The 57671-nt window shown below is 66.5% G+C and carries 39 protein-coding genes (2 of these 39 cut by a window edge); 9 read left to right on the top strand and 30 right to left on the bottom strand.

Going from position 1 to position 57671, the window contains the following annotated elements; all coding sequences use genetic code 11:
• Positions 1 to 1040: the 3' portion of a succinylglutamate desuccinylase/aspartoacylase family protein gene (locus DDZ17_RS14610; protein WP_241505902.1), read on the top strand. 13 nt of this gene lie to the left of the window's left edge; only the last 1040 of its 1053 coding nucleotides appear in the window; its start codon lies off the left edge, out of view; its stop codon occupies positions 1038 to 1040.
• 70 nt (positions 1041 to 1110) lie between these two features.
• Here DDZ17_RS14610 and DDZ17_RS14615 read toward each other — a convergent pair whose 3' ends face one another.
• The 4 genes from DDZ17_RS14615 to DDZ17_RS14630 are packed head-to-tail and all read right to left on the bottom strand — an operon-like array spanning position 1111 to position 5536.
• Complete coding sequence (locus DDZ17_RS14615) at positions 1111 to 1425, bottom strand: DUF3325 family protein (protein WP_206613552.1); 315 nt, start codon at positions 1423 to 1425, stop codon at positions 1111 to 1113.
• The gene (locus DDZ17_RS14620; protein WP_116367689.1) at positions 1418 to 3121 is read right to left on the bottom strand and encodes a PepSY-associated TM helix domain-containing protein; all 1704 of its coding nucleotides are present in this window, start codon (positions 3119 to 3121) and stop codon (positions 1418 to 1420) included. The genes DDZ17_RS14615 and DDZ17_RS14620 overlap by 8 nt, the downstream gene beginning before the upstream one ends.
• Before the next feature lie 2 nt (positions 3122 to 3123).
• Positions 3124 to 3441 carry an iron uptake protein gene (locus DDZ17_RS14625; protein WP_206613553.1) on the bottom strand — a complete coding sequence of 106 codons (318 nt, stop codon included), beginning with the start codon at positions 3439 to 3441 and terminating at the stop codon, positions 3124 to 3126.
• The gene (locus DDZ17_RS14630; protein WP_116367691.1) at positions 3422 to 5536 is read right to left on the bottom strand and encodes a TonB-dependent siderophore receptor; all 2115 of its coding nucleotides are present in this window, start codon (positions 5534 to 5536) and stop codon (positions 3422 to 3424) included. The genes DDZ17_RS14625 and DDZ17_RS14630 overlap by 20 nt, the downstream gene beginning before the upstream one ends.
• Positions 5537 to 5757: 221 nt before the next feature.
• Here DDZ17_RS14630 and ettA point away from each other — a divergent pair, with 221 nt between their 5' ends.
• On the top strand, positions 5758 to 7422 hold the full coding sequence (gene ettA, locus DDZ17_RS14635; protein ID WP_116367692.1) for an energy-dependent translational throttle protein EttA: 1665 nt from the start codon (positions 5758 to 5760) through the stop codon (positions 7420 to 7422).
• 1 nt (position 7423) lies between these two features.
• Here ettA and DDZ17_RS14640 read toward each other — a convergent pair whose 3' ends face one another.
• The 3 genes from DDZ17_RS14640 to DDZ17_RS14650 form a co-directional block, all read right to left on the bottom strand.
• Entirely contained in the window at positions 7424 to 9805 is a 2382-nt protein-coding gene (locus tag DDZ17_RS14640; RefSeq protein ID WP_116367693.1) for a caspase family protein, read from the bottom strand.
• 61 nt (positions 9806 to 9866) lie between these two features.
• Positions 9867 to 11432 carry a serine/threonine-protein kinase gene (locus DDZ17_RS14645; protein ID WP_116367694.1) on the bottom strand — a complete coding sequence of 522 codons (1566 nt, stop codon included), beginning with the start codon at positions 11430 to 11432 and terminating at the stop codon, positions 9867 to 9869.
• Positions 11433 to 11467: 35 nt separating this feature from the next.
• The gene (locus DDZ17_RS14650; protein ID WP_116367695.1) at positions 11468 to 12952 is read right to left on the bottom strand and encodes an autotransporter outer membrane beta-barrel domain-containing protein; all 1485 of its coding nucleotides are present in this window, start codon (positions 12950 to 12952) and stop codon (positions 11468 to 11470) included.
• A gap of 252 nt (positions 12953 to 13204) precedes the next feature.
• Between DDZ17_RS14650 and DDZ17_RS14655 the strand changes: the two genes are divergently transcribed.
• Positions 13205 to 13915 (top strand): alpha/beta hydrolase family protein, encoded by a 711-nt coding sequence (locus DDZ17_RS14655; protein ID WP_116367696.1) that lies wholly within the window; start codon positions 13205 to 13207, stop codon positions 13913 to 13915.
• A 101-nt stretch (positions 13916 to 14016) separates the two neighbouring features.
• Positions 14017 to 14370, top strand: a complete 354-nt coding sequence (locus DDZ17_RS14660) for a PilZ domain-containing protein (protein ID WP_116367697.1) — start codon at positions 14017 to 14019, stop codon at positions 14368 to 14370.
• Here the strand turns inward: DDZ17_RS14660 and DDZ17_RS14665 are convergent.
• The 9 genes from DDZ17_RS14665 to DDZ17_RS14705 form a co-directional block, all read right to left on the bottom strand.
• Positions 14367 to 16328 (bottom strand): DUF3604 domain-containing protein, encoded by a 1962-nt coding sequence (locus DDZ17_RS14665; protein WP_116367698.1) that lies wholly within the window; start codon positions 16326 to 16328, stop codon positions 14367 to 14369. The two genes, DDZ17_RS14660 and DDZ17_RS14665, sit on opposite strands and share 4 nt — an antisense overlap.
• A complete protein-coding gene (locus DDZ17_RS14670) occupies positions 16328 to 17986 on the bottom strand; it encodes a sulfatase family protein (RefSeq protein ID WP_170150217.1) in 1659 nt (552 codons plus the stop codon). Before DDZ17_RS14670 ends, DDZ17_RS14665 begins: the two co-directional genes overlap by 1 nt.
• A 73-nt stretch (positions 17987 to 18059) precedes the next feature.
• Complete coding sequence (locus tag DDZ17_RS14675) at positions 18060 to 20333, bottom strand: TonB-dependent receptor (protein ID WP_170150218.1); 2274 nt, start codon at positions 20331 to 20333, stop codon at positions 18060 to 18062.
• A gap of 141 nt (positions 20334 to 20474) precedes the next feature.
• Positions 20475 to 21395, bottom strand: coding sequence for a sugar phosphate isomerase/epimerase family protein (locus DDZ17_RS14680; protein WP_157976663.1), 921 nt, complete (start codon positions 21393 to 21395; stop codon positions 20475 to 20477).
• A 99-nt stretch (positions 21396 to 21494) separates the two neighbouring features.
• On the bottom strand, positions 21495 to 24374 hold the full coding sequence (locus tag DDZ17_RS14685) for a DUF7133 domain-containing protein (RefSeq protein ID WP_116367702.1): 2880 nt from the start codon (positions 24372 to 24374) through the stop codon (positions 21495 to 21497).
• Between the two features lie 46 nt (positions 24375 to 24420).
• Complete coding sequence (locus DDZ17_RS14690) at positions 24421 to 26334, bottom strand: TonB-dependent receptor plug domain-containing protein (RefSeq protein WP_116367703.1); 1914 nt, start codon at positions 26332 to 26334, stop codon at positions 24421 to 24423.
• A 31-nt stretch (positions 26335 to 26365) separates the two neighbouring features.
• The gene (locus tag DDZ17_RS14695; protein ID WP_116367704.1) at positions 26366 to 27445 is read right to left on the bottom strand and encodes a Gfo/Idh/MocA family protein; all 1080 of its coding nucleotides are present in this window, start codon (positions 27443 to 27445) and stop codon (positions 26366 to 26368) included.
• A gap of 9 nt (positions 27446 to 27454) precedes the next feature.
• Positions 27455 to 28813, bottom strand: a complete 1359-nt coding sequence (locus DDZ17_RS14700) for a divalent metal cation transporter (protein WP_241505903.1) — start codon at positions 28811 to 28813, stop codon at positions 27455 to 27457.
• Positions 28814 to 28840: 27 nt separating this feature from the next.
• Positions 28841 to 29995, bottom strand: coding sequence for a Gfo/Idh/MocA family protein (locus tag DDZ17_RS14705; protein ID WP_116367705.1), 1155 nt, complete (start codon positions 29993 to 29995; stop codon positions 28841 to 28843).
• Between the two features lie 185 nt (positions 29996 to 30180).
• Between DDZ17_RS14705 and uxuA the strand changes: the two genes are divergently transcribed.
• From uxuA to DDZ17_RS14720, 3 genes are all read left to right on the top strand, one after another.
• Positions 30181 to 31371, top strand: a complete 1191-nt coding sequence (uxuA, locus tag DDZ17_RS14710) for a mannonate dehydratase (RefSeq protein WP_116367706.1) — start codon at positions 30181 to 30183, stop codon at positions 31369 to 31371.
• A 134-nt stretch (positions 31372 to 31505) separates the two neighbouring features.
• Positions 31506 to 32195: a FadR/GntR family transcriptional regulator gene (locus DDZ17_RS14715; RefSeq protein ID WP_116367707.1), complete on the top strand. Its 690-nt coding sequence runs from the start codon at positions 31506 to 31508 to the stop codon at positions 32193 to 32195.
• 6 nt (positions 32196 to 32201) lie between these two features.
• Complete coding sequence (locus tag DDZ17_RS14720) at positions 32202 to 33653, top strand: mannitol dehydrogenase family protein (protein WP_116367708.1); 1452 nt, start codon at positions 32202 to 32204, stop codon at positions 33651 to 33653.
• A 53-nt stretch (positions 33654 to 33706) separates the two neighbouring features.
• On the opposite strand, the gene DDZ17_RS14725 is transcribed toward DDZ17_RS14720, so the two are convergent.
• The 12 genes from DDZ17_RS14725 to DDZ17_RS14780 form a co-directional block, all read right to left on the bottom strand.
• Positions 33707 to 34021, bottom strand: coding sequence for a type II toxin-antitoxin system RelE/ParE family toxin (locus tag DDZ17_RS14725; protein ID WP_116367709.1), 315 nt, complete (start codon positions 34019 to 34021; stop codon positions 33707 to 33709).
• Positions 34021 to 34260 carry an addiction module protein gene (locus DDZ17_RS14730; protein WP_116367761.1) on the bottom strand — a complete coding sequence of 80 codons (240 nt, stop codon included), beginning with the start codon at positions 34258 to 34260 and terminating at the stop codon, positions 34021 to 34023. The genes DDZ17_RS14725 and DDZ17_RS14730 overlap by 1 nt, the downstream gene beginning before the upstream one ends.
• A 193-nt stretch (positions 34261 to 34453) precedes the next feature.
• Positions 34454 to 35527: an FHA domain-containing protein gene (locus DDZ17_RS14735; protein ID WP_116367710.1), complete on the bottom strand. Its 1074-nt coding sequence runs from the start codon at positions 35525 to 35527 to the stop codon at positions 34454 to 34456.
• Between the two features lie 15 nt (positions 35528 to 35542).
• Positions 35543 to 36562: a protein phosphatase 2C domain-containing protein gene (locus tag DDZ17_RS14740; RefSeq protein WP_157976664.1), complete on the bottom strand. Its 1020-nt coding sequence runs from the start codon at positions 36560 to 36562 to the stop codon at positions 35543 to 35545.
• Positions 36563 to 36603: 41 nt separating this feature from the next.
• Positions 36604 to 37905 carry a multiheme c-type cytochrome gene (locus DDZ17_RS14745; protein ID WP_116367712.1) on the bottom strand — a complete coding sequence of 434 codons (1302 nt, stop codon included), beginning with the start codon at positions 37903 to 37905 and terminating at the stop codon, positions 36604 to 36606.
• Positions 37902 to 41696 (bottom strand): LVIVD repeat-containing protein, encoded by a 3795-nt coding sequence (locus DDZ17_RS14750; RefSeq protein WP_241505904.1) that lies wholly within the window; start codon positions 41694 to 41696, stop codon positions 37902 to 37904. Before DDZ17_RS14750 ends, DDZ17_RS14745 begins: the two co-directional genes overlap by 4 nt.
• 10 nt (positions 41697 to 41706) lie before the next feature.
• Positions 41707 to 43620, bottom strand: a complete 1914-nt coding sequence (locus DDZ17_RS14755; protein WP_116367713.1) for a hypothetical protein — start codon at positions 43618 to 43620, stop codon at positions 41707 to 41709.
• 4 nt (positions 43621 to 43624) lie between these two features.
• Positions 43625 to 45643 carry a heme-binding protein gene (locus DDZ17_RS14760; RefSeq protein ID WP_116367714.1) on the bottom strand — a complete coding sequence of 673 codons (2019 nt, stop codon included), beginning with the start codon at positions 45641 to 45643 and terminating at the stop codon, positions 43625 to 43627.
• A 2-nt stretch (positions 45644 to 45645) separates the two neighbouring features.
• Complete coding sequence (locus tag DDZ17_RS14765; protein WP_116367715.1) at positions 45646 to 47400, bottom strand: cytochrome c3 family protein; 1755 nt, start codon at positions 47398 to 47400, stop codon at positions 45646 to 45648.
• 5 nt (positions 47401 to 47405) lie between these two features.
• Positions 47406 to 48284: a hypothetical protein gene (locus tag DDZ17_RS14770; protein WP_116367716.1), complete on the bottom strand. Its 879-nt coding sequence runs from the start codon at positions 48282 to 48284 to the stop codon at positions 47406 to 47408.
• Positions 48284 to 50770, bottom strand: coding sequence for a cyclic nucleotide-binding domain-containing protein (locus DDZ17_RS14775; protein ID WP_116367717.1), 2487 nt, complete (start codon positions 50768 to 50770; stop codon positions 48284 to 48286). The genes DDZ17_RS14770 and DDZ17_RS14775 overlap by 1 nt, the downstream gene beginning before the upstream one ends.
• Positions 50771 to 50965: 195 nt before the next feature.
• A complete protein-coding gene (locus DDZ17_RS14780) occupies positions 50966 to 52504 on the bottom strand; it encodes a caspase family protein (protein ID WP_241505907.1) in 1539 nt (512 codons plus the stop codon).
• 94 nt (positions 52505 to 52598) lie between these two features.
• Here DDZ17_RS14780 and DDZ17_RS14785 point away from each other — a divergent pair, with 94 nt between their 5' ends.
• Complete coding sequence (locus DDZ17_RS14785) at positions 52599 to 53471, top strand: alpha/beta fold hydrolase (RefSeq protein ID WP_116367719.1); 873 nt, start codon at positions 52599 to 52601, stop codon at positions 53469 to 53471.
• Positions 53472 to 53545: 74 nt separating this feature from the next.
• Here the strand turns inward: DDZ17_RS14785 and DDZ17_RS14790 are convergent, their stop codons facing one another.
• Positions 53546 to 55081 carry a serine/threonine-protein kinase gene (locus DDZ17_RS14790; RefSeq protein WP_116367720.1) on the bottom strand — a complete coding sequence of 512 codons (1536 nt, stop codon included), beginning with the start codon at positions 55079 to 55081 and terminating at the stop codon, positions 53546 to 53548.
• Between the two features lie 158 nt (positions 55082 to 55239).
• Positions 55240 to 56616 (bottom strand): DNA repair protein RadA, encoded by a 1377-nt coding sequence (gene radA / locus DDZ17_RS14795; protein WP_116367721.1) that lies wholly within the window; start codon positions 56614 to 56616, stop codon positions 55240 to 55242.
• Positions 56617 to 56819: 203 nt separating this feature from the next.
• Here radA and DDZ17_RS14800 point away from each other — a divergent pair, with 203 nt between their 5' ends.
• A protein-coding gene (locus DDZ17_RS14800) for a DnaT-like ssDNA-binding domain-containing protein (RefSeq protein WP_116367722.1) crosses the window boundary here: on the top strand, positions 56820 to 57671 show its 5' portion. 303 nt of this gene lie beyond the right edge of the window; only the first 852 of its 1155 coding nucleotides appear in the window; it begins with the start codon at positions 56820 to 56822; its stop codon lies off the right edge, out of view.

Below are 57671 nucleotides of genomic sequence, written 5' to 3' on the forward strand. Positions count from 1 at the left end.
CCCTGGTGATTGGCGGCAAGACCATAGAGCCCGACGGACACTACACGGTGGACATCCCGGTGGCCCCCATGTACACCCACGATAACCTGTCGATCAGCGTGCAGGTGATCAGCGGCAAGCGGCCCGGGCCGGTGCTGTTTGTGTGCGCCGCCGTTCACGGCGATGAGATCAACGGCGTGGAGATCATCCGCCGCCTGCTCAAGGACCCACAGCTCAAGCGCCTCAAGGGCACCCTGATCGCCATTCCCATCGTCAATGTGTACGGGTTTATCAACCACACCCGCTACCTGCCGGACGGGCGCGACCTCAACCGCTCCTTCCCGGGCTCCAGCCGTGGCTCCCTGACCGGGCGCATTGCCCACACCTTCATGCAGGAGATCGTTGCCCACTGCAGCCACGGCATCGACCTGCACACCGGTGCCCGCCACCGCAGCAACTTCCCGCAGATTCGCGCCAACCTGGAAGACGAGGCCACCCTGGCCATGACCGAGGCCTTCGGCGCCCCGCTGGCCATCGACGCGCCGATCCGCGACGGCTCCCTGCGCGGCGCCGCCGGCGACATGGGCGTGCCGGTGCTGCTGTACGAAAGCTGCGAGGCCCTGCGCTTTGACGAGATTTACATCCGCGCTGGCGTCAAGGGGGTGCTGAATGTCATGCGCCACCTGGGCATGCTGCGCAAAAGCCGCGCCAAGGCCCTGAAAAAACCGCTGATCAGCCGCAGCACCCACTGGCTGCGCGCGCCGGAGAGCGGCATTCTGCGGGTGCTGGTACCGCTGGGGGCGGAGGTGCAGGCGGGCCAGATCATCGGCTTTATTGCCGACCCGCTGGGCACCAGCGAGGTGGATGTGGTGGCCGATTCAGCCGGCATTGTGATTGGCCGCACCAACCTGCCGCTGGTGTACGAGGGCGACGCCCTGTTCCACATTGCCGAGGTGGACCGGCGCCGCAAGTGGGAGGTGGATGCCTTCCGCGAGGACTACCAGCCCGACGAGCACGAGTTGGACCCGGAAGACCTCAGCTCGGCGCCCATCGCCGACTAGGCTTCTGTCAAAACCGAGCCGGCGATAACCGACCCGGCAACTATCAACCTGGCAACTATCAACCTGGCAACTAGCGACCCGGCCACCACAGGCGCAGCCAGTGGGGCCGCCAGCTCAGGGTAAAGGCCACCGCCGCGGCAGACACCGCCAGCAGCATCAGCCAGACCAGCGCCGCCATCGACGGCGCATCCGCGCGCAGGCACAACCACAGCGACAGCAGCAGGGCCAGGCTGCCAGCCACCTGCAGGGCGCGCCGGGTGCCATGGGCCAGTGGCGTGCCCCTGCGCACCTGGCGCCAGTGGGCGGGCTTGGCCAGGGCAAACCAGGCCATGGCGCAAAAACTGCAGATAGCGGCCACCAATAACAACAGCACAGCCTCACCCACGGGCCGGCTCCAGGGCATCCAGCGGGGCGTGGCCAGTGGTAGCCAGCGCCTGCGCCCGCACCCCTTCGCGCACCCGCAGCAGGCGCGCCGAGCGCACCGCCACCGCGGCACTCAGCAGCAGGCAGATATCAACGCCGGCCACCGGCCAGTAGGACGCCGCCAGTGTCTTGCCCAGGTGATCGCCCGTGGTGAGCCAGTTCAGCAGCACCGCCGCCACCGCCAGCGCGGCATAGGCCCAGCACTGTTCGCGCCAGGCCGGTGACATCAGCCCCCGGGCCACCGGCGCGCTGCGCGAGGCGGCATGGGCCAGGGCGGCGAGCCAGCTGTACCAGAACAGGCGTTCCTGCCACACACCGCGGCCCACCATGTCCTCGGGCAACAGCCGGTTGGCCACCAGCATGGTCGCGGTGGCCAGCAGCATGCCGGTAACGGCGGTGACGGCCAGGGCATCCACCCAACGCACCAGCATTGCCGACTGCCCGGCCATCTGCCGCTTGCGCTTCTCGACGAAGAACACAAAGCCGGTGGCGATGCAGACACAGCCGGCCAGCCCGCCGAACACATACAGCCAGCGCAGCAGCCAGTGGCGGAAGTGCTGCAGGTGCAGGCCGGTGAGGAATTCGTTCACCGCGAACACCGGGGTGAGGGGCGGGTCTTCCCGCAGCACCCCGCCGTTGCTGGCCTTGAAATGCACCCCCTGGCCCACCAGGGCCACCTGGTCGCTGCCGGCGCGGAAAATACTGACATAGCCGTTCGCATCGCCCAGGTGGTCCATGTATAGGTAGCCCACCTCGCCCGGCATGTCGCGCGCCGCCCAGCGCCGCTTGGCCTCGGCCACCATGGCATCCACCGAGGCCAGCGGCGCGGCAATGCCCGCCGGCTCGTGGGGCAGGCCGGTGCGCTCGGCCTGCAGCACCTCGTGCTGCTTGGCCAGCGGCTCCAGCGCGGTCTGGCTCAGGGGAAAGTAGATGCCGGCAAAAATCAGCAGGCCGGTGAAGGCAAAAAAGAAATGAAAGGGCAGCGCCACCACCCCGGTCAGGTTGTGCAGATCAAGCACGCTGCGCTGGGTGCGCTTGTGGGGGCGGAAGGTAAACAGCTCCTTGAACAGCTTGCGGTGCATCACCACCCCGGTCACCAGGGCCACCAGCATGATCAGCGCCGCCAGGCCGACAATCCAATAGCCCAGGTTCTTCCAGTGCAGGTGCAGGCCGTAATGCAGGGGGTAGAAGAAGTCGCTGCCCACCTGCAGTTTGTCCTCGCTGAGGTAGGCGCCGCTGCGCGGGTCGATGCTGGCCCAGCCGTGCACGTGCTGGTGGTCGTCACTGGCGTCTATCGGCTTGTTGGGAATGGCGAATTCGCCGCCGATCTGCAACACCGGGTCGCGGTGGGTGGTGTAGGCATACAGCGAAACCAGCGGCAGGGTGTCCGGGTGCGGGATGTCCCCCTCCACCCTGAGGGCGGTGGCAGCCATGTCGTCGGGGTGCGCACGCAACTTGTCGTACACCGGCTTGAGCACGGTGTCGAAAGACGGCATGGGCTGGGCGGCAAAACGGGTTTCGGGCACCGCCCAGCGGTCGATCTCGCGGTCAAACACCGACAGCGACCCGAAGAAAAAGGCCACCATCAGCACATAGCCCAGCACCAGCCCGAACCAGGTGTGTACCCAGGCCATGGCCTGGCGGAAATTGGCAAACATGGCTATGCCCCCGTTGTCAGTTGCTGCTGCACAAGCAGCGCGGCGGCACTCATCAGGCCGCCCCCGCCGAGCAGCACCAGCCACACCCGCAGCATGTTCCGCGCCGCCCACACCCACAGGAAAATCCCCAGGTAGGCCAGCAAGGCGACCATCATGCACAGGGTGCGGGCCGCATCAAAGGCCATGCCCGCGGCCACCAGGGCCGCAATGCCCACGCTGCTGGCGCCCCACAAAAAGGCGTAACCGCCCAGCAGGCTGGCCCCGGTGCGCGACAGGATGGCCAGCGCCATAGGGCCGGTGTCAGAAGCGGTAGTTGACATGCAGGCTGTAGTCCAGCGGTGTGCCGTAGCGGTACTGGTTAAAGAAGCCCACCTGGCTGTAATAGGTCTCATCCAGCAGGTTGTCGATGTTGGCCTGCACCGACAGCGCGTCGGTAAAGGCATAGCGGGCCATCAGGCTGACCAGGGCGTAATCGTCCTGCACCAGGCGCCCGGCTTCATTGGTGGCGGGGTTGGTGGTGGCGGCGTAGATTTCACCCTGCCAGTTCACACCGCCGCCCACGGTCAGCCGGTGCCACTGGTAGGTGGTGAACAGCTTGAGCAGTTTGCGCGGCGCGTCGGTGTTCACGTCTTCGCCGTCGGCGTCTTCAGCGCTGAACTGGGTGTAGCTGGCGCTGAACTGCCAGTTGTCGGTGAGGTTGCCCACCACTTCCAGCTCGGCGCCCTTGGTTTCGGTGCCTTGCGCGGCGTAGTAGATCATCTCCAGGGTTTGCGGGTCGACTATGCCGGTGGGCTGGGCGAGGTTGTCCTGCTCGATCTGGAACAGGGCGAAGGCGGTTTCCAGGGCGCCGTCCAGCCAGGCGCTCTTCAGGCCCACCTCGTAGCTTTTGCCCTCCAGTGGCTCAAGGGTGTTGCCACCGGCGTCGCGCTGGTTCTGGGGCTGGAAGATTTCGGTATAGCTGGCGTAAAGCCGGTGCTGGTCGGTCAGGTCATACAGCACACCGGTATAGGGAATGACCACATCGTCGTCGCCGTAGTCCAACACTGCGCCGTACTCCACGCCCTGGCGCTCCCAGCTCGCCAGGCGGGCGCCGAGGATAAACTTCAGGCGGTCGCTGGCGGCCAGGCGTACCGCGCCGTAATAGCCCTCCTGCTCGGTTTCGATATCCTGGTCTACACGGGTCGTGTCGGACCAGCGCGGCTCCGGGGAGTTACCGTCCCACTGGAAGAAGTTGCCGACGCTGTAGAAATCGAGCGCGGTCCAGACCTCGGTTTCGGCGGACTGCTCGCTGTGCAGGGCCCCCAGCACGAATTCGTGGCTGCGGCCGAACAGGCCAAAGTCACCGCGCAGCTGCACGTCGACACTGTCCAGCACCGACTCGCCGGAGCTGCGGTAAGGGTAGTAGCTCAGCCCCTCGCCGGTGGCCTTGTCGATGTCGCCAGACAAGTACAGCAGGCGGGTTTTCTGGCCGTTTTCCACCCGGTTGTAGTTGGCGCGCAACTGCCAGCCATTGCTGAAGTCCTGCACCACATTCACAAAGTAGTTTTCGTTCTGGGTTTCCCAGCGGGTCCAGTCGGCGGCGGTGGACTTGGCGCGCGACCAGTCGGTGCGGGTGCCGTCGGTAAACCAGGTGGGCAGTGCGCCCCAGGTGGCCCCAGTGGGGTCGTTGTGCTGGTAGCTGGCGCCAACGCGTAGCAGGGTGCTGTCGGTCAGGTCGGCCTCCAGCACGCCGTAGAACACGTCGGATTCCTCCTCAAGATAGTCCTGGTAGGACTCCCCCTCGGTGTGCCTGGCCACTAGCCGGCCGCGCAGGGCGCCGTCAAAGCCAAGCCCGGCGCCCACATCGGCGGTGGTTTCCACCGTGTTCCAGCGGCCAAAGCCGCCGTCCACATAGCCGGTCAGCTCGGTGCTACTGGCATGCTTGCGCACCAGGTTGATGGAGGCGGACGGGTCACCCGCCCCGGTCATCAGGCCCGTGGCGCCGCGCACCACTTCCACCCGCTCGTACAGGGCCATGTCGACCACGGTTTCACCGGAATCCCCCGCCAGGCTCCAAGGCAGCGGCACGCCGTCCACCTGGTAATTGCGGATTTCAAAACCGCGGGAGGAGAAGGTGTTGCGGACGTCGTCGATCTCCTGCAGGGAAACGCCGGCGGCATTGACCACCACATCGGAGATCGTATCCAGGTTCTGGTCGAGGATGCGCTGGGAGGTGATCACCGTCACCGACTGGGGTGTTTCCAGCGGCGTCAGGCCAAGGCCGGTGGCCATGTCCATGTCTTCGGTGAGCAGGTAGCTGCCGGTCACCACCACCTCTTCCAGGTTACCAGGGGCCTGCGCCCCCGCACTGATGCTGGTTACGCTGGCCTGCAGCGCGGCGGCCAGCACGGTCAAACGCACGCCGTGGTTGCGCATTGGAATCCCCCATCTGTGAAGTGCCCGGAATGTCCCCGGACCATGAAATGCAGCTGGCTTGAAAGCCAAACCGGAATTTAACTGCGAAGCATTCTCATTTTCAAGCAAGAGATAAACCAAAAAGTACCGCCGCCGCCCCACTCCCCGGCCGCGGCGCCTCCAAACGGCGGGCAGACCTGCTAGAATGCCGCCCTCATTTGAACGCAGAGTTACCCCCACCCATGGCCCAGTACGTCTACACCATGAACCGGGTCGGCAAGGTCGTGCCGCCCAAGAAAACCATCCTCGAAGACATCTCCCTGTCCTTTTTCCCCGGCGCCAAGATCGGCGTGCTGGGCCTGAACGGCGCCGGCAAGTCGACCCTGCTGAAGATCATGGCCGGCATCGACACCGACATCCTCGGCGAGGCCCGTCCCCAGGCCGGCATCAAGATCGGCTACCTGCCCCAGGAGCCCCAGTTGGACCCGGCCAAGGACGTGCGCGGCAACGTGGAGGAAGGCCTGCAGGACGCCATCGACGCCCTGGCCGGGCTGGAGAAGGTATACGCCGACTACGCCGAGCCCGACGCCGACTTCGACGCCCTGGCCAAGGAGCAGGCGCGACTGGAAGACATCATCCAGGCCACCGACGCCCACAACATCGAAACCAAGCTGGAAATTGCCGCCAACGCCCTGCGCCTGCCGCCCTGGGATGCCGACGTGACCAAACTGTCCGGCGGTGAGCGCCGCCGGGTAGCCCTGTGCCGCCTGCTGCTGTCGGCACCGGACATGCTGCTGCTGGACGAGCCCACCAACCATCTCGACGCCGAGAGTGTGGCCTGGCTGGAGCGCTTCCTGGAAGGCTTTCCCGGCACCGTGGTGGCCATCACCCACGACCGCTACTTCCTCGACAACGCCGCCGGCTGGATTCTGGAACTGGACCGCGGCCGCGGCATTCCCTACGAGGGCAACTACTCCGACTGGCTGGACGCCAAGGAAAAGCGCCTGGAGCAGGAAAAGCGCCAGGAGGCCTCCCACCAGAAGGCAATCAAGGCCGAGTTGGAGTGGGTGCGCAGCAATCCCAAGGGCCGCCAGGCCAAGAGCAAGGCCCGCCTGCAGCGCTTTGAAGAGCTGCAGTCACAGGAATTCCAGGCGCGCAACGAAACCAACGAGATCTACATTCCCCCGGGCCCGCGCCTGGGCGACAACGTGATCGAAGTCAGCAACCTGAAGAAGGCCTTCGGCGACCGCCTGCTGTTCGACAACGTGAGCTTCACGGTGCCCAAGGGCAGCATTGTCGGCATCATCGGCGCCAACGGCATGGGTAAATCCACCCTGTTCCGTATCCTGATGGGCCAGGAGCAGCCCGACGGCGGCGAAGTGAAAGTCGGCGAAACCGTGCAGCTGTCCTACGTGGACCAGAGCCGCGACGACCTCGACGGCAGCAAAACAGTATGGGAGGAAATCTCCGACGGCCAGGACATCATGCGCATCGGCAGCTACGAGGTGCCCTCGCGCTCCTACTGCGGCCGCTTCAACTTCAAGGGCTCCGACCAGCAGAAGTTCGTCAAGGACTTGTCCGGCGGCGAGCGCAACCGCCTGCACCTGGCCAAGCTGCTGAAACAGGGCGGCAACGTGCTGTTGCTGGACGAGCCCACCAACGACCTGGACGTGGAAACCCTGCGCGCGCTGGAAGAGGCGATTCTGGCCTTCCCGGGCAGCGCCCTGGTTATTTCGCACGATCGCTGGTTCCTGGATCGCATCGCCACCCACATCCTGGCCTACGAGGACGATGGCAGCGTGGTGTTCCACGAGGGCAACTTCAGCGACTACGAGGAAGACCGCAAGGCGCGCCTGGGCAAGGATGCCGACCAGCCGCAGCGGGTGAAGTACCGCAAGCTGAAGTAAGTCAGCCGTCGCGCACGAAAACAAACTGCCCGTTTTCGTGCCCGGCGTCTTCAATGGCGGCAAACTGCGGCACCTGGTCCAGGTAGCCGAGGTTGGCCGCCCCTGCGCGCACCTTGTCGTACACCTGGGCGTAAATCATCTCCCCGTTAATGGCCCCGGTATTCTGCTGCAGCACCTGCAGCAGGGCGCTGGCGAACACCGAGTGGTTGTCTGGCCCCTCGTCCAGCACTGGCATCACCCCGCCAGAGGTGAGCACGGTGCGCGACTTGTTGGCCAGCCAGTACTTCATCAGCGCCGGAATACTCTTGCGGATGCGCGGCGCGGTGTCGCGCACCAGCGCCCCTGAATAACAGGAGTCCGCCACCACCAGTACATGGCGGGCGCTGCTCTGCTGCAGGGTCTGGGTGAGGTCGCCGCTGGACACCGCCTCGCTGTAGGGCATGCCCGGGCGGTAGTCGGTGGGCAACCAGTAGCCGTCGCCAAATTCATCCACCTTGCCGTGGCCGGCATAGTAGAGCAGCACAAACTGGTCCTCGCGAAACTGGCGCACGGCGTTCAGCAGCTTGTACATCTCGGCCCGGTTGAGGTTGATCTGCACGTCCACGTTAAAGCCGTAGCGCGCCTGCAGCACCTGCTTCAGCTCGTTGGCATCAAAGGGCGGCGAGGACAGGTCGGGCAGGTAGTCGTAATCGTAGTTGGCGATGATCACCGCCTGGTAGGGGCCAGCCTTGAGGCCGTCCGGCAGGGTGATGCTCTGGCGCGGGGCGGGCTCGGCCGCTCCGCGCATGGCCAGGGTACGCTGCTGTTGCAGGCCGCTGTACAGGTCGACATCGCTGGCAATGCGGGCGCGCTCGCGCTCCAGCCCGGCCACGTTGGCGTCGATACCCGCCAGCCGGGCGCGGGCGTCGTTCAGGGCGGCCTCCATGCGGCGCCGGTCCTGTTCGCTGCGCTGGCGGTTGAGCAGCAGGTCCTGCTCCAGCCGCACAATCTCCTGCTGATATTCGTCTTTCTCCCAGCGCGATTCATCCAGCGCCATCTCCAGTGACTGCAGCTCGGTGCTGGCCGCCGCCAGCTTGGTTTTGGCGGAGGCCAGCTCCACCTCCAGCCAGCTGCGCTTGTCCACCTCCAGTGCCAGGTTGTCGCGCATGGCGTCGCGCTCGGCCTGCAGGGCCTGCCAGCTGGCCTCAAGGTCCTGGCGCTGGCTGGCCAACTCGCTGATGGTCTGTTCCTGCGCCTGCAGGCGGGCCGCCAGCTGCGACTGGGCCTGGCCACCGCTGCGGCTGGCCTGCTGCAGGTTCTGCCGCAGGGTGTCGGCCTCCTGCTGCGCCGCGGCCATGGCCTGGCGGCTCTCGCGCACCTGGGTTTCCAGCAACTGCAGCCGCTGGTCGGCGCTGGACAGGCTGGTGGCCAGGTCCAGGTTCTGGGCCTTGCTCTGCTGCAGTTCCTGCTGGGCCCGGCTGAGCTGGCGGTCGCGAATGTCCGCCTGGCGAACGCTGGCCTTGAGCTGGGCCTGCTGCGCCTCGACATCGGCCTGCAACAGGTCGATGGCCAGCTGCTGCTCGTCCAGGCGCGCCTGGCGCTGGGCCAGCTGCTGGCGCAGGTTGGCCATCTCGGCGCTGCTTTGCGTGCTGGCCGCCGCGGCCAGTTGGGCCTGCAGTTCCGTGGCGGCGGCGCGCTCGTGCTGCACGGCATCGGCCTGCTGGGCCAGGCTGGCCTGGGCCGCGGCCAACTCCCGCTGCAGGCGGCCAGAGGTGGCGTTCTGCTGCTCTAGCGCCGCCACCAGGCGATCGATTTCGCGCTGGGCCTCGCTCTTCTGCGCCGCCACCTGGGAGGCCAGCACCACTTCATCCCCCAAATCCAGCGCCTCGCGCCACAGGCTGAGCGCCTGCTGCTTGTCGGCGGCCACCCCCAGGCCCTGCTCGTAGAAATAGGCCATGCGGCGCTGGGCGCGGGCATCGCCCTGGGCAACGGCCAGGCCATACCAGTGGGCCGCCTGGGCATAATCGGGGGTACCCAGCCAGCCTTTTTCAAAGATTTCGCCCACGTAGAGCTGGGCCGTGGCGTCACCGCCCTCGGCGGCCTCGCGCCAGATGGCCAGGGCGTTTTCGTAATTGGCACGGTCGTAGAAGGTGTATTCACCGCCGCGAATCTCGCACTCGGTGGCGGTCAGTTGCTGGGGTTTGCGGCGCTCCAGGTAGGTCATCACGCTGCCCACCTTGCGCACCCGCCCGGGCAGCAGGCAAAGCACGGGCTTGTGGGCGTCTACCTCACCGTAATCGCTGCTGAGGCCGGGGGCTTGCGCCGTTGCCGTGGCCCCGGCCAGGGTGCCCAGCAACAGGCCACACAGCAGGCCTGGCAGATATTTGATCAAACGCGGATGCATGTACTGGCTCCGTCTGACCGCTGTTAAAACTATAGTCCAGATTGCCCGTTTTGCCCGCTGCTCAGCAGTCGCTGAGCTGGGCAATGCGCGCCTCGCCGAGGCCCTCGCTCGCGGTTTTTTCCACCGCCAGCAGCGGCTTGTGGCGGGGGTGAATTTTCAGGCCGTGGCAGGTAATCAGCAGGGCCTTTTCCGGATCGCCCGCGGCCTCGGCCTGCTGCGCCCAGTCGCGGTAGGTGGCCAGCATGGCCATCACCCCGGCCCGGGCCGCCGCCGAATCCTGCCGCGCCAGCACGCTGGCAAAAGCCCGGTAGGCGTTGTCGGCGCCGCCATCCATGATGTGCAGGGCGCTGACCAGATCGCCGCCGTCGAATTCCTGCCGGGCGATGTCCAGGTAAACCTGCCCCTGTTCCAGCCAGCTCTGCAGCCGGGCCGCCTCGCCGGCCTGCAGGGGCGCGGGGTTGGCCGGCGTCAGGCTGTCCAGAAAGACCACGTCTGGGTCCGGGCCCTGCAGATAGCGCAGGCCCAGCCACAGGGCCACCCCCGCCGCCACCAGCACACTGCCCGCCGCCAGCCACAGGCGCGCCCGGTCGCGCTGCCCGGCCAGCCCCTGGTACAGCAGGGGGGCGGTGGCCAGGCGATCACCGCGCTGGAAGGCGAGGCCGCGCTGCAGTACTCGCCAGCGCCGGGCACCGAGGCCCGCCGGGCGCGGCGCGCGACGCCCCTCCCCCCACGCCCGGGGCGCCGGCAGCCGCTTGAAGGGGTGTCGCCCGCTCAGCACTTCGTAGCACACGCAGGCCAGGGCGTAGATATCGTCACGCGGGTCCGGCGACTGGCCCTCGAACATTTCGCAGCTGGCGTAGGACGGGGTAAGAGCGCCGAGCTGGCTGGCGTCAAAACGGGTTTCGGCCCGGCTCTGCAGGCCCTCCAGGCTGTCTTCCCGGGCCCGGGCAATGCCCAGGTCGAGAATCTTCACCCCGCCGTCGTCGCTCACAAATACGTTGTTGGGCTTGAAGTCCGAATGCACCAACCCCTGGCTGTGAATGTAATCCAGCCCGCTGCACATACCCTCGATCAGCGGCAGCGCCTTGGCCAGTGGCAGGCCGTCTGGGTGGCGGCGCAGGAATTCATCCAGCGGAAGGCCGCGCATGAACTCCATGATCATGTAGGGCTGGCCCTGGTGCAGGTCAAAGTACAGCACGCGCACCACGTTGGGGTGAGACAGCTGCTGGCACTTGCGGGCCTCGCGCTGCAGGGCCATGCGGGCCACGTCGTGGGCGGCAAAGCGCACGCCGAGGAACTTGATGGCCACTTCGGCGTGGCGATCCTCGAATTCGCGGGTGTACAGCAGGTCGGTGGCCTGGAAGACCCGCCCCATGCCCCCCTCGCCGAGTAGGCGGGTCAGCTCGTAGCGGCCAGAGACCACATCGCCAATGCCTACGCCGCCTTCTTCGCTGCTATCTTCACCGCCCTCGCCGGTGGCCCGGGCGCCGGCGTCAGTTGCGGCTTCGGTTACAACATCCGTTGCGGCGTCGCTCGCACGAGCACCCGGAGCAACGGTCCGAGTGGCTGCCCGGGTGGTATCCGCCCCCGAGGCGGGCAGGGTTTTGTCATCGAACGCATCCGCCACCGTGCCTGCCGACGCCTCCTGCTGACAGCGCCGCTTTAAAAACTGCCGCGCACGCCGACGGTGAAGAGGTTGGCGCTCACCTCATCCAGACCGAGGGTGGTGGAGTAATCGACAAAGGCGGTGATGCGGTTGGCAAACACCGCGCTGACCCCAAGGCCGAGTTCAAAATAGTCCTCGTCCGGGTCGTCGCTGCCAATGGTCAGGTTGAAGGTCTGCCCGGTCTGCTGGGCGGCGTAGCGCGCCGCCACGGTGTCGGCGTCGTTGCGAAACTCGTGCCGCCAGGCGACGCCGAGGTAGGGCATGATCACCCCGCTGCGGGTGCTGAAGGGCTTGGTGAACTGAAAGCCGAGCGATGATTGCAGGGAGTCAACATCCTGATCTGCGTAGGCCAGCGCCAACCCGCCAGCGGTGGCCTGGTCACCGGCCAGGGCCCGCTCGCGCTCGGTGTAGCCGTCCACGGTGACATCCAGATAGCTAAGGCCCACATCCACGGCGAGGTCCACCACGCCCAGCTCGAACTGGGTGCCGGTGGACAAGCCGAGCCCCAGGCTGTCGCTATCGGTGGAGCCGCTCATGGCCCGGTTGACCACCAGGTTCTGGCCCCGGTTGCCGCCGCTGGCACTGCCGCGATAGGCCACCCGCCGCTCGGTGTCGTAGTCGTTCCAGCCATAGCTGAGCAGCCCGTCGACGTAAAAGCGGCCAATGTTGCCAATGGCGTAGGCGCTGATGGCATAGCCGTCCAGCGAAAAGCCGCCGCCGGCAACCCGCGAGGTTAAATCGTTCATCGGCAGGGGCGAGCCGCTGCTGTCGAAGTCCACCTCGTAGTCGGAATAGCCCAGCGCCACACCCACCACCACGCCGGATTGCAGCAGGTAATCCACCCCCAGGGTGGCGCCGTAGGCGTCGTAGTCGTACTGGTCTTCGCGGGCGGTGGCGTCGCGGTCACCGTTGCCGTAGGCGCCGTTGACAAACCAGCTCCAGGGCGACTCGCCCTCCTCCCCGGCATTGCCGCCCACCACCGGCGCGTCGTTCACCGCCAGGCGCAGCCCGCTCGCGGTGGCCCGGGCGCCAGCGCGAATGGCGTCAAGGCGCATGCCGATGTGGGCGAACTGGCCGTTGGAGCTCTCGGTGGCCAGGCGGCCCTTGGATACCTGCTCCTCGCCGGTGAGTTGCTGCATGGCTTCGGCCAGCTGGCCGCTGGTCCAGCCGAGGTTGTTGAGTGCCGCGTTCGGGTTGCCGTTCAGCAGGTTGGCGGTCTGCACCATTTCACTGCAGCGAAAGAAAAGATCTTCCTCGGGCGTGGTGGCCGGCCGGTTGTCCCCGGCCACAGGGCGGTAGGTGGCAACCAGTTCTCCGCAGGTACTCTGCACCGCTTCGCCGGTGACCACCTGCAGCGCCGTGCTACCCGGCGCGCCTGCGACCACCTGACCGAGGGTGGTATCCTGAGCGGCGAGTGGCGTCGCCAGCCCGGCAAGAGGAACAATGAGATACAGCCTGACGTCTCGAAAACGTATTTCCATGGCGAGCCTCCCCAAAGGCAGTTGCTGCCCTCCTTTCCCTAACGTAGACCATGGCAACGGTTTGCGCGAATCCCGGCGGGGGCGCAAGCCCGAGCAGGCGCACTGGTGAGCGGCGGTTGCAGGCCCGCTGTACCGGGCGCCACCCCGCTGCGTTTGCCATTTCTGTTGCTGCTCCTATTGCTGTGTAGCACCTGCGCCGGGCCAGCCCATCAGGGCGCCGAGCAATTGGCCAGGGCAAACGGAGCGCAGCCGATGTGGGTGGACGGGCTGGGCTTTCGGCACCGGGTGTTCAGCCGGGTGAAAGACGCCGAGCCCCGGCTGCTGCGGGTGTACCTGGGCGGTGACGGGCGTGCCTTCCTGAACCCGACCACAGTGGCCGCCGACCCCACCCCCGGGGAGCACCTGGGCCTGTCGCTGATGCTGGCAGACCCCGGCAATGCCCTCTATCTGGCGCGACCCTGCTACTACCAGCCAACCCTGGACGCCAACTGCCAGCCCGCACTGTGGAGCGAGCAGCGCTACGGCGCCACCGTGCTGGCCAGCCTGGAGCGGGCCCTGGCCACCCTGCTGGCGCAGTACCCCGGGGCCAGCGTCCACCTGGTGGGCTACAGCGGCGGTGGCGTGCTGGCCCTGCAACTGGCGCGGCGCTCGGCACGTGTCCGCCAGGTGGTGACCGTGGCCGCGCCCCTGGACACCGATGCCTGGACCCGCCACCACCACTACACCGCCCTGCCTGGGCCGCAAAATCCTGCGCACATGGCAGAACCCTGGCCAGTGGGCCTGGTGCAGGTGCATCTGGCCGGCGCCGACGACAGCAACGTGCCGCCGGCGCTCAACCAACGCTTTGCGGCGCAACTGGCCAGCAGCGGCGCTACGGCGCGCTTTTACGTGCTGCCGGGCTTTGACCACCGCTGCTGCTGGCACCAGCAGTGGCCCGCCCTGCTCAACGACTACCGCCTGTAGGCACGCCCACCACGCCCCGGGCAACGGCCAGCCCCGCCGCCTCGCCAAAGCCCGGTGGGTGGCGGTATAGTGCGCCACAGGCTCAAACAGAAGGCGCAGGTATGATTGAAAGACGCCAGTGCACGCGCATCAAAATCGACTTGCCGGTGGAAGTGCAGCAAGGCGGCAGCGTGTGGAAACAACGGCTGATCGACATTTCATTGATCGGCGTAGCCACCGACCAGCCCGACGTGTGGGACGCCCAGTACAACGAACCCTTTACCCTGCTGATCCAGCTTGACGATGGCGACGAGCTTGAACTGCACGCCTACCTGCAGCACGTAGAAGCCGGCCGGCTCGGCTTTTCGGTGCAGCATGTGGACCGGGAGAACATCGAGCCCCTCAGGGCGCTGCTGGAAGCCCACGTGGACGACCCGGGTATCATCGCCGAGGAAATATCCCGACTGGACTCCTAACCCGGGCGATACCAGATCGGTGACGACCAGGCCCGCTCCTGCAGGGTGCGGGGCACGCTGTCGTCGCAACAACCTTCAAGCCCCTCGGGCACCGCGTCGGGCGACGCGCAGTCCACCCGGTTAGCGGCGCAGATGCGCTGCTGCCAGCGGCAGGAGGGATTCTCCACCACCCGGCTGTAGTAGGCCGCACTCATGCCTGGATCGAAGTCGGGGTCACGCCACACGCTGCACAAACGGCGGTGCCCCGGCCCACTGGGTGCACAGCTGTGCAGATCCACCGTGGCGCCGTTGTCCGGCGAGCCGGCCACGTCAAATACCGCTTCGCGGCTCTGGCCGTCTGCGTCCACCCACACCTTGATGACCTGCAGGCGCTGCAGCAGCCCGCCGGGGGCCTGCGCGGTGCCGGGGTCGGATGCCGCACTCAGCAGGAAGGCCGGCTGCGCCCCCACGGTGGCGTCCAGTTCGCCACCCATCGGCACACCCTGGGCATAGGCCTGCTGCAGCAGGTCCGGCTGCTCGCACAGGTCATCCGCAAAATCGGCACCGGCAAAAAAGCGCAGCTGAATGCGCGGGCCACTGGTGGCGTAGGCTTCGCGCCGCTGCATGGCCCGGAACAGGGCCGCGCGGGTGTTTTCCTCGGCGTAGAGCACTGCCAGCCCACCGGGGTTCTGCTCTACCCGGTCGGGCAGTTGCGGCGCCGCGCCATCGCCGGCGATGTGCTGGGCACCGTGATGGCCCCCATACTGGCCCTCCTCCACCGCCCCGGGCGCGCCGATGTGGGTATCGGTGCCGCCGATAAAACCGGGGGTAAACGGGTTGACGCCATGCTCACGCTGCAGGCGTAAACCTTCGCGCAGGGCTTCGCGCAAATAGCGCGCATCGTCGGCGGGCGGCTCGCCCAGCAGGGGCAGGTACTTCTGGGCAAAGGAGCCGTAGGGCAGCTTTTCAAAAGCGCACAGTTCGTCGCTGGCGCCGGGGCCACCGTAGCACTCGGAATCGCCCTTGTGCTGTACGATTTCCGCCAGCCGTTCGTAGCGCGCCCGCTGCCTGGCCACCGCCAGGGGCATCGCCTCGCCGTCGGCATCGACGGGGGAAAACATGCGCCCGGCGCTGAGGTTGGCGTTGTGGGGAATGGTCAGGGCCTGGCAATCGTCGAGCCCGTCGCGGCACTGCTCATCCAGCGCCTGCCACAGCTGTTCGGGGCGGGCCGCCTCACGGGCGCTGATGGGGGCGGCGGGCACTGCAGCGCCGCGAAACAGCACATTGCGGTGCAGGTTGGCGGTGCCCTCCATGCCACTCCACTCGTAGCCGGCAAAGGTGGTGAACTCGCAGGGGGCGTTGTGCCGCTGGGCGGCGGCCAGCGTGTCCTGCCAGGCATCCGCTGTCGCCGCCTGGCAGGCGCCATCGCCCGGCGCGCACAACCTCTCGATGGGCAGCACCCGCGCCAGCAGCGATCTCACCAGGCGGGTCACCACCCCGGCGCCACACTGGGAAGCCCCCGGGCCGCTGTAGTTCGGGTCGCTGCACAGACGCACCTCACCCAGGCCCTCGGCGTGATCGGTGACCGCGGCAAAATCCAGCGGCCGCGCCAGTTGCAGTGACCGCTCGCTGTGCCCCTGGGCGTTGTAGGGTGGCAGGGCAATGCGCGCCCCGCGGGCAAAGCGATAGGCTTCTTCCGGGCCGATGCCGGTGTTGCCCATGCGCCAGTTGGCGTCCTGGGAGTAGCGGGTGTGCACGTGAACGTCGCCAAAAAAGGCGCGGCGCTCGGCCCGGGCACCATCGCAGCCGGCCTCGGGCGCGGCCGCTGCGGTTGCTGCCGCTGCACTGCTTTCTGAGCCGGTTACTGCCGCTGAAGCGGGCGCGGCCAGCGGCGTTGTCTGTGCGGCGGCCGGGGCACTCGCCAACACCGTGAACACTACCGAAGCGATCAGCCCCGGCAGCAGGCCGGCGCGGGCCATCAGTGCCCTACCCCGGTCACGGTGTCGCTGGCCAGCCAGCCATAGCGCACGGCTTTGGCCGTCACGGCCTGCCCCCGGCCCAGAGCAACGGGGCCGCGATAAATCTGCCAGGGGCCATCGTCCAGCCTGTAGGCCAGGGAGCTGCCTTCGGTCACCGCCCGCAGGCGCAGTTCGCCATTATCAATGCGCATCTGGGGCGCGGCGGTCACGGGCTTGTCCTCACCCCCGGTCCCAAACCGCGCCACCATGGCGGCCTCGGGTTCGTCACCCACATCGCCCACCCGCACCGTCCAGACGTCGAGGGCACTGCGCAGGCGCTGCAGGTCGGCGGCGTAGCGCGGGTCGGCACTGACGTCATTGAGTTCGAACGGGTCCGCCTGCAGGTCAAACAGGCGTTCTTGCCCGGGGGCTTCAAACCACTGCCGCTGGGCGGGGTTCAGCTTGCCGGCGGCATACAGCGCGCGCATTTCGCGCACCATGTCGATGTTGTCGCGAAACGCCAGGGGATGGCCTCCGGCCTGCTCGGGGTAGCTGCTGCGAATGTATTTGAAGCGTTCATCGCGCACCGCGCGCTGACGGTCCATGACCGCGTCGATACGATCGCGGGCAGCAAAAATGTAGCGCCGGGGGGGCACCGTATCGCTGGCAAAGTCCTGCCCCTGCAGGTAATCCGGCGCCGTCACCCCGGCCAGGGCCAGCACGGTGGGTGCAAAGTCAACAAAGCTCACCAGGCGGTGATCACGTTGACCCGGCGCCAAGCCGGCCGGCCGGAAGCGCGCTGGCCAGCGGATGATCATCGGCACCTGAAGGCCGCTGTCGTACAACTCGCGCTTGGCCCGCGGCAGGCCATCGCCGTGGTCGGTGGTCCAGATCACTATGGTGTTGTCCGCCAGGCCGTCCTGCGCCAGTTGGTCGAGGATGGCCCCCACCTCGGCATCCATGGCGGCAATGTTGTTGTAGTGCCGCGCCAGGTCCCGGCGCACGGTGGGGGTGTCCGGGTAGTAGGGCGGCAACACCACCTGTTCGGGCTGCACAGCACGCGGGATGTCCACGTCGATGCTCCACCAGCGATACAGCTGCATCAGCAGGTGGCGGCGGCTGAGGGGCAGGCTGCCCAGTGGCGTGAACACGCCGCTCTCGTGGGTCACCATGAAGTTCACCAGGCCATAGAAGGGCTGGCCTTCCGCCCGGCCGCGCCAGTCGCGCACCCCTTCGTCGCTCCAGAGGGTAAAGGGGCCGGTGCCCTTGAAGGGGCCGCTGAACTGGTAGTCGAGCTTGTTGTCGGTGAAGGTGTAGTAGCCCGCCGCGCGCAGCAGCTCCGGGTAGGCCTTGACCTGCGGCGGCGGCACGGCTGTGTAGGCGCCATCCGGGCGGGTGCTGGTGCGCATGTGCTGTGAGCCGGTGGCCACCTGATGCACACCGAGAATTTGCGCCGCCCGGCTCGGCGCGCACACGCCGGCAGTAGTGAACACCCGGTGGTAGCGCACGCCCTCGCGGGCCAGTTGGTCGAGCCGCGGGGTCACCGCTACGGCATCGCCGAAGGCGCCGATGCGGGGGCTCAGGTCCTCCGCCATCAGCACCAGTATGTTGGGGCGCTCAGCCGGCCCTGCCTGCAGCGAGCCCGCCGCCAGCAGCAGGCCGGCAACCAGCGCCCTCACCGCTTTTGGCCCTTGCAGCCATCGCCGCCCGCGCACCCGTTGCCCCCCACACACCATGGCCGGCCCCACGCTGTCAGAAATTAAACTTCACCCGCACACCGGCATAGCGCTGGCTGTCCCGTGACAGAACCTGCCCGATGGCCTGCTTGCCGCCGTAGAGGTTACCGAGGTTGGCAAGCGACTGCACGTAGCCGTCATCCAGCAGGTTGTTCACAAACAGCGTGACCCGGTAGGCCTCGCGCTCGCGCTCTACAATGCCCACGCTCAAATCCAGCACGTCGTAGCTGTCGTAGGCGGTTTGCGGGTCCTGGTTGAGGTTGAAGTTGACCTCGTCCTGCCAGCGGTAGGACACATTGGCAAAGCCATCAAAGGGCAGTGAGCCCAGCGGCAGGGTGTACTCGCCAGACAGGGTGAGCTTGTAGTCTGGCGAGTTGGCAAGGTCCGCCCCCGCCAGGTCCTGCACGCTGGCCCCCGGTGCAATTTCCACGCAGCCCTGGGCCACGGTCTGGCCGCTGTAGCACTGGGCGTTGGGGTATTCCTTGACGGTGGCGTCGATCCAGGCAAAGCCGGCCCGCAGCATGAAGTTCTGCCCCAGCAGCCCCACGGCGTCCACCTCGATACCCTGGGTTTCCAGCACGCCGACGTTGGAGATATCCAGCTCCACGGCGCCGTCTTCATTGATCTGGGTGTTCTGGGCCTGGTAGTCGTCGTACTCCGTGTAGAAGGCCACCGCGTTGAATTGCAGGCGCTGGTCGAACAGGGTTGTCTTGATGCCGAGTTCATAGGCATTGGCGTTTTCCGCCGCCACTGGGTTGTCGGCCTTGTCCTGGTTGAAGCCGGTGGACACGTCGTAGGCCTGGCCCTTGTAGCCACGGCTGTAGCTGGCGAACAGCATGGTGTCCTCGTTGAGGAAGTGCTGCAGGGACAGCTTGCCCAGCCACACCCCGTCGGTGTCGTCGCCCTGGTAACGGGCGTCGGTGGGCGCATCGTAAAAGTCGACGGAGATCTCTTCGTAGTTATAGCGCAGGCCCAGCGACAGGCTGGTTTTGTCGCTGAAGCGCCAGTTGCCCTGCCCGAAGGCCGCCATGCTCTCGGTGCCGGCCTCCGCCGCCCAGTCGGCCACCAGCACGGTGCGCTCGAAACTGCGATCGGTGTCGGCCTTGGCGTAGTACAAGCCCAGCATGTAGTCGAAGTCGTCGTACAGGGGGGAGTCCAGGCGCAGCTCCTGCGAGAAGAACGACATTTCCACATCTGACAGGGAGTCGATGCCGCCGTGCAGCGCCCCGCCGGTGAGGGCCCCGGCCACATCCACGTCGGAAAAGTCGACATCCTCGGTGTTGGTGAAGTCCCAGCGATCCAGGGCGGTGATGGAGGTCAGGCTGAATTCGCCCAGGCTGTAAGCCAGCTGCAGGCTGCCCGCGATGTCTTCGCTGTGGCCGTAGGACGGATTGTCCTGGCGGATTTTGCGGTTGTCGGGGCCGGGCTTGATGCCAGGCGCCGGGTCTGCCGGCACAAAGCCCAGCACCCGCGCGGTGGGGTCGAGCTGATACCAGTTGATACCGCAGCAGTCCACGGTGTCTTCGCTGTAGTTGATGATGGCGGTGGCGGTCAGCCTGTCGGTTATATCCCAGAGGAATTTCCCGCGCCCGCCGCGACTCAGCCCGCCGTTCAGGGTGGTGCCGGTGGTGAGGTTGTCCAGATAGCCGTCGCGATCGTCGTAGTAGGCCATTACCCGGTAGCCGGCGCTGCCGCCCACCGGACCAGAGAGCGTGCCCACGGTGCGCTGCTGGTCATCGTCGGTGACGACCAGTTCCAGGCTGCCCTCGAACTCGCTGGCCGGGTTTTTGGTGACCACGCTGACCAGGCCGGCCGAGGCATTCTTGCCAAACAGGGTGCTCTGGGGGCCGCGCAGCACCTCAATGCGCTCCACGTCCACCAGGTTCGACAGAGCCTGCCCCGGCTGCACCTGACTGACGTTGTCGATGATCACCGCCACGCTGGGTTCCACGGCAATGCTGTACACGTTGGTGCCAATGCCGCGAATGCGGATGGAGGTCTGCTGCTTGTTGTTGCCGCTGGACATGGTCAGCGACGGCGACAGGCGGGTGACGTCGGAGAATTCCTGAAGGCCCATGGCCTCAATGGCCTCGGCATTCACGGCAGTGAGGGCCACCGGCACATCCTGGGCGCTTTGGGCGCGCTTCTGGGCGGTGACGATAACCTCCTCAAGGGCGGCCTGGGCCAGGGCGGAAGCGGTCTGCTGACTCAGCAGAAGGGCGGCGGCCAGCGCCGCCTTGCGGGCGAAGGGTGGGGTCGGAGTCAAGGTCGGGGTCGAAGTCGGGGTCATAGTGCAACATCCTGTAATCATTATCGTGCCTGCAGCGGCCAATTGGTATTACCACTTTACCACCTTGCCAATATGCCCCCATTTCCCGGAAATGACAACCGTCTAAATCATGCGCCCCACACCCCTGTTGGCTCGCCGCTGTCAGAACCGCATGTCGGCCAGATAACGGAAGCTGCTGCGCGCGCTATCCATGGGCTGCTGCGGCTGGTCGTGCTCGACGAAAAAGTGAGACACGCCCGCCGCCACGGCGGCGCGGGTGAGGGCCGGGAAATCCAGTGTGCCGGCGCCCACATCGGCAAAGCCCCCGTCGGCCCCCATGTCCTTCATGTGGCAGCTGTTAAAACGCGCGCCGTAATCGCGCAGCAGGCGCTGGGGGTCCTGCCCAGCCTTGCTGGCCCAGAACAGATCCAGCTGAAAGCTGACGCTGTCCGGGTCGGTGTGTTGCAGCAGGTATTCGTAGGGCAGCACGCCGTTCACCGGCGAGAAGTCGAAGTCGTGATTGTGGTAGCCAAAGCGCATGCCGTGCTCGGCGCACAGCTTGCCGGCGGCGTTGAACAAGTCCGCCATGCGCGCCAGGCCCGCCTCGTCCGCCATTTCGGTGGGCGGCACCGCCGACAGCACAATGGCCTGGTACTGCATGGCCCGGGCCTCGGGCAGCATGGCCTTGAGGTTGCCGAGCAAGCGATCGGTGCCGCCGAGCTTGCGAAACAGGGCCATGGCCTCGTCCCTGGGCAGCTGGGTAATGTCCACCGGCAGTTCCGGCCTCAGGCGGCCAAAGGGGGCGCGCAGGCCCAGCTCATCCAGCAGCGCCCGCACCTCATCCGGCGGGCGGCCAAACAACCCGCCGGCGGTGGAGAACTCCACCTCGCGGTAGCCGATGGCGGCAACCGCCCGCAGGGTGCCCTCGAAGTCGGCGGCCATGGCGCTGTTAACGGTGTAGAGCTGCAGGCCAATGGCATCCAGCGACTGGCCGGCGGCCGTGGCCAAGCGCGGCGCGAGCAGCAAGCCCGCGGCGGCGGCGGAAGTGTGTAGAGCGGCCTGTAGAAACTGGCGTCGTTGCATGGTGGCGGTTCTCCGGGGCGTCGGTGGGGTGTTATGGCTTGTCATTGGCTGCCAGGGGCGGGCATCCACCCGCCATCGGCTTTGCCGGCAGCAGCACGCTCAGGTATCCCGTTCGGCCGGAATCTGCTGGCCATCGCGGTGGATGATCAGCTTGTTCACACTGCCATCGGGCTCGCTGACAAATTCGATCTGCACTGCCCCGTCCTCCGAGCGAATCTCAAACAGGTTGTCGTCCAGCTGGGTCAGCAAACCCTCCCCGCCCATGGTGGCCTCCATGTACAGGCCCTCGGGCTGCTCGCTGATGGCAATGGTGATGAAGCTCACCGAGTACTCGCCCACCAGTCGGCGGAACCCCCGGTCGACATAAACCGCGCGCAGTTCCGCCACGGTCCAGGGCTGCTGCCGCGCGGCGCTGTTTTCGCGGATGGCCGCGGCCTTGTCCGGGTCCACCGCAGAGGCGGCGTTGCCCCAGGCGCGCCGCAGGTAGGTCATCAGCCCAGCCAATACCGCGTCATCCAGCTGCGCCAGGTGGCCGTGGGGCGGCATAACGCCGTTGAAGGTCTCTCCTTTGACCTCCACCGGCCCGGTCAGGCCCTGCAGAATGATGCGCCCAAGCCACTCGGGCGGCCCGGTGACCCACTCGGCACCGGCCAGGGCCGGCGCCAGGCCGGGGACGCCCGCGCCGTCGGCGCCATGGCAGGCCGCGCAATGGGAGTAAAACGTTTCGCCCTGCGACATCAGCGCCTGCTGGGCCGGGGTCAACGGTTCGATACCCAGCGCCAGCGGGTCGCCGGGCCAGGTAAAGGCCCGGCGACCTAGCAGGCGCGCGGCGGCCAGCGCCTCGTCGACCTCGGCGCCGGTGTCAAACAACTCTGGCATGGCAGCCAGGCGCGCCGGCTCAAAGCCGGTGCGCAGGGTCAGGCCGCGCAGCGCTTCCTGCATCGCCACTTCCTGCCACGCATGGCGCTCTCCGGCACTGCCCAGCAGCGCCAGCAAATCCAGCAGGGCCGGGTTGGCCGGCTCGGTGGACGTAAGGTCGCCGCGCAGGTCGCGGTAGGCGTTGGCCGCCACAGCACCCAGCACTGCCGCCAACGGCTCTGAGTAGGTGGCAAAGGCGGGGTTGGCCAGCAGCTCCGGCAGGAAGGCCATTTCCTGGGTGCGCACGGCCCGCACCACGGCCTGGCGCACATACTCGCTACCCATCCCGCTCAACAGTTGCTGCTGCAGGCGCTGGCGCACGGCGGGCGCCCCGGCGTGCTGGCCCAGGGCCAGGGTGTACTGCATCTGCACCCGCTCCGGCACCTGGCCCGAATCATTGCCCAGCGCTTCACTCAGGCCCAGCAGGCTGTCTGCCAAGAGCAGCTGCGCGCCGGAGCGCAGGGCCTGCACCTGGCGCCAGGGATCGTTGATGGCCAGCACCTGCTGCACCAGCGCCGGGCTCAACTCGCCGCGCCCGGCCAGGGTCCACAGGGCATGGGTGGCGGCAATGCTGTTCTCACCGGTGGCCAACGCGGCCAGGCGCCCGGTCAGGTCGCCGCCACGGGCCAGCAGCAGGCGCTGGGCGGTGTCGCGCTGCCAGCCGTTGCCGCTGGCAAGCAGGGCCAGCAGGGTGTCATCGCTGGCCTGCGCCAGGTTAACCGGCTCCGCTGCGCGGCCGCCATCGCGATGCCGCACACGCCAGATGCGTCCCTTGCCCAGCGGTTTGTCCAGGTGGCGCAGCAGGATCTGCTCGCGCAACTCGTCGGTGAGGAAGTAGGTGTCCTGCACTATGCCGCGGTACATATCGATAATGTAGAGGGCGCCATCCGGCCCGTTCAGGGCATCCACCGGGCGAAAGCGCTCGTCGGTGGAACCCAGAAATTCCCGCTGCCCCCAGTCCGGGTCGTCGTACAGACGGTGCTCGGCGGCAAGCGCCATGCCCTGCTCGCTGACGCGCAGGTGGGCAACTACATTGGCGGCCACCTCCGGCACAAACACATCGTTGGCATATTCAGCGGGAAACTGGTCGCCGCGATACACCGCCAAACCGCTGACCCCGGTGGCCTTGTGCAGGCGGCCATCGGGGCGCAGGGTGCCCTCGAGATAGGCCCGGTTCACCCCGGGGTTGACCCGCACCGAGAACACCTCGCTGGGGTCGGTCAGGTTAACGCCAAGCCCGGCGTAGGTGACGCCGCTGTCGGCCTCCACCACGTCTTCCCCGGCGAACAGGTCGGCCTGCAGCCAAGTGGAGTTGTGGTTGTAGAACAGGCGGCCACGATCATCCTGCCCCATGCCCCACTGCCCGCGCTGGGGGCCGTGGCGCACCTCTAGCTTGCCATTGTCAAAGCGAAAGCTGCGGGCCGACTTGGCGTTGTAGAGCCAGTTGTCCAGGCCGGTGAACAGGCCGTTTTCCAGGTGTTCCACGTTGCCTTCGCCCAGATTGGGCGCGTAGTCCCCCACCCGGCGGCGGGCGCTGCAGTCGGCATCCGGGTTCGGCAGTTCACAGAGCCAGAGGTTGGGCGGCTCGCCGACCAGAATCCCCTGGTTGGTCACCGCCACGGCGCGGGGGTTGACCAGGCCGTCCAGAAAAACCTCGGAGCGATCCATGCGACCGTCGCCATCGTCATCGCTCAGGCGCACCACCTGCCCCACAGGCTCGTCGCTGCCGTTGCCGTAGACATCCGGCATGTAGCCGCGCATTTCCACCACGTAGAGCCGGCCGTATTCATCCCAGGCCATGGCCACCGGGTCTTCGATCAAGGGCTCGGCCGCCACCAGCTCGATCTCAAAGCCGGGGGCGATACGAAAGCGCTCCAGGGCCTGCTGCGGCGAGAGCACCGGCGCGGGTTCGGTGTCCAGGGTTTTGTAGGTGTCGTCGCGGCCCGCTTCACTGGCCTGGCCTGCACTGCTGTTATCCGAGGGCGCCGGCGCAGCTATAAACCACCAGCCGAGGGCCACGGCGGCAATGACAACAACAAGGGCGATGAGGAGTTTTTTCATGAATGGCCCAATAACAATGATTGAAGATGTAAGCGGTGACGAGGCGTTATGCGCCGCCAAAACTCAAGGTGGCCGCCAGCCGCGCGCTGCGCCCCGGGGCGGCAAAGCCCACGGCGCTCTGGTAGTCGTCGTCCAGCAGGTTGTCCAGGGCCAGCGCCAGTTCCAGCCAGGGCGCCGCCTGCCAGCCCAGGCGCCAGTCGAGCCGCTGCCGGCCCGCCAGTTCGCTGACAACGGTGGCGCCGGTGTGCATTGATGACGCCGGCACCGCGCTGTTCCACTGGTAATCCAGCCCGGTGTGCCAGCGCGGCAAAAAAGCCCAGTTCAGCCAGGCGCCGGCCTGCCATTCGGGGCGCCCCAGCAGGCGGGCATCCTCGCCGATGACATCGATGTCGGTGTAGGTGGCATGGGCCTGCAATGAAAGGCCAGTGGTTGCCTGCCAGGCCAGCTGCCATTCGCCGCCGCGGGTTTGCACTTCGCGCCGGTTGACGTTGGTGAAGGCCTCGGCGTCAAAGTCCACCAGGTTGCGGTAGCGGTTGCCAAAGGCGGTGGCGGTAACCTGCAGGCCATCCACCGGTTGCCACTGAAGCCCCGCGTCCCAGCCGCGGGCGGTTTCCGGTTGCAGGTCGGGGTTGCCCACCAGGCCGTGGCCAAGGGCAAAGAAACTCGGCAACTTAAAGCCCTCGCCCCAGTTGGCCAGCAGGTCCAGGGTCGGCAGCAACTGGTAGCGCGCCCCCAGGCGCAGGGTGGTCTCACTGTCGAAGCTGTCTGGCCTGTCGTGGCGCGCACTGCCTTGCAACAATAGCCGCGGTGCCAGCCGCGCGTGCACATCGGCGAACAGGCCGCGGGTCTGGCGCGACAGGGTGTAGTCGGTAGGCAGGGGGAAGCCGAGGTCCAGGTAACCGGTGGACTCCCCGGACTCGTCGCGGTAGTCGGCCCCCAGGTTGAGCTGGTAATCCGGCGCCAGTTGCAGGGTATTCACCCAGCTCAACTGACTGCGATCGAAATCAGTGCTGCTGCCATTGGGCGGCACTGCCAGGTAGGGCGCCACGCCAGGGGACTGGTAATCCTCCCGGTGGTCAAAGTAGTCCGCCGCCAAGCGGCTGCGCCAGCGCGGCGCGAGCTGGGCCTCCCAGGCAAGGCCGGCGGTGGTATCGCGGTAGTCGCTATCATCCAGCGCATCGCTGGCGGCGTACAGGGGGCCTCCGCTCTGCTCCGGATAGCTGCTGCGCTCGCCTTCCAGGTGGCGCAACTGGCCGCTGAGCCGGTGCTGCGGCGCCAGCTGCCAGCTGAGCCGCAGGTTGGCGCTGGCGGTGTCGCGGGTGCTGCCCGGCACCCGGCCATCGTCCTCGCGGGAGGCCAGGTCCAGGGCGATGCCAAGCTCACCCACCTGCACCCCGCTGGCCAGGTTGATATCGCGATAGCCCGACTCCCCCAACTCCGCCCGCAGAGTGGTCGCCCGTGGCTCCCGCGGGTTGGCGGAAATCAGGTTGATGACGCCGGCCAGCGCATCGGAGCCGTACACCGCCGACTGGGGCCCGCGCACCACTTCGATGCGCTCGATGCTGACGGCGCTGATATTGCCCACATCGTAACTGCCGCCGCGGGCATTGGTGGGGTCGTTTAGGGGAATACCATCCAGTAGGATCTGGGTAAAGTTGGCCTCGCCACCGCGCAGCGATACCGCCGTCAAGCCACCGCTGCCGCCCTGTTCCTCCACCAGCACACCGGGCACGGTGCGCAATACATCACCCAGCTGGCGCTTGTTCAGTTGCCGCAGCTGGGTGGCATCCAGCACGCTGGCAGACGCGGTAAAGTCCTGCGCCGCCAGCGGCGTGTAATTGCCTGTCACCAGTACCGTTTCCAGCGCAGAATCTAACGGAGCGGATTCGCCAGCGTGGATCACCCCCGACAGCGCCAGAGCCAGCAGGCCGATGTGGTGTGTTGCATGCTTGATCGTCATAGCAGTCCAGTTGTACGGTAAAAGTGCCCACTCAGGTGGTGCCCGATTCGGCCAGCGCCTGGGCCCGCAGGCTCAGTTCGGCGGCGGCGAAGGCGTGCGCCTGGGTCATCGCCTGCTCGCTGCGGTGCAGGCAGTCCAGGATGAGCTGGCCGAAAAACGGAAAGCCGCTGCGGTGCAGGCAATCCTCCACCTGCTCGCCTTCGGCGTTCACCAGGAACAGGCGGGAGGCCGGCGCTTCACCGGCCACGTCGAGGTATTTGCGCAGCTCAATGGTGCCCTCGGTGCCGGTAATGAAGGTGCGTCCATCGCCCCAGGTACGCAGGCCGCCGGGGGTGTACCAGTCGACACGGGCGTAGAACGAGGCGCCGTTGTCGCCGGTCATGGACATCTCGCCAAAATCCTCTAGGCCCGGCTTGTCGGGGTGGCTGAAGTTGGCCACCCGGGCAAAGTTGAGGGTTGCGCTGGCACAGCCGGCGTAGGTCAGGAACTGCTCCACCTGGTGGGAACCGATGTCGGTGAGAATGCCGCCGTAGCGCTGCTTGTCGAAAAACCAGTCCGGGCGCGTCTCCTTCGCCAGCCGGTGGGGCGCCAGGTTCAACACCTGCAGCACGCGGCCAACGGCGCCCTGGCGAATCAGCTCGCCGGCCCGCCAGGCGGCGTCGTTGTGCAGGCGCTCGGCGTAGTACACCGCGTATTTGCCGCCGGTTGCGGCCACCGCCTGGCGCACCTCGGCCAGTTGATCCAGGGAGGTAAAGGGTGATTTGTCGGTGAAATAATCCTTGCCGGCGCGCAGCACCCGCAGGCCGATCGCCGCACGCTCCGAGGGAACGGCCGCCGCCGCCACCAGGCGAATGGCCGGGTCGGCCAGAATGTCGTCGAAGCTCGCCACGGCCTTTACGCCGGGATAGGCCGCACAAAAGCGCTGCAGGCGCTGCGGGTCAGGGTCGTAAACAGCCTTCAGCGTGGCGCCGGCGTCGCGCAGGCCATTGACCTGGCCGTAGATGTGCCCGTGGTCCAGAAAGGCCGCGGCAAAGCAGAATTCGCCCTCGCCCACCACCTGTTCCGCCTTGCCGCTCGGCGCGTAGTTGGCGCCGTCTTTGATATCGCTCACGTCAATTCCCTATATCAGCCCGGTGGCCACGGCCGTGCTGTAGCAGACACTGGCCAGCACGGTAACAATGCACAGCACCATGGCACTGTTGTAAAACAGGGCCCGCGCGCCACGCGGGCGATCATCCCCGAGGTAGTCCTGGCGGTTGTTCAGCAGCAGCCAGCCAAGGTAGGCAATGGGCAGCAAAAAGCCGCAGATGGCCGAGGTGGGCAGCACCAGGTAGGCGCCAAGGGTAGACCACAGGAAGACCCCAAGCACCGCCGGCGTGGGCAGTAGCAGGGCAAGGCGATACTGGCGCGAGTGCGGCGCCCAGCCAAACAGGGCGGCGGCCGCCGCGCCGCAGCACAGCATGTGCATAACCAGCGAGCCCACCGCCATGCCAAGCACGCCACAGGCAAAAATCAGCCGCCCGGTGACCGGGTTGAGGCCGGCCTCCACAAACATGTTGGCCGCCTGGGCCGGGCTGAGCTTGCCCTGGATATCCAGCCCGCTGCCATAGAACGCCCCCGCTGCCGCAACGGCCATCAGGCTGGTCACCAGCACGTAGGGCAACACCAGCCCAATCACAATGTCGTAGCGCGCCAGTTCACGGTGCTCGCGCCCCCAGCCGCGCTCCAGCAGGGTATAGCCGTAAACAAAGGTCATGTTGATGCCCACCGCCGTGCCCAGCGCCGCCATCACCGTAGTCACGCCGGCGGCGTCGGTGGGCAGGGACGAGGGCACAAAACCCGCCGCCACCGCAGCCCAGTCCACCTGAGAGTCCAGGCTGGCGCTCACCACCACCCAGGCAAAGGCCAGCACAATGAGCGTGCTGAGCAGTTTGATGGCGGTCTCGAACACCTTCACCGGTCGCCCGCCAGCGCCATAGTTCCAGGCGGTAAAAGCGCACAGCATCCACACCCCGATCGCCAGCGCAAACAGATATAGCTCGCGGCCCGGCCCGTCGGCGGGGCGATAGCCGGTGGCCACCGAGACAATGTCCTCCAGCATGCCGGCGCTCAGCGGGTAGTGGGAAAAACCCCAGATCACGCTGGACGCCAGCGCCGCCACCGCCCACAGCCAGGCCAGCGCGGGGCTGACATGGCGGCGCATGGCGTCATAGGGGCGCTGGCCGGTGCTGAGGGTCTGGTGCGACAGGGCAAACAACATGATACAGCCGATCAACATCGACAGCGGTTGCACCCACAGCAGTTCGTAACCGTACACGGCGCCGATGGTGAGGGAGGTAATGGCGCTGCCGCCGCCGAGGGTCATCGCGCCCTGCAGCCAGCCCGGGCCGGACAGGCGCAGGTAGGTCGGCAGACGCGCCAGCGCCGGCTTTTGCGCCAGGTATTGCAGGGTCTGTTGTTCCTGGGTCAGTTCAGTCAAGGTCGGCTCCCCGTGGCCATTGCCGCGTTAGCGGTACGACTGGCTCATATCGATGTTGGCTTCGATATCCGCCTTCTGCCGCAGGCGGGAACTACCAATGCGCTCATCCAGCAGGCGCTGGTAGTGGCCGCTGTTCAGCGGCAGCGCAATCTCTGTGCCCTCCCAGGTAGACAGCAGCATGGCGTTGGCCAGTGCCAGGGCATCAAGGCCCTCGGCGGCATCGGCAATCAGCGCCTCGCCGCGGGTGATGGCGGCGCAGAAGTTGGCCAGCACCGTGGCGTGCTGGTTGGTGCTGCGCTGGGGCGTGATGTCGCGGGTGTGGCTGGCGGGCATGCCAAACATGTCCCGGGTGCTGCGGCTGTAGGCCGCCGTGCCCGGGTCGTTGTGCGTTTGCAGCAGGCGCTCGCCATCAAACAGCAGGCTGCCGCTATCACCCACAATCTCCAGGCGGTTGCAGCCGGGGGCCTCGCCGGTGGAGCCGACAAATACACCGCTGGCGCCGCCGGCAAACTCAAGGTAGGCCGTGGCCTCGTCTTCCACTTCAATGTCGTGGTATTTGCCAAAGTGGCAGAAAGCCCGCAGCCGCTCGGGCATGCCCACCAGCCACTGGAAAATATCAAGGTTGTGGATGCACTGGTTCAGCAGCAGGCCTCCGCCTTCGCCGCGCCAGGTGGCGCGCCAGTCGCTGACCTGGAAGTACACCTCCGGGCGAAACCAGTGGGTCATGGTCCAGCTGCAGCGCACCAGCGGGCCCAGTTCGCCGCGCTGCAGAATCTCCCGCATGGCCACAAACAGCGGGTCGGCGCGCTGGTTCAGCATCAGGGCGAACACCTGCCCCGGCTGGCGCAGGGCCAGCAACTGCTCACCCTCGGCCAGCGACAGGCCCAGGGGTTTTTCCATCATCACATGCAGGCCCGCGGCCAGGGCGTAGCGGCCGCCGGCCAGGTGCTCGAAGGTGGGGGTGGCAATCAGCACCGCGTCGCAGCCACCGGCGTCGATCAGCTCGCGGTAATCAGTGAAGTGCCGCACCCCCAGCTCGCTGGCCAGGGGGCTGGCGCTGCGGCTGCACAGCGCGGTAATTTCACAGCCGCTCACCAGGCCTTCGCGAACGTGCTGAATGTGCTGCCGGGCGATATTGCCGAGGCCAATCACCCCGAGACGAACCTTCCGCTGTGTTGTCATGATGTCCGGTTATCCTGTCATTATTCCCGGCTTGCCACTGCCGCCCGAGTGGGGCAAACTCAAAAGCACTGGCAAGGTGGTAAGGCCAATTTAGAGTGTCAGCTGGCTCTTCGGGTGTCAAGCTCGAAACGCCCCGCGCACTTAAGCAAGCCCCTTTTTTCAGGTGACTCTCAGGTAGGCAGTGTATGCAGGAAACATGGCGATGGTTTGGCCCGGATGACCCGGTCAGCCTGCGCAACATCAGGCAGGCGGGCGCCACCGGCGTGGTTACCTCCCTCCACCACATTCCCACCGGCGAGCCCTGGCCGCTGGCGGAGGTCCAGAAGCGCAAGCGCCTGATAGAAGACGCCGGGCTGCAGTGGGCGGTGGTGGAAAGCATCCCCCTGCACAACGACCTGAAAACCCGCAGCGGCAACCACCACCAGCTGCTGGAAAACTACCAGACATCCGTGCGCAACGTTGGCGCCGCCGGTGTTGAAGTGGTGTGCTACAACTTCATGCCGGTGGTGGACTGGACGCGCACCAACCTGTCCTACACCCTGCCCAACGCCAGCCAGGCGCTGCGCTTTGAAATGACCGACTTCGCCGCCTACGACGTGTGCATGCTGCAGCGCGAGGGCGCCGAAAACGACTACCCCCAGGCCCTGCTGGATCGGGCCCGCCAGCGCTTTGACGCCATGGGCGACACCGAGCGCGCGCTGTTGGAGAAAAACATCATCGCCGGCCTGCCGGGGGGCGAGGGTTCCTACGACCGCGAGGGCATTCGCCGCGCCATTGCCGAGTTCATTGCCCTGGGCACCGAGGGCATGCGCGACAACCTGCTGGCCTTTCTGCAGGCGGTCATCCCGGTGGCGGAGGAGGCCGGCGTGCGCATGTGCATCCACCCGGACGACCCGCCTTTCTCCCTGTTCGGCCTGCCCCGGGTGGTGTCCACGGCCGACGATGCCCGCAGACTGTTCAGCGCCGTGCCGAGCCGGCACAACGGCCTGACCCTGTGCGCCGGCTCCTTCGGCGCCCGCGCCGACAATGACCTGGTGGGCATTGCCCGGGAATTTGGCGAGCGCATCCACTTCGTTCACCTGCGCAATATCCGCCGCGAGGAAGACGGCTCCTTCTACGAGTCGGATCACCTGGACGGCGACAACGACATGGTGGGACTGATTGACGCCCTGCTCGACGAAGAGCAGCGCCGCGCCGGCGAGGGCCGGGCCGACCGCATTCCCATGCGCCCCGACCACGGCCACCTGATGGGTGACGAAATCGGCAGACCCGGCGTGAATCCGGGCTACTCCTACGGTGGCCGCCTGCGCGGACTGGCGGAATTGCGCGGGGTGATTCACGCCCTACAAACCCTGCGCCAGCGCGCCGGCCACTAACCGTGCCAGCCGGCACGGCCAGCGCCACACAATTGGCCTTACCAGTTTACCACCTGCATTGCATGCTTTATGCTTCTTGCAACATCGACGGGTTACCGATGCCTTGGCGCGGCAACCATGCAGGGCAGGCAAATATGAAAATCCAGACCGTCAAGGTACAGCGGCTGTACCTGCAGGTAGCCGACCAGTTGCGGGAGCTGATTCGCAAGGGCACCCCGCCCCCCGGCGAGCGGCTGCCTTCGGAGCGCGACCTGGCGGAGCAGTTCGGCGTTGGCCGGCCCACCATCCGCGAGGCCATGATCGCCCTGGAAATTGCCGGCCTGGTGCAGATTCGCTCTGGCTCCGGCGTGTACGTGCTGCGCCGGCCCGGTAAATCGCTGTCGGTAGCCAACGACCCCGGCCCCTTTGAGATCCTGGAGGCGCGGATGCTGTTCGAAGCGGAGGCCTGCGCCCTGGCCGCCGAGCGCATCAGCCCGGAACAGATCGCCACCCTGGACGCCCTGCTGCAAGACATGGAGCAGGAAAACCAGCGCGAGACCATGACCGAGGCGGCGGATGAAAAATTCCACTGCCTGATCGCCGAAGCCTGCGGCAACAGCGCCATTGGCGCCACTGTGCGCTGGCTGTGGCAGCTGCGCAACGAATCGGAAATCAGCACCCATTTTCACCAGCGGGTGCGCCAGGAAGGCAGCCGCCCCATCATTGACGACCACCGGCGCATTGTTGCCGCCCTGCGCCAGGGCAAGGCCAGCGCGGCGCGCAACGCCATGCGCAAGCACCTGCAGCGCGTGATCGACAACCTGCTCGCCAGCAGCCAGGGCTAGCCCGCCATGCAGCGCCTTGCCACCGCCACCCTGCCGGCCCTGTCACCCACCGTTACCCCCATTGCCTACAACCGCGATGCATTGCGCACCGGCATTGTGCACCTTGGCCCCGGCGCCTTTCACCGCGCCCACCAGGCGCTGTACACCGACCAGGCCATGGCACACAGTGGCGGCCACTGGGGCATCGTCGGCGCCAGCCTGCGCAGTACCACCGTGGCCGCCCAGCTCAACCCCCAGGACGGCCTGTACACCCTGCGCAGCGAAGCCGCAGGCGGCCGCCAGCTGCGCCTGGTGGGCGCCCTGCAACAGGTGCTGACCCTATCCCGCGAGCGCGAGCAGCTGAACACCCTGCTGGCCGCCCCCGCAACCCGCGTGGTCACCCTCACGGTCACGGAAAAGGGCTACTGCCTGGGGGCAGACGGCTGGTCGCTGGATGTGGCGCACCCCGACATCCAGCACGACCTGGCCCATCCCGCGCAGGCGCAATCGGCCATTGGCGTACTCGCCCACGGCCTGCACCTGCGCTTGCAACAGGGCGCCGCGCCGCTGACGGTGATCAGCTGTGACAACCTCTCGGAGAACAGCGCCCGGCTGGCGGCGGCACTGCGCGACTACCTGCAGCGCAGCTACCCCGAATGCCTGCCCTGGCTGGCCGAGGCGGTGCGCTTCCCGTGTTCCATGGTGGACCGGATAGTGCCGGCGCTCAGCGCCGAGGCGCTGGATGAGCAGGCGCGGCTGATCGGCCTGCGGGACGAGGCCGCCGTGGTCACCGAAGGCTTCAGCCAATGGATTATCGAAGACACCTTTGCCGCCGCCGTGCCCGACTGGGCCGGCGCCGGCGCCCTGCTGGTGCAGGACATCCGCCCCTACGAATCACTGAAACTGGGGCTTTTGAACGCCAGCCACTCGGCCATTGCCTACATCGGGCTGCTGCTCGACAAGGAAACCGTCGCCGACGTAGTGACCGATGTAGCGGGCGACGCGCCGCTGCGCAGCTACCTGGAAAGATTGATGGCCGAGGCGCTGATACCCGCCCTCACCACGCCCGAGGGCTTTGATGTACAAGCCTACGCGGCGGCCCTGCTGCAGCGCTTTGCCAACCCCGGCCTGCGCCACCGCTGCGCCCAGATCGCCATGGACGGCACCGAAAAAATTCGCCAGCGCTGGCTGCCCGCCCTGGCGGCTCCGGCGAATAACCATGACCTGCTGCTCAGGGCCCTGGCCGCCTGGTGCGCCGTTATATTGCACAGCGACCTGTCCATCGACGACCCGCGCCAGGCACAGTTGCTGGCCATCCGCGCCAGCGACGAAGACGACATCGAGCGCCTGACCCGCCTGCTCGCCACCCTCGGTATTGATGCCACGGCAACACCCGCCTGGCAGCAGCGGCTGGGAACACTGCACCGACATTGCCAGGCCATTCACAATGGCAAACTGCGGGAAGTGCTGGCCGCCTGATGCACCGGGCAGCCTAAACGCGGCTTCGCCGCGCGCCGGCGGTTAACGCCACGTTATGGATTTGACCGCGAATGCCAATATCCCGGACGTCGGGCATGATGGGCTAAGGCAACCACTACAATCGCGCCGTGCGCTTCTATCGTAATCAGTGAGAATGGAAATTTGTGAAGGATCAGCTTCTTGGCGCCCAGCTGCGCTGCCTGCCCAAGCACCGGCGTTAATGGCGCATTGGGTTCCGTCAACAGAACCAATGCATGTTCAAAGGCTTCAATAAGTCGACTTCCCAGCCCTGGTTGCTCGCGTTCATACCACGCAGCCGCCTGTTCCAGCTCTCGCGCTGCCTCGGCGTGAATTTTTACCGCTGGCATCAGGTGCGCTGAATTCTCGCCCGCGCTCGTGCCAGCACCTCATCCGCATCGAGCAACGTGGCTGAGCCGTTGTTTATTTCATTGATTCTTCGGCATATTTCTGTGTCCCAAGCTGCGGCCACCTCACTGTCTGCCGGTCCATCAAGGCTGGCCACCAGGTCGCTGGCTAACTGCGCACGTTCAGCCTCCGTCAGTTCCAGCGCAGCTGTACGTATACTTTCAAGCTCAGCAGTATTCATGGCGGGCCCACCATCTGTCATCAACCAACAAATGTTGCATCAGCCTCCCATCCATAACAAGGCCATTAACTTAGCGCCTATCGGCACCGGACAAACTACGCCGTATGCCGGTTGCCGATTCAAGCAGTCCAGTAAACCACACCAAAGCAAAAAGGGCGCCGCGGCGCCCTTGTCGTTCAACAGCGGTTGCCAGCTAGAGCAGCAGCCAGGCCGCTGCGGCCGCCGCCACAACCAGGGCCGCTGCCACGGCAATCCACAGGGTCTTGCCACCCGCGCCACCCGCAGCTGCGCCGCCACCGGTTTTGCCACCCGCTTTGCCAGCGGCGGCGCTGCCTGCTGCGGATGCAGCCTTGCCCGCGCCACCGGCCTGCGCGCCGGCGGCTGCGCGAAAGACGAGGGTAGCCACCCCCAGGCGAATTTCGTCGCCGTCTGCCAGGTAGGCGGTCAGGCGCTTCTCGCCGTTCACAAAAATGCCGTTGGCAGACACCAGGTTCACCAGTCGCCAGCGGCCGTCCTGATGAATCAGCTGGGCGTGGCGGGCCGATACGCTGGGCTCGGCAATGGGCACTTCGCAATTGGGGTCGCGGCCGATTTCCCACACATCGGGCTCTGTGCCGTCACCCAGTTGCAGTTCCAGCGCTTCGCCACCTTCGCCGGTCACCGACACCAGGATGAGGTGGGGCAGGTCCGAGGCCCGCTCCATCTGCAGCGGCGATGTCTCCGCCTCGGCAATGGCGTCGAGCGATAGCACACGGGTGCTGTCGCTGGTGCCGGAATCGATCCAGCTGCCGGGCAGGTCGGCGGGGTTGGGGGGCGGCGCCGGTTTCGGTTCAGGGGCCGGTTCTGGCTTGGGTGCAGGCGCGGGCTCAGGAGCAGGCGCGGGTTCCGGCGCGGCCTCGGCCGCCTCGGGTATCGAGACCACGGTGGCATCGGCATCGACCCCGCCCACCACGGTGGCGTCCATATCGGCGGCAGCGCCGCCACTCAGCACCACCACAAAGGTGTGCTTGTCGAAGCTGAGGCTGTCACCATCCCGCAGGGTGGTCTCGCCGCTGGAGGTCTGGCCGTTGACCTGGGTGCCATTGGCCGACCCGAGATCTTCCACGGTGAGGCTCTCGCCCTTCACCCGCAGCACGGCGTGCGTGCGCGACACCCGGGGGTCGTCGATGGTGATTTCACAGTCAGCGGAGCGGCCGACCCGCTGCTCGCCCTCGAGCGCGAAACGGCTGCCATCCGCCGCTAGCAGTTCTGCACTGAACTCAGACATGATTCTATTCCCTACTCAACCGGCGGCAATTATGCCGAGGCTGTATACCACACTTCCCGCCACCAACACTGCCGCAACCACCCAGAAAATAGTGCGATTGCGGCGCTGGTCACGCTCCCGCTGCATGGCCTCCCGCGCAGCGGCGATCTCGGTGGCGGACATCATCTGGGTGGACTCGGGCTGGCTCGGGTTGGGGGTGGTGGCCCCTCCCCCCTTGCGCGCCACAACCCGGCGCACCGCTGGTATCGGCGCCGGCACGGCGTCATCCTGCACCGCTTCCAGTTCCGGCAGGCCGCTGTATTCGCCACTGGCCGGGTCAAAGGTCCACAGTACCTCCGGCTCCAGCAAATCCGCCTGCGAGCTGGCGGCCACCCCCGGCAGTACAATCACGGTGATGTTGTCTCTGCCACCGGCTTGAACAGCGGTTTCGACCAGCGCGTCGCAGCGCGCTTCCAGCGAGCGATCGGAGCCCAGTATTTCGCTCAGCACCGCGCTGTCCAGCACGTCCGACAAACCGTCGCTGCACAGCACCAGCACCTGGCCCGGCGCCAGGCGGCCGCAGTTGATGCCCACTTCGAGTTTGTTGTCTTCCTGCAGGCCAATGGCCTGCACGATCACGTTTTTGCGCGGATGGTTGCGGGCCTGGGCCAGGGTGATCTGGCCCTTGGCCAGCAGGGCCTGTACGTAGGAGTGATCGCGCGTCAGCAGCTTGAGCTGGCCGTCCCACAGATAGGCGCGGCTGTCGCCGACCCAGGCCAGTTCGTAATCGCCCTCGGAAAAGCGCGCCACCACCACGGTGGACGCCATGCCGGCCTTGCCGCGCCCCTGAGCGACGGCCGCCATCACCTCGCGGTTGGCGGTGCGGATGCCGTCTTCGATGGAGCGGCCAGCGGCTACTTCGCGCTGGATAACCTCACAGGTAATGGCACTGGCCACCTCACCCGCCTGGTGGCCACCAACACCGTCGGCAACAATGGCCAGCGACAGGGAACCATCCAGCAGGTAGGCGTCTTCATTATGATTGCGCTGCCCCACATGCGTGGCACCGCTTCCTTCTGCTACCACCTCCAATGCGCTCACAAGCCCCCCAATACCTGGTTAGCCCGCACCGCAAATTGTTGCGGCACGAAGGTATTCTCATCTTCCACGGACTTGAACCATGCGTCCAGTAAAGATTCCAGTTGGTCGGCATCACCGATGGAGATGGCGAGGGTTTCCACCGCAAGGAAGACCTGCTCGGCGGCGGTAAAGTGGCGGAAGCGGCCGGCCGCGGCGCGCTGCAGCAGGCCCGCGCGCAACCGCCGCATATCGTCGGCGCCGTAGCTGCCGGCGCTGACCTGTCGGGCAATGGGGTCGAGCCTGGCGGCCAGCGACTTGGCCTGGGTAACCACTGCGCCGCGACTGTTGAGTGAGGCCTGGTGCAATTGCTGGATGCCGCTGCGCAGGGTGGCCGCATCGCCGCTGCCCAGCACATCCAGCACTTCCGCCAGCACCAACAGGCTGGCGTCGTTCAGGCGCACGGTGCCAGGCGGGGTGCCCTCCGGGCTCCAGCGCAAATCGTTCATCGGGTGGTGGCAGGCGTGACACTGATAGAAGGACAGCTCGGGCATCAGGCTCTGCTGGGTAAACCAGTCCTCCTGCAACAGCTCCAGGGTCTGCTGGCCGGTCACCGCCAGGCCCGCCAGCCACATGTTCACCGAGGCAATCGCCGGCTTGCGCTCGCGGTAGTCGGCATCCACTTCGTAGTGCGCCGGCTGGTTGACGGTGAAGGTCTCCAGCTCAAAGGCCAGCCGCGGATGGCCGGCGCCCATGATCTGGTGGGTGGCGAATTTGTCTTTGGTGCCCAGGTGGCAGGACAGGCACAGGCGCGCCCGCTCCAGCGGCTGCTCGGTGGGGTACATGCCCTTGGCGAGGTTGTCGGCGTGGGAGGTGCCCGCCTCGGCGTGGGACTCCAGCCACTGCCCGGCGCCACCGTGGCAGGCCTCGCAGCCGACGCCGTCGGAAATCTGGAAGCGCCGGCCGCGAGCCTCGGTAGCCACGTTGTCGGCGTGGCAGTCCAGGCAGATTTTGGCGCCGGCGGCGCTGGGCAGGCCCAGCTTGCGGGCAATGGCTTCGCTCTGCTCGGTCTGCAGGGTGCGGTAGGCCCGGCTGTGGTAGTCGTTGCGCAGCCAGATACGGTACTCATTCAGCCACACCGGGGCGCTTTCATCTTCGCTCACCTTGCCGTGACACACACTGGTAGCGCAGCTGGCCACCCCTTCATGGGGGTTGGCGCCGGTTTCCGGCAGCGGCGCAGCCAGGCTCGCCGCCGACAGACACAGCATCACCAGCAGACCGGCAAAACGCCGGCCCCGAAGGACGTTGAACGCTTGCCTCATTGCCCCGCGGTCTCCTTGTTCGCCGGCTTGTTCTCGACAAACCAGGGCTCGCCGTTCTCATCCAGGTAGAGTTTGCGCAGTTCCTCGTAGTTCAGCGGCCGCGAACCCAGGCGTCCGAATACCGCCACCTGGCCGCCGGTCTCGTCCACACCGCGGTCGCGCTCCAGCGGGCGGCTGAGGGACAGGGCCGGCGAGGCCGTGGGATAGCGCGCAATCAGCACCGGGCGCGGCTCGGGGCTGAAGCCGTAAAACTTGGGCTGGCTGTCGGGCGCGGTGAGCTGGATGACCTTGAGCCCCTCGCGCCCGTCGGCCACGTAGGCAAACAGGGAGGCGTTGGTGCTGGCCACAGTCACATCCCGCGCATCGGACACCCCATCGGTGAAGCGAATCAGCTGGCGCAGGCGCTCGGGGTTGGTGATGTCCACAATCACCAGGCCCTCGCTGCCAGAGGCCACATAGGCGTAGGTGCGCGCCAGGTGCAGGCGGTGGGCCTGGGTGAGCGGCAGGGTGTTGTTGGCGGTCAGGCGCGGCGCGGTCGGGTCGGTGATGTCCACCACCTTGAGGCCGTCGGCGTCGGTCACAAACAGGTAGCGGAACTGCTGGGCCACCGAGTGGCCGCGGTTCAGCGGCAGGGTCGCCTCCACCCTCGGTTGCAGGGGGGTATCGATGTTCAGCACCACCAGGCCGCGATCGGCAATGACATAGGCGTACTTGCCGCCAATGGTCATGTGCCGGGCGCCGGTCAGCACGCCGCCTTCGTTCCAGGTCAGCGCCCGCTCCAGCTGGTTGTTGCGCGGCTCCCCGTCACTCAGGGTATCCACGTCCACCAGGATCAGGCCCTCCTGGGCGTCGGTGATGTAGGCGTAGTTGTACAGCGGGTGGAAGGGCTGCTCTTCGTTGATCACCCGCATCAGCTCACCCTCGTTGCGCGAGGGCTGGATGGGCTGGGTGGTGGGCAGCACCACGCAGGTGGCGTTGGCGCTCTCCACCTGGGTGTCGTGGCCCAGCGGGCTGAAGGGCGCGGTGATGATGCGCTGGGAAATCCCCTTGTTGGAGATGCTGGCAATGTCGTAAACCTGCATGCCGCGCTCGCCCTCGGCCACAAACAGGTATTCGCCGCGCATCTGCAGGCAGTTGGCCGGGCCGGAGCCGTGGGCGTGGCCGGTGTCCGCCGCCAGTACCCGGTCGTTGTCCAGGTGCTGCTGGTAGAAGTCCGGGTAGGCGTACTTCTGCAGGTAGCTGCCGCGCACCGCCTGGGGCTCCTCCCACTCGGTGACTTCCACCGCGTTGATATGCTCGGTGCCACCGATGTAGGCAAAGTGGCCGAGGAAGTCCAGGAAGTCGCCACCGAACATCATCAGGGTGGCGATGATGGCGTTGTTGTCGTTGTTTTTCGACAGGTGACAGTCTTCGCAGTCCTTGGTTTCGGTTTTGCGCACGGTGTGCGGGAAGTGCGGGTTGAAGGCCTGCGAGCTGTAGCCACTGGCCGCAATCGGCGGCTGCTGGATGTAGATACGCTCGCGGTTGGCATTGGTGGACGACAACACCAGCGCCGAGGTGGAGCGCACCGGTGCGTACTTGCCGCCCTTGGCGGTTTCGCGCTTGCCCAGCAGGAAGGTCTGGTCGCGGGCCACCTGGGGGTTGTAGGTGGCGAAGTTGCGCGACTCGCCGCCCTCGTAGTGATGGCGCTCGGTTTTGTTGTTGGCCTCGATGGGCAGGTGGCAGCCGCCACAACTGGTGGTCCAGGAGGTGTGGCAGGTGTAGCACTCCATTTCCTCGTAGGAGTGCGCCAGGTTCTCGCTGGCCACCTCGGTGCCCCACTCCTGGGTTTCGGTGTTGCTGCTCATCAGCTTGGCGCGGGCGGCCTTCTCGTTGTAGTGCGGGTTACCCGGGGTCACGGCGTCCTTGACCAGGCTCACCTCCCACTCCAGTTCCGGGTCCAGCACCGAGCGCTGGATGAGCTTGTCGCCAATCCATTCGAAGCGCTTCTGGCCGTCGGGGTTGCGAATGGCGCCGAGGTCAGTGCCGCCGTCCAGCGCCGCCGGGCCAGAGGTAAACAGGTTGGGGTAGGCCTTGGCGGTGCCGTGGCAGTCCTTGCAGTCGATCTCCACCGCCGCCGCCACTTCGCCGTACAGGTGGCCGTTGCCGTGGTTGTCCTGGCCGTAGTGGCAGTCCACGCAGTGCATGCCCACATCCATGTGGATGGAAGACATATGCACGGCCTTCTGGAATTTCTCCGGGTCGTCGTCGGCAACCACATCGCCCTCGGCGTCCAGCAGGTTGCCCTTGCGGTCACGCTTGAAGATGGCGCGGAAGTTCCAGCCGTGGCCGTGGTAGTCGGCGAACTGGGTGTCCTTGAGCTTGGGGTTCATCTCCGAGACGGTCTTCAGGAACTCCACATCCGCCCACTTGCCCCGGGGCGCAGCACCTTCTGGGTTGCGATCCAGCACCTCAAAGCGCTCGCTGTCGGTGGGGTACACCTGCTCCTCGGGCCACATGAAGGGCGCGTCGGATTCGTAGTCCCACATGGTGTAGCCCATGTAGGTATTGATGAACATGTTGGGCTGGTGCATGTGGCAGACCATGCACTGGCTGGTGGGAATGGCGCGGGTAAATTCGTGCTTGAGCGGGTGGCCGCTCTCGCCCCGGGGAATGGTCGGGTCCGCGGTCTGGGTTTCGCCGGTGTGGCCGAATTGGGCGTACAGGGCCGAGTGGTCCGGGTCCCGGTCGTTGGCATACACCACGTGGCAGGACGCGCAGCCGGACTGGCGGTAATCCCCGGGCTGGTCGTTGGTGCCCATAAACCAGGTGTGGGGGTCGTTCAGGCGGGTCTTGGTGATGTTGATCACCGGCACCGAAATGCGCGCGCCGGTGCCCGGGCCGCGATTGGACTGGCGGAAGTCGGGCCGCCCGGGCTCCTCCAGGCGCTGCAACTGGCCCAGGGCGTTGGGCAGGCCAGTCTCCGGGAACAGGTTGGAAATATTGCGCCCGCCGCGCTCGAACACACGGAAGATGTCGCCCGGCTTCAGGGTTTCCCAGGCCGGCAGCGGGTAGAGGGTTTCGATAATGCCCATCTTCACCATTTCCGCCGTGGGCTTGACCGGGCCGGGGATGGCCGCCGGCTCGCCCTCGCGGGTGTAGCCCTCGCCGAGAATGTAGCGCTTGAGCGGCAATATGCCGTTGTTGTAGGCCGCCCCGCCCCAGAGCATGGCGGAGGTGGCCATCAGGCTGCGCTTGGCGGCCTCGATGATCGGCTGGTGGCAGGCGCCGCAGGCCTCCTCGACAATGCGGTAATCCGAGGGGTTCATAAAGCGCACAAACTCCGGGCTCTCCTTGTTGAGCAGGGTGTAGGTGCGCTCGGGGTTGGCGCTGGACGGATAGTGCCAGGACTCGGGATACAGCGGCAGCACGTGGGCCTGCTCCATGGCGGCCAGGTAGCCGGCATCGGCCAGGCTTTGCGTGCCAGATGGCTTGTTAACAGTGGCGTCGCCCCCGTGGCAATCGGTGCAGCCAAGCTTCACCGCCGGGTTGGCGTGCATGGTTTTCTGGTCGGTGGCGGTGTGGCAGGTCACGCAGCCATCGGTTTTGGCGGCCATCGCCTCTGCGGTCTGGCTCGCCGGCGCCGGAGGCGCGGTGACATGGTTGCGCTCTATCGGTTTTTCACCAGAGGCGCTCAGGCTATAGCTGACCGGCAGGGCCAGTAGCACAGCCCCCATCGCCAGCGCCCAGCTGTGCATCAGCGACCAGCGTTGCAACCATTGCGGCCTTCTCGGGCTTGTCTTGCGTTCCATCGTCGGCCCCTCAGAAAGTCAGTATGACGTTGAGCAACAGGGAGTAGGGATCCTCCTCCCCGTACAGATCATTAAAGCCCTGGCCAGACAGCAGCTGCGCGTAGGACAGCCGCGCCACCACGTTCTGGCTCATAAAGGGCCGCCAGATCAGCGCGGCGGAGAGATCAAGGCCGATCTCCTCGTCCACGTTGGCCTGCTGCCGCGCAACCTCCAGCACCTCGGTTTCGGCGAAGGCCAGGTAGTTGGCGTTAAACGACAGGCGCAGCTCCGGCAGCAGGTCCAGGTCGACACCGGCCCCCGCCAGCCAGAGGCCGGGGTTGGTGAAGTTGGACTGGCCGTGCTCTTTGGAAGAGCGCAAATCCGGCAGCACCGCGTTGCGCTGCGACAAGGCCACCCGGCCACCGCCAATCAGCGGCACGCCCTGGCGAATCCAGTAGCTGGTGTCGGCGCCGGCAAACTGCGGGTTTTCGAAGATGGCGGCGTAGCCCTGGCTCTTGTCATCGAAGGGGTCGTCGTCGCCGCTGGCGAACAGGAAGGAGCCGCGCAGGCGAATCCAGTCCAGGTCGATGCCAGGCTCAGCAGCAAAGAAGAAGGCTTCGATATCCGAATCCTGCCCGGTGAACACGCCGCCCTGCTCTTCACCGAAGGCGGCGTAGGCGGACACGGTCAGGTTCAGGCGACCAAAGTGGCCGTCGCCGTTGTAGCCCACGTAGTAAACGTCGTAGTCGCGCATGCGCTCCTGGCCGAGGGAGGCCGGGCGCTGGATGAAGTCGTTGGTATCGTAGAAGAACTCGTCTTCCCGGCTGCGGTTGTAGGCCAGGGTGGCCTGGGAGAAAAAGCCGAGTTTGGGCATGTCCTGCCAGTAGACGTTGGCGAAGAACACGTCGTTGTCGCGCAAATCCTCGCTGACATCGTTCAGGCCCGAGTTGGTGTCTTTCTCCAGCAGGCGGAACCAGGCCAGGTTGTACTGGAAGCGGTTGTTGCTGCGGGTGCCGAACAGGCGCGCGCCCAGCTGGGCATCCTGGAACAGAAAGCCACGGAAGTCGCTGGAGAAGGGCTGGATGCCCACCCGCAGGCTGTCGAAGTCGTAGCGGTCGGACACGTTGCGCAAATGCTTGTCGACAAAGGCGGCCTGGATGCCCACGTGGTTGTCGTTGCGGGTAATGCCATCGCCCGGGTCGGCGTTCACGCCGGTGATTTCTTCCAACTCGGTGTAGTTGTAGTTGAACACCGGGGTAAAGCGGATTTCCCAGTCCGGGGGCCGGAACACGGTGTCGCCCTGGTAGTACACCAGTTCCACTGCCAGGTTTTCGTTGAACAGGGCCTGCTCGGTGGCGCCCAGCACATCCAGCGAGCCGGCGCCATCGGTGGACTGCACGCCCACCGGCGTGGGCACCTCGCGGAACTCCACCACCGTGTCGGAAATGGCCGTCACGTTGAAAAACCAGTCGCCGTGCACCGGCTTGTCGCCCTTGATCGTGTTCTGGTTGTAAGGATCCCACCAGCGGTTGGGGTAGCCCTCGGGGTCGAGGCTGTCCACAATGCGCCAGCGATCGGGAATGGGCACCAGCGCCACGTAGTCCTCGGCGGTGGGCCGGGGGATGTTGGTGTAACGGCGCGGCACCACGTTGCGCTGCACTGCCACCGGCCGCTCGCGCAGCACCTCGCCGGTTTCCTGATCCACCACCACTTCGCGGTATTCGCAGTCGCGGTTGGAGCCCCCGGCGCGGCGCCGGGAGCTGCGGCCGCGGTCGCGCACGTCCTTGTCGTCGCAGGCCACCAGGGCCGGGTCTTCCTCGGGCTGGGCCTGGGCGCCCGCCCCCAGCAGCAGGCTGGCACTGGCGGCCAGCGCCAGCGATGGCAGCCAGCGCAGCAGGGCGGCGGCGGGAGAGGGGCGGAACCGGTTCACGCGATAGGCATCCATGGCATCACTTCCCTGAACACACTTGCTGTTCATCGCTGTCGATGTAAGGGGTCTGCGGGCACTGGACATAGCGCAGCCGCTCGCCGGCCGGGCTCAGGCGATCGGCGCGTATTTCCGGTGGTGCGTTGTTGATGGCACCGCCCAGGGCAAGGCCGGCCTCGTGCACGCCGAGGAAGGAAATCATGTCATCCTGGTCGATACCGTCACCGGAAACACCGATGCCGCCCACCAGGGTGCTGCCGCGGTAGATCGGCACGCTGCCGGGGAAAATCTGGGTGCCGTTGGCAATGCGCGGCGCCGCCGACTCAACACAGTTGGGGCCAACGTCAGGCGCATCCGCCCCGGCGGCAAACAGCACATGCTGCAGGATTTTGTTCAGCGACAGGTCCAGCTGCATGCCGCTGGAAAACACACTCCACTCGTTATTGGCGAAGGATTTGCTGAAGGGGCCGTTGGGGTTGCCGCGAATACCGTCCGGGTAAAAGGGCCGCGACAGGTTGCCGCCGGCCCGGTCGGAGAAGGCAGTGCCATCGGTCAGGGCCTGGGGGCCGATAAAGGTCTGGGCGGCGTCCACATAGTCGGGGATAAGCACCTGGGCCTTGGGTTGCAGGTTTGCATCCACGTAGGTGGTGGGCGTGGTAATACCGCGGAAAAACGCCGCCGCATCCGGCGACGAGAAAATCGTTGCCGTGCGCGCCTTCTGCAGCGAGACATCCGCGCCGAACACCGGCGCATCGCGGGTGCGCAGCATGCCGAGGATCTCACCCTGGCTATCGACAATGGAAACAGTCACCCGCGCCTGGCTGCCCACCGGGCGGCGAATCTGCGCCCGGGCGCGATTGGCCACGGTAATGGCAGAACGCAGCAGTTGGCGCACTTCGGCGGCACTGAGCGCGGCGCCACCCAACTGGGCGCTGTCGGTGCCGGCCCGCGGCGGGAAGCGGTTGTTGTTGCCCTGGTCGACAAACACGAAGGCGTCCAGGTCGGCAAAGTCCGTCGCCGGGCGGATGCCGGAGCCAGGCCTGCCAAAGGCGGTGCCGGCAATAATCTGGTTGCGGCTGTAGCCTCGCACCGCCACCAGGCCACCGGCGCCGGTCAGGCTGTCGTAGGCCGGTGCCTGTTCTGGGTCTTCCGGCAGGTCGCCAAAGTCGACATCACTGAAGCGGAAGGTTTTGCCCTCCACGGTAATCCGATCGGCCCGCCGGTCCACTGGGGCGGCATAGCCGAAGGTAGCGGCAAAGGCGATCTGTTCGTCAATATCGCGATCGGTGTCGAGGATGTTTTTGTCAATGCTGTAACGGCCGTCGGCAATCACGCCCACGCCGCCCACCGCGGTGCCATTCTTGTACAGCGGGAAGCCACCCGGGTCCGCCGACAGCCCCAGCGGCGAGCGCTGCGGGCCAACCGTGGCGGTCTGCGGCAGGGTTACGGGAGCCGCCGGTACCGCGGTCTGCGGGCCGGTGGCGGCCAGGGTAAAGTCGGAACAGGCCAGCTGGCTGAACTGCACCCCGAACAGGGGGCCGGAGGGCTGGTTCTCTTCGCCCGGGTTGAAGTGCTCCTGCACGATCTGGTTGGCGGTGCGGGTGGAGAAGGCGTTGCCCTCGCTGGAGAGGTAGGCGCCGGTCACCGCCTTGGCGATGGCGGCCAGGGCATCACCATTGGTATTGGCCGGCAGCACCACGCCTTCCAGGCCGGTGCTCACGGTGGTCGGGAAGGTGGTGCTGATGGTGACGGCCGGGCCGCTACCCGCCATGCGGTGTACCGCCAGCACGTTGCCCACCCGGTCCACCACCGCAATGGTGGATTGCACACCCAGGGCGCGGGACTGGGCAATGCCCCGGGCCAGCACCTGCTTGACATCGGCCACCGTCAGCCAGTTTTCCTCACCGGCGCACTGGCCGGTGCAGGGGGTATCGTCCTCGTCGCGGTCGGGCGAGGCGCCGGCGTTACTACCGCCACCGCCACCCCCGCCACAGGCGCTGAGGGTCAGGGTCAGACACAGGCCAACAATCCGCCAGTTCATCGTCACTCTCCTTGTTGCCCGTCCGGCGCCGGCGGCGCTGGCTGGCCGTGGTCCGGGGGCATCATGCCCGCGTGGGAGGCCGGCATGTCACGCACCTGCACAGACAGACTGCCATCACGCTGGTGGAAGGCGTGGCAACCCACGCAACCCACGGTGGTCAGCCCTTTGTCTTCGGCGTGACAGGCCAGGCAATTATCGGCACCAGGCATCAGAATATCCCGGGCGTCGTCCGATTGACTGGCCTCGTGGCAGGCCTCACAGACTTCCGTCGACTCATCCCAAGCTAAGCTCAGGTGGCTGGTATGGTCAAACACGCCCTTGGGATACCAGTCGCCGGTAATCCGGATGGGCTGCACGTACCAGCGGTCGAAAATGCCGCTGGCGCCGGTGTCCATCACCTCGTGGCAGGTGATGCAGCCGGTCTGTTCAAACTGGTACTGGGCCTCTTTCAGGGCCTCGGCGCGCCCGCACTCCAGGCCGGTGCCCTCGCAGCTGGCGGCGGCGTAGCGCTTGCCGGGCACCCGGCGCGGTTTCTGGCCGGCGCGCTCGGCGCGCAGCTGCGGGTCGGTAAACTCGCGGATGAAGTGGGCCTCCATGGCGGTGATGGCCGCCCGCAAATCGCCATGGGGCAGTTCCAGATCCGGGTCGAACACATCAAAACTCAGGCCGTGACAGCTGCGGCAGTGGGCATCCATGGCAATGGGCTCGAAGTGCTCGCCATCGTCCTTGGGCGTGTGGCAGGACGCGCAGACCAGGGCGTCGCCGGTGGATTCGTCCTGCACTTTGTCCACATCCAGGTGCACGGCGTGGGTGAATTTTAGGTTGGAGCGCTCCTGCAAATCGGGGTCGCCAAGGCGCACCCGCTCCACTTCCCAGCCGTGGGCGCCACCGGGGCCCTGGGGCGTGAGCAGGCCCAGGCGAAACTCCGGGTGCTCGCTGGCGGTGAAGGCGGTCACCGCCTCCATGCCTTCGGCGGCCGGCCAGTCCGCCGGCACGGCGTGGCAGTCCACGCACAGGCCGTTGTCCAGCCGCACCAGGCGTTCGGGCTCGTTGTGTTCCCGGTGGCAGCTGGCGCAGCGCTCACCGGCGAAGGCCTCTGCCGGGTGCAGGGCAATGTCCACGTGCTCGGTCATGCCCCGGTGGCAGTCCAGGCAGGCGGCGTCTTGCACCATCACAAAGGGAGTGGTGTGGCAGGCCTGGCAATCCTCGGAGACACCGCTGGTATCGTGGGCTGCCACCAGCGGCCCGCTGGACCACAGGCCGTCATCCGGCAGGGGGGAGCTGCGCAGGGTGTCCGCCAGCTCCGGCTTGAATACTCCCACCAGGGGCAGAATGAGGCAGGTGGCCAGCACCAGCAGGGCCAGCGCCCAGCTCAGGCGGCGGTTGGTGAACAGCGTCGGGCGCAGCTCCATGGCCCCGCCGAAACTGGCCTTGACCGGGCCAACCCGGCGCACCAGCAGGCCGAGCTCAAAGCCGCTGGGGGCCTCGAACAGGCTGAGTTCGTAACCGCCAACGCCCAGCACCTGGCCCGGCGCCAGGCTGGCCTTGCGCAGGTTTTTATCATCCAGCTGGAATTCCATGCCCTTGGCCACCACCTGGGCACCACCCTTGGATGGCTTCAGCTGGAGGCTGCCCGGCAGGCCCGGCAGCAGCACCATGGCATCGGCGCTGCCAAGGGTCAGCTCGCTGCCCTGATACTCGTTTTCCAGGGCTTCGCCGCTGCCGCGGCCGGTTTGTCGTCTAACCAGGAAATACACGGCCGCTACCAGTAAATGAACACGGAGAAGATATGGATCAGCAGCGCCACCAGCAGCGCCACCGTGAGGGGAATGTGCACAAACAGCCACACCCGGATCAGGCCCCGCAGGCGAATTTCACGCCGCAGCAGATTGAGGATGACCCGGCGCCGGCCGAACAGGGCAAGCAGCTCGTTCAGGACCTCCGCCTGGGACTGCTTGCGGGCGTCGGGGATGCGCTCGGACAGGGCCTTGACGATCACCCCCTGCTCCGCGTTGCCCACCGGCTTGCTTTGCCCCGGCAGGATGATGCGTGAATGGTCCCGCGCCGTCAGCTGGCGCCAGGACGAGCCGCCAAGGGCAGTCAAATCCAGGGCCGACAGGGCCATCGCCTGCAGCTCCGCATCGCAGGCCTCCACCGTGTCGCGAATGGTGCTGTCCAGCTCACCCAGCTCTTCCAGCCAGGCATCGCGGTCTTTGCCCGCGTTGTTCGCGGCCAGCCGCCCCGGCAGGTGGATGTACACGTAAAGCCCGTAAAAGCCGGAGAAAATCACCGCGCACATCAGCGCGTAGGCCAGGGTGTGCACGTTCCAGCCCACCTGGGCGGCACTGTGCAAAGTGGCCACCACCAACAGCACGGCCCCCAGGTAGACATGGGCAGATGTCCAACCCTGCACGGTCCCCAGGGTTGAGCTGTAGCGCCGCTTGCGCACCCCCAGCACGCTGAGCCACACAATCAGCAGGGCGCCAATGGTGCCCAGCACATAGCCCTGCCAGGTGCCGCCGTTGGGCGGCTGGGCAGCGCTGCCGCCCTGGCTCAGGTAGAGGGCGATGGACACCAGCCCCAGCACCAGGGCCCATTTGCCATAGCGAAAACCGCGCCAGGCCAGCAGCGAAATGTGCATCAGTGGCCCTCCACCAGTTCACCAAATTGCTCGGGCGACAGGCGCACCGCGGCCCCGGTTGGGCAGGCGCGCACGCAGGCCGGGCCGCCCTTGCGCCCCATGCAGGCGTCGCATTTCACCGCCTTTTTGCCGGCGTCCTTGGCCGCGGCACTGGGGGTAAAGTGCTCCGGCTCGCCGGGGCCCGAGCCGCTGCCCAGCAGCAGCCAGGACAACAGCCCGGGTTTCTTCGGCGCGGCGTAGCTGAGTTTGATGGCGTTGTAGGGGCAGTTGGTTTCGCAGTTGCCACAGCCAATGCAGCTGTCGGAGATAAACACCTCGCCGTTGGCAGAGCGGCGGATGGCGTCCGGCGGGCAGTCCTTCATGCAGTGGGGCAGCTCGCAGTGACGGCAGGAGATGGGCACGTGCAGCCCGGCCAGGGAGGCCCCCGCCTCGCGGTCCAGCCGCGAAATACCATTGTGGGTTTCGGCGCAGGCCTTTTCGCAGTTGTCGCAGCCCACGCAAAGCGTCTCGTCGATCACCAGTGCGTTGGTGGCTTCGCCCAGGCCCTCGCCCATCAAAAAGCCAATGGCGCGGGCCGCCTGCGGCTGGGACGCCATGCGGTTGGATTTGCGCAGCACGTCAGACAGCCGCCCCTGCAGGGTGGCCACATGGTCTGGCTGGCTGCCCACCAGGGCCAGAAACTCCGGCCGCCGTATCAGGATGGTTTCGGTACGCACCGCCGCAGTGGCGGTGTCGCGGCGCCGCGGCGCGCCCATCAGGGCCATCTGCCCCACCAGTTCCCCGGAATGATTCTGGTTGACCACTAGGTTGGCGCCGCCACGGGTCAGCATCACGGTGCCGCTGCGAATCAGGTGCAGGCAGTCGCCCTCTTCCCCTTCGCTGAACAGCACCTGCCCGGCCTTGAACTGGCAGGTTTCGACCCGCCCGGCAATGTCACCCAGCTCCGCCAGCGACAGCTGGGGCCGGAAGGCGGCCTGCAGGGCGCGCATGATGAAGACCCGGTCGATACCGCTGCTGACCTCCTTGTTGGAGTTCATCAGCTTGACCATGATGCGGCGCGGCGTCTCAATCAGGATGGCGTCTTGCGACACCACCGCATCGCCCTGCCGCGGGCGCCCGGATATCAGGCTCATCTCGCCAAAGAACTGGCCGGGCTTAATGGTGTGCCAGGGGCCGTCCTGCTCCAGTTGCAGCTGCACCTCGCCCTCCACCAGGGTGTAGAAGGTGGTGCTGAACTCGCCGTGGCGGTACAGGGGCTCGCCCGCGGCAACAAACGCGGTGGAGCGCTCTCCGCCCTGGGGCGCGCGGGCCAGCTCCGCCGGCGGCAGGCTGACAATGATGCGGCTTTCGATGATCAGCTCGCGGAAGGCCAGGGGGTTCATGCGCCGGAACATGGGCACCCGCTGCTGGTACAGGTCCAGCACGTCCTCGGCGTCCATCACATAGGGCAGGCCCGAGAACTGATCCTGCAGCAGGGGGTAGTCGGCGGGCTTGGTGTCTTTGCCGTGGATGAACTCCACCACGTCGTAGCCCTGGTTCATCGCCTGTTTGATCAGCGGATAGCCGCCGAGGGCGCCGATGATGTACAACCCGGGCACGTTGCTTTGATAGTGGCGGTCGACATCCGGCACCGCCTCCGGGTTGTCGCTGGTAATGACGATGCCGCAGGACTCCACAAACTTGCGCGGCGGCACGGTGCCAAGGCGGGCGATGATGCGGTGGCACTCAATGCGCTCTTCACCGGAGGGCGTGTTGAGCACAATGGCGCCGGCGGCGCCGGGGGCAGCTGGCATCTCAAGGCGCGCCACGCCGCTTTCGTAGCGGCAGTAGAAGGGGCGGTTCTTGTCGTTGATGGCAGCCAGAACAGCATTCAGGTTGCCGTCTTTGGCGCGGCTGAATTCGTTGCGCCGGTTGACGATGTAAACCTTGTTGTAATCCGACAGGGCGATGGCGTTCTCGATGGCCGCGTCACCGGCACCGATCACCACAATGGTTTCGCCCTTGAAGTCTTCCGGGTCATCCAGGGTGTAGCGCACAAAGTCGGATTCGGCATCGCCGGGCACGCCGAGGGCGCGCGGATTGCCCTGGGTGCCGATGGAGAACACGATGTGCTCCGCCTCCACCGCATCACCGCTGCCGAGCTTGAGCCGGAAGTTGCCCTTCTCGCCCTCAATGCCCACCACTTCGCTGTCGTAGCGAATGTTGATGCCGGCGGCCAGGGCCTCCTCCCACACCCCGAGAATTTCCTCGCGCTTGCCGGCGGTAAAACCCACCTCGCTGCGCAAATCCAGAAAGCCCGGCTCGTCCATGACGTGCTTGCCTTTCTGGTACTTCTGGATGGTTTTGGCGAAGGTGTTGAAACCTTCCAGCAGGATATAGCTGGGCTCGCTGGCACCCGCCTCCCGATCGTAATGGGCGGCGCGGCCAGCGGCAGACAGGCCCGCGGGCCCCGCTCCAACTACGGCTATGTGGTACCGCTTTGACACGGCTCTTCCCCGGCAGCAATTTGCGTTATAGCGGGTGGCATCCTGCCCCCTTTCGCGTTCAGTTCCCTTGCCCTGCAGGTGGCCTTGCCGCCTGCGGGCGCTTGTACTTTTTTGTCACGGCGCCACGCTGGCCGCCGTGTCCCTACGTGTCAACCCCGCTGCGCCTGGGGCGCGCGGCGGCGTATTGCCCCACCCTCAGGAGGGAAGGGCAACAAAAAAGAAATCGCCGACTTCGTCGCCGGCCCGCTTGATCGCCTTGAACTCCGGCGCCAGCTCCGGCTGGCGGCTTTCCAGCTTCTCGATCATATCCAGGTACAGGGCCGGGGCGGTGAGCACGGCGTCGTTGCTCTGCAACACTTCAATAAAGGCATCGGCAAACACCGAGCTGCGCGCATTGTCGGTGGCCGGCAGGGGGCAGTCCTTGCCAGAGGTCATTAACAGGCGCGCCCGGTTGGGAAAGCGCAGGCTCACATAGGCCTCGCTGTTGAGCTGGGCGGCGCTGCTGGCCAGCAGGAAGGCGGGGTTATCTGCCAGCAGGCCGGCAAAGGATGAGTCCGCCACAACCATGATGCGCTTGGCCGGCAGGCGTGCCAGGTGGGAGCTGATCTGGGAGGTGGGCACCCAGTAGGTGTCATCCGGCGGTGGCTCGGAGTTGACCGGCAGCCAGTAACCCACTTCGTAATTGCCGCTTTCGCGGCGATTGCCCCAGCCGGTGTAGTAGATCAGCAGGTTGTCTTCCGGCGTCAACTCACTGTTCATCTGGTTCAGGGCCCGCAACAGCGAGGCGTCGTCGCCATTGGTGACCATCTTGACCTGGAAACCATAGCGGTTGCGCAGCACCTCACCGACCCGCTGGGCGTCGGATACCGAGGTGGCGAGTTTGTCGAGGTAGGTGTAATCGCCATTGCCAATCACCAGGGCATAGTAGCGGCCAAAATTCTTGCCCTGCAGGTTGACCGGCTCGGGGGTGGCGAGGTCTTCACGCAGCGCCGGGGCCTGCGCGGCGGGCGCTGCGCCACTGGCCGCAGGAGCGCCGGTGGCTGCCACCGCAGTGGGCAGTGGCTGGCGGCTGCCGCTGGCCCGGGCGTCTTCCAGCTCGCGCTCAAGGCGGGCCTTTTCCTCCGCCGCCTGCACGGCTGCTGCGGTGGCAGACGCGGTAACCGCGGCCACCGCCTGTTCCTGCCTCTCGGTGTACATCTCGGCCTGGGCGATCAGCGCCTTCTGGGCGTCGGAGCGGTAAACCAGGCTGTCGTCGGTAATGCCCCAGGCGGCGCGATACCAGTTGAGGGCGGTCTGCTTGTCCTGGGGCACGCCCTTGCCCATTTCATACAGTGTGCCCAGGTTGAACTGGGCGCCCTTGTGGCCCTGCTCGGCGGCGCGCTGGTACCACAGGGCGGCCACCTCAAAGTTGGGCTCGGTGCCAAGGCCCTGCTCGAAAATCTCGCCCACGGTATTTTGCGCCTCGGCGTCACCCTCCTCGGCGGCGGGGAGCCAGACCTTGAGTGCGGTCTTGTAGTTGGCGCGGTCGTAGGCAACGTATTCACCACCGCGAATGCGGCAGTCCTGGGCGGTGGTCTGCACCGGGCGGCGGGGCGTCATGTAGGTGGTATTGCCGAGCTGGCGAACCTGCCCGGGCAGCAGGCAGTCGACGATGTAGAGATCCTTGACCTCGGCGCCTTCCGGTATCGCCGCGACATCGGCGGTGGGCTGGCCACCACAGGCGGACAACAGCACAGCCAAACACGCCCCTGGCGCCAGAACCCGCGCTTTTAGCATTTTTATTCTCCCCACAACGAGCGGCAGGGAGCTCGTGGCTATAATTCCCTTCATGAGCTCACGCCGAACATTCCCTTTCTCTAGCAGAAACAGTAGTCCAACTGGGACGACCCGACAACTGCTGAAGTCGGTATTCGTCACACTTCCACTGTTTTTTGTCGCGGCCTGTGAACACATTCCCACCCCCGCGCAGCTGGCCCGGCACTACCAGCTTGAGGCCACCTGGCTGCAGGGCGGCGACTTCGAACTGCTCAGCCTGGCCCGCCCCGGCGCGCTGGAAGGCCGGCGCCTGCACATCTACCTGGGCGGCGACGGCCAGCCCTGGCAGGGCACCCAGCCGGCGCACAACCCCACCGGGCGGCGCAGCATGGCGCTGGATTTACTGCAGCAGGACACCGCGCCCGCCCTGTACCTGGGCCGCCCCTGCTACCACCTGGGCACGATGCCAGCCGGCTGTACCGCCAACCTGTGGACCGCCGGCCGCTACTCCCACACGGTGATCGACAGCATGAACACAGCCCTGCAGGGTCTGCTGCGGGGCCATCCGAATATCGAAGAAGTGGTGCTGATCGGCTATAGCGGCGGCGGCAATCTCGCGGTGTTGCTGGCGCCGCGGCTGCGCCCGGGCGTTGCCGTAGCGGTGCTGACAGTTGCCGCCAACCTCGACACCGATGCCTGGATTGCCCACCACCGCGTGCTGCCGCTTGCCGACTCGCTGAACCCGGCCGGGACCGCCAGCACCGGCGCAGGCGAAGCCCACCTGCAGGGCGAGCAGGACAAGATCGTGCCGCCCGCCACCACCCGCGCCTATTTCCAGCAGCACCCGGCAGCCCGCGCCATCCCCCTGGCGGGCTTTGACCACCGCTGCTGCTGGGTAGGCCAGTGGCCACAGCTGCTGGCACTGGCGCCGCAGGCCCAGCGCTAGTTGGCGGGTTACCAGCCCGTTACAAACGCGTTACAGATTGGCGAAAACATTACGACAAAATGGCAACACTCAGGCTACGGGGTGGCGCCCGCCTGTTCGCCCTCCAGGCGCTGGCGCAACTCTGCCAGCGCCTCGTGATTGGCCAGGTATTCGTTGTCCTGGTAGGACTGCAGCATGCTGAGCAGGTATTCGCGCTGGCGCGCCGACTGCAGGGTGGGCTCCAGCGCCACCAGGTGGCCCACCAGCTGGTCGAGTCCCTCTTCCGCCTCGGCATTGCGCGGGTGCAGGTCGTAGGCCTGCAGGAAGTAGCGCGAGGCGCCGTCCCAGTCGCCAATGGCGGCGGATTTGTTCCCCAGCTCCATGTCGCTGCGAAACTGCTGCTGCACAGCAGCCGGCAGTTCATCGAAGGGCACCGCCGGCCCCTCCCCCTGGCTCGCCTTCCAGGCCAGCCCGGCGGAGGTCAAGGCCAGCACGCCCACCAGGGCCAGCAGGCTCCGGTTGCGGCGACTGGTGCCGGAAAATTCCCGCAGGAAGACATCCGCCGAAGGGGTGCGCTTGTCCTGGGGCAGCCGGATGGCATGGGAAATGGCCTTCCACTGGTGGCGCTTGATCTGCTTGATGGGCTGGGGGGTCAGCCCTTCCTCGTAGGCTTCCAGCGCGGTGCGCCCGCCATAGGGGTGCACACCGGCAAACAGCTGGTAGGCCACCAGGCCCAGGGCGTAAACGTCGTCCGCCGGGTGCGGCGGCCGCCCCTGCAGCATTTCCAGCGAGGCGTAGCGCGGGGTCAGCGCGCCCAGTTCGCCGGCGTCGAAGCTGTCCTTGTTCAGCTCGGTATCCACAATACGGGCGATACCGAAGTCCAGAATCTTGATCCGGCCATCCACGGTCACAAAGACGTTGTCCGGCTTAAAGTCCGAGTGGACCATGCCCTGCCGGCGGGCGTAGGCGAGGCCAGAGGCCATCTCTGTCACCAGCCTGGCCACCGAGGGGCGCTTGCCCTCGGCGAATTCCAGCGAGGTCCAACCCGATAGCGGCGCGCCCTGCAGGTATTCCATGGTCATGTAGACCTGGTCGCCGTCGCGGTCGAAGTCGTACACCGTCACCACATTGGGGTGGGCCAGCTGCTGGGACTTCTTCGCCTCACGCTGCAGGCTGATCAGGGCCTTGGGGTGGCGGCTGAACTCCGCCGACAGGAACTTGATGGCCACATAGGGCTCGTCGTCCTGGGCCTCCTGCTTGCGCAAATCGAGGGCCTTGTACACGTGGCCCATGCCGCCCTTGCCCAGGCGCGCCTCCAGCACGAAGCGGTCCTTGATAACCACCTGCTCCAGCGGGTCGGCGGACTCACCGGCCGCCGCCAGGCCGTCCACCACGGTGGCGTCCAGCATGACAGTTTCCGCCTCGGCGGCGGCCTGCTCGTCGGCGCTGAGCAGTTCGGTGGCGGGCAGGTCGGTTTCAAACTCGGGGTTGGCAATGCGCTCCGGACGCACGTACACCGTCTCCGCCGCCGCGGCCTCTTCCCGCGCGCGCTCGGCGGCTTCGTCATCCAGCAGAACGGTTTTGTCGACGTCGAGGGAGGCGATGTTTTTCTTGTCGGGATGCTCGGCCATGGTTCAGGTGATTGCGGTCACTGGTGGCCCATGTATAGAAGATAGCGCCGCGAATGTATAGGAAAATGCCGCAAAACCGGCAACAGGTCACGCTGGTGGCGCTGGATGCGCAGGCCGGCACCGCCCGACTGGCCGGCAGGCGACAGCCCGGGCGAGCCTCAGTCGATGGCCGCCAGGGCCTCTTCCAGCCGGGTCACGGCAATCACCTCCATGCCTTTGACGGCGCTGCGCGGCGCATTGGCCTTGGGCACAATGGCCCGGCGAAAGCCGTGCTTGGCCGCCTCCGACAGGCGCTCCTGGCCGCTGGGCACCGGGCGGATTTCGCCCGACAGACCCACCTCGCCAAAAATCACCATGTCGCGCGGCAGCTGGCGGTCGCGGTAGCTGGACACAATGGCCAGCAGCAGGGCGAGGTCGGCGCTGGTTTCCAGCACCTTCACCCCGCCCACCACATTGGCGAACACATCCTGGTCCCCCACCTGCAGGCCGCCGTGGCGATGCAGCACCGCCAATAGCATGGCCAGGCGGTTCTGCTCCAGGCCCACCGCCACCCGGCGCGGGTTGCCCAGCTGGCTGTCGTCCACCAGGGCCTGGATTTCCACCAGCAGGGGGCGGGTGCCCTCCCACACCACCATCACCGCGCTGCCGGAGGCCGGCTCGGCGCTGCGGTCGAGGAAGATGGCGGAGGGGTTTTTCACTTCTCGCATGCCCTGTTCGGTCATGGCGAACACGCCGAGCTCGTTCACCGCGCCGAAGCGGTTCTTCTGCCCGCGCAGGGTGCGAAAGCGGGAATCGTGGCTGCCCTCCAGCAGAATGGAGCAGTCGATCATGTGCTCCAGCACCTTCGGGCCTGCCAGGGAGCCGTCCTTGGTGACATGCCCCACCAGAAACAGCACCGTGCCGCTCTGCTTGGCAAAGCGGGTGAGCCAGGCAGCGCACTCGCGCACCTGGGACACGCTGCCCGGGGCCGAGGTGATGTCCTCGGAGTGCACCACCTGAATGGAGTCCACCACCAGCACTTTCGGGCGATACTGCTCGGCAGCACCAATAATGGCCTCGACGCTGGTTTCCGACATCAGGCGCAACTTGTCGGTGGGCAGGCCCAGGCGGCGGGCGCGCATGGCCACCTGCTGCAGGCTCTCCTCGCCAGTGATGTACAGGGCCTCCATGCCATTTGCCAGGTGGCACATGGTCTGCAGCAGCAGGGTGCTCTTACCGGCGCCGGGGTTGCCGCCCACCAGAATCGCCGAGCCCGGCACCAGGCCGCCGCCAAGCACACGGTCAAACTCTTCGGCGCCGCTGGAAAAGCGCGGCAGCTCTTCCAGGTCGATGTCGGCCAGCACCCGCGCCTCTGCCAGGGCACCGGCAAAACCCCCGCGGCGGTCGTTGGCGGCCCGCCCGGCGCTACCGCGGGCGGGGCCCAGTTTAATTTCGCTCAGGGTATTCCAGGCGCCGCAGTCGCTGCACTGCCCCTGCCACTTGGCGTAGTCGGAGCCGCAGTCGTTGCAGACAAAGGCGGTTTTGTTTTTGGCCATGACGGGGGAGAATTCCTGCTGTGATTTTCACGCCGGCCGGTTGTGGGCTCACCGGCAAGCTAGGTATGCTACCAGACTTTCCGGAGCCTCCCCGGCACAGCGCAGGGCACCTGTCGCCCAGGCCGGCAGACCCCACCCGCGAACGCAGAACCAGCCACCGACAACCCGCCGCGCCCTTCGGCCGCGGCCACAAGCGAGCCCCCATGACCGATTCCTCCCTCGTCCCCGAACAGCAGCTGGTGTTTTCTCCCGGCCTGGCGGCGACCATCGGGCTGGAAGAAGCCATTCTGCTGCAGCAGCTCCACAATCTGCTGCAGCACCGCAGCCCCACCCTGCGGGACGGCTACGCCTGGCTGGAGGTGGAGCGCCACTTCCTGTTGCGCCTGCTGCCTTTCTGGGAGCCTGCGCAGTTACATCGCATTCTGCGCAGCCTGGTGGACAAGGGGGTGCTGCTGGTGGGCTCGCCCCCCATACACAGTGCCGAGCGCCTGCTGTTTGCCCTCAACGAGCCGGCCAGCACCGGGCATCGCCAGAGTGCCGTCCATTCACGGCCCGGGCCAGCCGGCGCCGATGCTGGCGCGCCGCTACCACGCCGCAGCGCGGCCCCGCTGCCGGCCCACTGGGCCCCCAGCGAAGACCTGCTGCAACTGTTGGCCCTGAACCACAACATACCCCGGCAATTCGCCCTCGACCAACTGGAAGACTTCATCTATTACTGGCGCGAACGCGGCGAGACCCACCACGCCTGGGAAAACAAGTTCCGCCAACACGTGACCGGCGCCTGGCGCCGCCACCAGCAGCAGGCCGGCGAAGCCCAGCGCCCGGCGGAGCCGCCTGCCCTTGACCGCCACTGGCGCCCCAGCGAGGACGCGGTGGAAATCATGACCCGCGGCGGTGTGGACAGGGAATTTATCGAAGAGGCCATTCCCGAGTTCGTACTCTACTGGCGCGAACGCGGCGAACCCCCGGCCACCCTTAACAGCAAGTTCATCCAGCACATCCGCCTGCAGTGGGCGCGCTACAACAACGTGGCCCGCGGCGGCGACCCCACCCCC

Source organism: Parahaliea mediterranea (assembly GCF_003402235.1).
Lineage (GTDB): Bacteria > Pseudomonadota > Gammaproteobacteria > Pseudomonadales > Halieaceae > Parahaliea > Parahaliea mediterranea.

Excerpts from the sequence above, each read along its gene's own strand:
- DDZ17_RS14630 (WP_116367691.1), bottom strand. The coding sequence starts at position 5,536 with ATGCGCAACCACGGCGTGCGTTTGACCGTGCTGGCCGCCGCGCTGCAG.
- DDZ17_RS14750 (WP_241505904.1), bottom strand. The coding sequence starts at position 41,696 with ATGGAACGCAAGACAAGCCCGAGAAGGCCGCAATGGTTGCAACGCTGG.
- uxuA (WP_116367706.1), top strand. The coding sequence starts at position 30,181 with ATGCAGGAAACATGGCGATGGTTTGGCCCGGATGACCCGGTCAGCCTG.
- DDZ17_RS14650 (WP_116367695.1), bottom strand. The coding sequence starts at position 12,952 with ATGGAAATACGTTTTCGAGACGTCAGGCTGTATCTCATTGTTCCTCTT.
- ettA (WP_116367692.1), top strand. The coding sequence starts at position 5,758 with ATGGCCCAGTACGTCTACACCATGAACCGGGTCGGCAAGGTCGTGCCG.
- DDZ17_RS14640 (WP_116367693.1), bottom strand. The coding sequence starts at position 9,805 with ATGCATCCGCGTTTGATCAAATATCTGCCAGGCCTGCTGTGTGGCCTG.
- DDZ17_RS14790 (WP_116367720.1), bottom strand. The coding sequence starts at position 55,081 with ATGGCCGAGCATCCCGACAAGAAAAACATCGCCTCCCTCGACGTCGAC.
- radA (WP_116367721.1), bottom strand. The coding sequence starts at position 56,616 with ATGGCCAAAAACAAAACCGCCTTTGTCTGCAACGACTGCGGCTCCGAC.
- DDZ17_RS14680 (WP_157976663.1), bottom strand. The coding sequence starts at position 21,395 with ATGCAACGACGCCAGTTTCTACAGGCCGCTCTACACACTTCCGCCGCC.
- DDZ17_RS14785 (WP_116367719.1), top strand. The coding sequence starts at position 52,599 with ATGAGCTCACGCCGAACATTCCCTTTCTCTAGCAGAAACAGTAGTCCA.
- DDZ17_RS14705 (WP_116367705.1), bottom strand. The coding sequence starts at position 29,995 with ATGACAACACAGCGGAAGGTTCGTCTCGGGGTGATTGGCCTCGGCAAT.
- DDZ17_RS14720 (WP_116367708.1), top strand. The coding sequence starts at position 32,202 with ATGCAGCGCCTTGCCACCGCCACCCTGCCGGCCCTGTCACCCACCGTT.
- DDZ17_RS14755 (WP_116367713.1), bottom strand. The coding sequence starts at position 43,620 with ATGGATGCCTATCGCGTGAACCGGTTCCGCCCCTCTCCCGCCGCCGCC.
- DDZ17_RS14715 (WP_116367707.1), top strand. The coding sequence starts at position 31,506 with ATGAAAATCCAGACCGTCAAGGTACAGCGGCTGTACCTGCAGGTAGCC.
- DDZ17_RS14760 (WP_116367714.1), bottom strand. The coding sequence starts at position 45,643 with ATGAACTGGCGGATTGTTGGCCTGTGTCTGACCCTGACCCTCAGCGCC.
- DDZ17_RS14745 (WP_116367712.1), bottom strand. The coding sequence starts at position 37,905 with ATGAGGCAAGCGTTCAACGTCCTTCGGGGCCGGCGTTTTGCCGGTCTG.
- DDZ17_RS14655 (WP_116367696.1), top strand. The coding sequence starts at position 13,205 with ATGTGGGTGGACGGGCTGGGCTTTCGGCACCGGGTGTTCAGCCGGGTG.
- DDZ17_RS14625 (WP_206613553.1), bottom strand. The coding sequence starts at position 3,441 with ATGTCAACTACCGCTTCTGACACCGGCCCTATGGCGCTGGCCATCCTG.
- DDZ17_RS14730 (WP_116367761.1), bottom strand. The coding sequence starts at position 34,260 with ATGAATACTGCTGAGCTTGAAAGTATACGTACAGCTGCGCTGGAACTG.
- DDZ17_RS14660 (WP_116367697.1), top strand. The coding sequence starts at position 14,017 with ATGATTGAAAGACGCCAGTGCACGCGCATCAAAATCGACTTGCCGGTG.
- DDZ17_RS14690 (WP_116367703.1), bottom strand. The coding sequence starts at position 26,334 with ATGACGATCAAGCATGCAACACACCACATCGGCCTGCTGGCTCTGGCG.
- DDZ17_RS14725 (WP_116367709.1), bottom strand. The coding sequence starts at position 34,021 with ATGCCAGCGGTAAAAATTCACGCCGAGGCAGCGCGAGAGCTGGAACAG.
- DDZ17_RS14665 (WP_116367698.1), bottom strand. The coding sequence starts at position 16,328 with ATGGCCCGCGCCGGCCTGCTGCCGGGGCTGATCGCTTCGGTAGTGTTC.
- DDZ17_RS14735 (WP_116367710.1), bottom strand. The coding sequence starts at position 35,527 with ATGTCTGAGTTCAGTGCAGAACTGCTAGCGGCGGATGGCAGCCGTTTC.
- DDZ17_RS14685 (WP_116367702.1), bottom strand. The coding sequence starts at position 24,374 with ATGAAAAAACTCCTCATCGCCCTTGTTGTTGTCATTGCCGCCGTGGCC.
- DDZ17_RS14770 (WP_116367716.1), bottom strand. The coding sequence starts at position 48,284 with ATGCACATTTCGCTGCTGGCCTGGCGCGGTTTTCGCTATGGCAAATGG.
- DDZ17_RS14620 (WP_116367689.1), bottom strand. The coding sequence starts at position 3,121 with ATGTTTGCCAATTTCCGCCAGGCCATGGCCTGGGTACACACCTGGTTC.
- DDZ17_RS14675 (WP_170150218.1), bottom strand. The coding sequence starts at position 20,333 with ATGACCCCGACTTCGACCCCGACCTTGACTCCGACCCCACCCTTCGCC.